We start from the raw sequence: 56,651 nt of genomic DNA, 5'->3' as shown, positions 1-56,651 counted from the left end.
TACCGAAAATGCTGCAAATACCGTTGCACATGCTCGCAAAGCGATCCATCAGATCCTCAAGGGCGACGATGACCGTCTGCTGGTGGTGATTGGGCCCTGTTCGATTCACGATCCGGCAGCGGCGAAAGAGTACGCTTCCCGTCTGCTGCCCCTGCGTGAGGCGCTGAAGGGCGAGCTCGAGATCGTCATGCGGGTCTATTTTGAAAAGCCGCGCACCACCGTCGGCTGGAAAGGGCTTATCAACGATCCCCATATGGATAACAGCTTCCGCATCAACGACGGGTTGCGCATCGCGCGCAAACTGCTGCTGGACATTAACGACAGCGGCCTGCCGGCGGCGGGGGAATTCCTCGACATGATCACCCCGCAGTATGTCGCCGATCTGATGAGCTGGGGCGCCATTGGGGCGCGTACCACCGAATCCCAGGTTCACCGTGAGCTCGCCTCCGGACTCTCCTGCCCGGTAGGCTTTAAGAATGGTACCGATGGCACCATCAAGGTGGCTATCGACGCGATTAACGCCGCTGGCGCACCGCATTGTTTCCTGTCGGTCACCAAGTGGGGCCACTCCGCTATCGTCAATACCAGCGGTAACGGCGACTGCCATATTATTCTGCGCGGCGGCAAAGAGCCGAACTACAGCGCGAAGCACGTGGCGGATGTGAAGATCGGCCTGGCGAAAGCGGGCCTGCCGGCCCAGGTGATGATCGACTTCAGCCATGCCAACTCCAGCAAGCAGTTCAAAAAGCAGATGGAAGTGGGCGCCGACGTATGCCAGCAGGTTGCCGGCGGTGAGCGGGCGATCATGGGCGTGATGATTGAAAGCCATCTGGTGGAAGGCAACCAGAGCCTCGAGAGCGGTGAACCGCTGACCTACGGCAAGAGCGTCACCGACGCCTGCATCGGCTGGGAGGATACCGAAACGATCCTGCGTCAGCTGGCGGAAGCGGTGAAAACCCGCCGCGGCTAAGCGAATCTGCGCTGGCGCAGGCAATAAAAAAAGCGTGGAGATTTCCACGCTTTTTTGTTCTCACCGGGAGGAATTACTTCGCTTTACCCTGGTTGGCGACGGCAGCCGCTTTCGCCGCGATCTCTTCCGCATTGCCCAGATAGTAATGTTTGATCGGCTTGAAGTTTTCATCGAACTCATACACCAGCGGTACGCCGGTCGGGATGTTCAGTTCGAGGATCTCGTCTTCGCCCATGTTGTCGAGGTATTTCACCAGCGCGCGCAGGGAGTTACCGTGAGCGGCGATGATCACGCGCTCACCGCTTTTCAGGCGCGGCAGAATGGTTTCGTTCCAGTAAGGCACGACGCGGTCGATGGTCAGCGCCAGGCTTTCAGTGGTCGGCAGTTCTGCGTCGGTCAGTTTTGCATAGCGCGGATCGTGGCCCGGGTAGCGCTCGTCGTCTTTGGTCAGCTCCGGCGGTGTGACAGCGAAGCCGCGACGCCACTGTTTAACCTGCTCGTCACCGTATTTCTCAGCGGTTTCCGCTTTGTTCAGGCCCTGCAGCGCGCCGTAATGACGCTCGTTCAGCTTCCAGGATTTCTCAACCGGCAGCCAGGCCTGATCCAGTTCGTCCAGCACGTTCCACAGGGTGTGGATGGCACGTTTCAGCACGGAGGTATAAGCAAAATCAAAGCTGAAGCCTTCAGCCTTCAGCAGTTTACCTGCTGCTTTCGCTTCGCTAACGCCTTTCTCGGACAGATCAACGTCGTACCAACCGGTGAAGCGGTTTTCGTTGTTCCACTGGCTTTCGCCATGACGAACCAGTACCAGCTTAGTTACAGCCATTCTCTTACTCCTCTCTACACGCCATCCCTCGCGCCGCGAACGGTGCGCTGAATATGTTGGTGTATGTGTTATTGATTGATAACTATTCTCATTATATTGCCGTGATTTGGCTCACGGCAATGCTTATCCCTAACCATAGCGAAAATAGTGGCTCAGTGTAAGGTGCTTGTAAAACACAGGTTATTTTTTTGTCCTTTGGTGACGGAAAATAGAGCAGGTTGCTGAAAAAAGAGGCGGCAGAGAGGAGGGCGGGGACGAAAAGCAGCGCCCCCGGCGGGGGGCGCAAGCGGTTATCGGGCGATAAACTGATATTCCGTCAGGCTGACGTACTCCTGGCCTGGACGTAACACACAGTCCGGCTGCGGCCATTCCGGATGATTCGGCGAATCCGGCAGGAATTCGCTCTCCAGCGCCAGCCCCTGCCAGTCGGCGTAGGGCTCCGTCGTCTGCGACGGGGTGCCGCCGAGATAGTTGCCGGAGTAAAACTGCAGCGCCGGAGCGGAGGTATAGACCGTCATCTGCAGCTTGCCGTCCTGCGACCAGACCTGCGCCGCAGGCTGGCTGGCGTCGCCTTTGGCATCCAGCAGGAAGGCATGATCGTATCCCTTCACCTTTTGCTGATCGGCGTCGGCGAGGAAGTCGGCGGCGATGGTTTTCGGCTGGCGGAAATCAAAGCTGGTGTTAGCAACATCGTTGAGTTCACCGCCCGGGATACCGTCGCTTTCCACCGGCAGATACCTCTGGGCGAGGATCTGCAGCTGGTGCTGGCGCACGTCGCGCTGGTCACCGTCGAGGTTGAAATAGACGTGATTGGTCATGTTCACCGGGCAGGGTTGGTCCACGGTGGCGCGATAGGTAATCGCGATGCGGTTATCGTCGGTCAGACGATAGTGCGCGGTGGCCTGCAGAGTGCCGGGGAAGCCTTGATCGCCATCGGGCGAGGTCAGGGCGAACAGCACTTCCTGCTCGTCGGCGCGGACAATGCGCCAGCGGCGCTTATCAAACCCTTCCGGGCCGCCATGGAGCTGGTGGCCCGCGTCGTTTGACGGCGTGACGTTGACGAGCTGGCCGTCAAGCGGGAAGCGGCTATTGCCGATACGGTTGGCGTAGCGGCCTACCGAGGCGCCAAGAAACGCGGCCTGACGGGCATAGTCCTCCAGCTTCGCACAGCCCAGCAGCGGATGGCGCAGGCTGCCATCAGCCAGCGGCACCTCGGCGCTGAGCAGCGTCGCGCCCCAGTCCGCCACGGTAACGGTCATCCCCGACTTATTGCGCAGGGTCACTTGCTGCCAGGGCTGGCCGTCCGGCGCCAGCGCGGTGGTTTGCGTTACCATTGGCCTGCCCCCTGTGACGGTTTGCAGACATAGAATGTCTCTTTAATACCGGTTTTCGCTTCATACGTTTTAGCAACGGCCTGCTGAACGGTATCGACCAGATCTTCCGGGACCAACGCTACCACGCAGCCGCCAAAGCCGCCGCCGGTCATGCGCACGCCGCCTTTATTGCCGATCGCGGCCTTAACGATCTCCACCAGAGTGTCGATCTGCGGGACGGTGATCTCGAAATCATCGCGCATCGAGGCGTGGGATTCGGCCATCAGCTCCCCCATCCGCTTCAGGTCGCCTTTTTCAAGGGCGCTGGCAGCTTCCACGGTGCGGGCATTCTCCGTCAGCACGTGGCGTACGCGCTTCGCGACGACCGGATCCAGCTCATGGGCGACGGCGTTAAATTGCTCGAGGGTAACATCACGCAGGGCGGGCTGCTGGAAGAAGCGCGCCCCGGTCTCGCACTGTTCGCGACGGGTGTTGTACTCGCTGCCGACGAGGGTGCGCTTAAAGTTGCTGTTGATGATCACCACCGCCACGCCTTTCGGCATCGAGACGGCTTTCGTACCCAGCGAACGGCAGTCGATCAGCAGCGCATGGTCTTTTTTGCCCAGCGCCGAAATCAGCTGATCCATGATCCCGCAGTTGCAGCCGACGAACTGGTTTTCCGCCTCCTGGCCGTTCAGCGCGATTTGCGCGCCGTCTAGCGGCAGATGATAGAGCTGCTGGAACACGGTGCCGACGGCGACTTCCAGCGAGGCTGAGGAGCTTAACCCCGCACCCTGAGGCACATTGCCGCTGATCACCAGATCCGCGCCGCCAAAGTGGCTGTTCCGCTGCTGCAGATGCTTCACCACGCCGCGGACATAGTTCGACCACTGCTGGGTATCGTGGCTGATAATCGGCGCGTCGAGAGAGAATTCATCGGTCTGATTGTCGTAATCGGCGGCAATCACCCGCACGGTACGATCATCGCGCGGTGCGCAGCTGATCACCGTCTGGTAGTCGATGGCGCAGGGCAGCACAAAACCGTCGTTGTAATCGGTATGCTCGCCGATCAGGTTGACGCGACCTGGCGCCTGAATGACATGGCTGGCCGGGTAGCCGAAGGCGTCAGCAAACAGGGTTTGGGTTTTCTCTTTCAGACTCATCATTACACTCCGGATTCACGAAAATGGACGTCGCTGACGGCGCGCAGTCGTTCGGCAGCTTGCTCGGCGGTCAGATCGCGCTGCGTTTCGGCCAGCATTTCATAGCCAACCATAAACTTGCGGACCGTCGCGGAGCGCAGCAGCGGCGGATAAAAGTGGGCGTGAAGCTGCCAGTGGTTATGGTCTTCATCGTTAAACGGCGCGCCGTGCCAGCCCATGGAGTAGGGGAATGAGCACTGGAACAGGTTGTCGTAACGGCTGGTCAGCTTTTTCAACGCCAGCGCCAGATCGCTGCGCTGGGCGTCGGTGAGATCGGTAATACGCTGCACGTGCGCTTTCGGCAACAGCAGCGTTTCGAACGGCCAGGCGGCCCAGTAGGGCACGACCGCCAGCCAGTGCTCGGTGTCCACCACCGTGCGGCTGCCGTCGGCCAGTTCGCGCTGAACATAGTCCAGCAGCATCGGCTGACCCTGTCCGGCGTAATACTCTTTCTGCAGACGGTCTTCCCGTTCCGCTTCATTCGGCAGGAAGCTGTTGGCCCACACCTGACCATGCGGGTGAGGGTTGGAGCAGCCCATCGCTGCCCCTTTGTTTTCAAAGACCTGGACCCACGGGTAGCGTTTCCCGAGGTCCGCGGTCTGTTCCTGCCACGTTTTAACCACGCCTTCCAGCGCTTCAGGGCTCAGTTCCGGCAGCGTTTTGCTGTGGTCTGGCGAGAAGCAGATCACCCGACTGGTGCCGCGCGCGCTCTGACAGCGCATCAGCGGATCGTCACTCTCCGGTGCGTCCGGGGTGTCGGTCATCAGGGCCGCAAAGTCGTTGGTAAACACATAGGTACCGGTGTAATTCGGGTTGGTGTCGCCGGTGACCCGGGTATTACCCGGGCACAGGAAACAGTCCGGATCGTGGGCTGGCAAGGTCTGTTTTGCCGGCGTTTCCTGCGCCCCCTGCCAGGGGCGCTTGGCGCGATGCGGAGAAACCAGAATCCACTGCCCGGTTAACGGGTTATAACGACGATGTGGATGGTCAACGGGGTTAAATACGCTCATGAAGGTTCCTTAGTCTGGATAACCCTGCGGATGACGGGACTGCCAGTGCCAGGTGTCCTGCGCCATTTCGTCCAGGTTGCGCGTCACGCGCCAGTTCAGCTCGCGGTCGGCCTTGGCAGCATCCGCCCAGTAGGCCGGGAGGTCGCCATCGCGGCGCGGCGCGAAATGGTAGTTAATGGGTTTGCCGCAGGCCTTGCTGAAAGCATTGACCACGTCGAGCACGCTGCTGCCGACGCCGGCGCCAAGGTTGTAGATATGCACCCCGGCTTTGTCAGCCAGTTTTTCCATGGCCGCGACGTGGCCATCGGCGAGGTCCATCACGTGGATATAATCGCGTACGCCGGTGCCATCTTCGGTCGGGTAGTCGTTACCAAACACGGCCAGCGAGTCGCGACGGCCGACGGCGACCTGGGCGATGTAGGGCATCAGGTTGTTAGGGATCCCCTGCGGGTCTTCCCCCATGTCGCCCGACGGGTGGGCGCCGACCGGGTTGAAGTAGCGCAGCAGGGCAATGCTCCACTCCGGCTGGGCTTTCTGCAGGTCGGTCAGGATCTGCTCCACCATCAGTTTGCTTTTGCCATAAGGGCTTTGCGGGGTGCCGGTCGGGAAGCTTTCGACATACGGGATTTTCGGCTGATCGCCGTAGACAGTGGCGGAGGAGCTAAAGATGAAGTTCTTCACGCCCGCGGCGCGCATGGCAGAAACTAATTTCAGTGTGCCGGTGACGTTATTGTCGTAATATTCCAGCGGCTTGGCGACGGACTCCCCGACGGCTTTCAGCCCGGCGAAGTGGATCACCGCCTCAATGGCGTGATCGTGGAGGATCTCCGTCATCAGCGCTTCGTTACGAATATCGCCTTCAATAAAGGTGGCTTCTTTGCCGCCGAGACGCTCAATCACCGGCAGTACGCTGCGCTTGCTGTTGCAGAGATTGTCGAGGATCACCACCTCATGCCCCTGCAGCAGCAGTTGAACGCAGGTATGACTTCCAATGTAACCGCTACCACCTGTAACCAGAACTTTCATGATTCGCTCCATTCGGCTTATCGTGTATGAGGAAGATAGCATATCAAAGAAGTGAAAAGTGTGACACAGGGCAAGTTAGTGGAATCGTTTACACTTGATGGTGAAACGACATAAATTAATTTTTTTTATTTTTAATACAGATGTTTAGGTGGTTTTGCCGCTATTTTTCTGAAAAATACCAGGGATCTTTCGACCCCCGGCAGGGGGCATCAGGCCACAGGACCGAGCTGATAAGTGTAACCGTCTCCACTGGGAACGAACGCCAGGCGATGGGTAATACAGTCCGGAGCATCTTCCGCATGGTGCGAGACAAACAGCAGCTGTGTGGCCCCTTCGCCAATCAACACGTCGACAAAGCGGCGCACCAGCTGGCGATTCAGGGGATCCAGCCCCTGCAGTGGTTCATCGAGGATCAGCAGGGTCGGATGCTTCACCAGCGCGCGAACGATAAGCGCCAGCCGCTGCTGGCCCCACGACAGGCTATGAAACGGCGCGTCGGCGGTGCGTTTATCAATGCCGAGAATATCCAGCCACTGTTGCACCAGCTTGTGCTGCTTGTCCGAGACCGCCTGATAAATGCCGATAGAGTCAAAATAGCCCGACAGGATGACGTTGCGGACGTTGGTGCTGACCCGGTAGTCCAGATGCAGGCTGCTGCTGACGTAGCCGATATGCTTTTTAATATCCCAGATGGTCTCACCGCTGCCGCGACGGCGGCCAAAGAGCGTCAGATCGTTGCTGTAACCCTGCGGATGATCGCCGGTGATAAGGCTCAGCAGCGTGGATTTACCGGCGCCGTTGGGGCCGACGATCTGCCAGTGTTCACCCGGGTTCACGGTCCATGAGAGGTGATTGATGACCGGGCGATCGTTGTAGGAGACCACCCCGTCATTGAGCACGATACGCGGCGCCGAGTCTGCCAGCGCATGACGGGCTGGTGGGACATCCGGCTCCGGCAGGGTGATGCCGTCCAGTTTTTCACTGTGCGCCAGCTGGGCGACCAGCGCCTGCTGCAGCAGGGAAGACTTCTCGCCGGTCTCGCTGAGGGTGCAGTCAGCCAGCACGCCGGCGAATTGCACAAACTCCGGGATCTCATCGAAGCGGTTGAGGACCAGCACCAGGGTGATGCCGGCGCGGTGCAGGTCGGCCAGCAGGGCAGCCAGCTGCTGGCGGGAGTTGACGTCAAGGCCGTCGAAAGGTTCGTCGAGGATCAGCAGTTGCGGATCGGTCATCAGGGCCTGACACAGCAGGGTCTTACGCGTTTCCCCGGTCGACAGGTACTTAAACCGGCGGTCCAGCAGGGCGTTGATGCCAAACTGTTCGGCCAGGCGCGCGCAGCGGGCAGGATCTTTCACCTCATCCTGGATAATCTCCGCGGTGGTGCGGCCGGTGTCTTCTTCGCCGGGGCTCAGCAGGTCGGTGTTATTGCGCTGCCACTCGTCGCTGACCAGCTTCTGTAACTGCTCGAAGGAGAGGCGGGTTACGCGGGAGAAGTGGCTTTCGTGCTGGCCGCTGAGCAGGGTCAGGTCGCCAGCCAGGGCCCGCGCGAGGGCGGATTTGCCGCTGCCGTTGCTACCGACGAACGCCCAGCTTTGACCCGCTCTCAGGTTCAGCTGGTCTATTTTTAAGGTTTTTGTATCGCTCAGGCGAAACGTGCCTTGCGAAATTTGCAATGATGACATGATGTATCCCATTTTTTGCAGCGATGTGCATCAGGGATACGACTTCGGGCGCGTAATGTCAATGGGGTCAGCATAACGTCGCGAGAATGATGCGATCGGCATTGAAGTAAGCGATCGCCTCCGTCCCTGCCGCCAGGCCAGACGTCTGCGCCTGTGGCAGAGTGGCGCACAGGGTCTGACCGTCGGTCAGCGTCATCAGTACTTCGCACTGCCCGGAACCGCATTCGATATGGCTGATACGTCCCGACAGCTGGTTATCGGCCTGGCGGGCCACGTCGGGGTCGAGGGTGATGCCGACCCAGGGGGCCTTCAGCAGGACCAGCACCTCCTGGCCCTCATCGAGCCCCAGCTTCTCAGCGCTTTGTGCGGTGATGGCGACGGTCAGGCGTGTCTGCCCGTCGGCCAGCAGTACCTCGACGTGCTGCTGCACCTGCTGGCGATCGCGACCGGTAATGGTGCCGAACCACTGGTTGCGGGCGCTGGTCTGCAGGGAAAAGCGTGAGATAGCCGCCAGCAGGCTATCCAGCGGCAGGGCATCGTCATCGCTGAGTACATCAAACGCTTTCTGCTGGATCTGCGCCAGCAGATCGTACAGCTGGATCAGCCGCTGCCCATAGCGGGTCAGCACCGCGCCGCCGCCGCCTTTACCGCCGGTGGCACGATCCACCAGCGGTTGTTCGCTGAGCTGGTTCATCTCGTTAATGGCATCCCACGCGCTTTTGTAGCTGATACCCGCGTGCTTCGCCCCCTGGCTTATCGAACCGGTCTGGTCAATTTGTTTGAGCAGGGCGATCCGCCGGGGATCGGCAAACAGGCGCTGCTGTAGCTTAAGGGTGAGAAGAATTTCGGCCTGCATAATCGTTTCCTGACAAAAAAGGGTATTGTGACCGATAGTCACCCGCTTGCAAAACCTCTGTGCGCGGTTTTGTCATTAGCCACCGCACAAATGGGGCGTGTTTTTTCGGCTGAAACCGTTACAATCAGCAAATCATACTATCTGGAGTGAACCATGTTAGAGCTTTTGAAAAGTCTGGTTTTTGCGGTCATCATGGTACCGGTGGTGATGGCGGTCATCCTGGGATTGATTTACGGTCTTGGCGAAGTGTTCAACCTCTTCTCCGGCGTAGGCCACAAAGATCGCAGCCAGCAAAATCATTGATTTCCCGGCGCCCGGTTTAACCGGGCGCTGTGCTATTTCCCTCCTGTATCATTTCCCTTCGTTTTATTGTCCTGTGTCACTATAAAAATGCTCTGCATATCGTTATATTGTCGAATACATAACGCATTGACAGGAGATTCAGATGGCAGGTTCTTGGTTACGCGGAGTTATCGGGGTATCACTCACGCTGTGCGTCGCGGGTCAGGCGCTGGCGGCAGAGGGGAAAGTGACCGTTTTCGCCGCCGCATCGTTAACCAACGCGATGCAGGATATTGCCCAGGCGTATAAGAAAGAGAAAAACGTCGATGTCGTGTCGTCGTTTGCCTCGTCGTCGACGCTGGCGCGGCAAATTGAAGCGGGCGCACCAGCCGATCTGTTTATCTCCGCCGATCAGAAATGGATGGATTACGCGGCAGACAAAAAGGCCATCGACCCGGCAACCCGCGCCACCCTGCTTGGCAACAGCCTGGTGGTGGTCGCGCCGAAAGCCAGCGCGCAGGGGGCGATAACCATTGATGAGAAAACCGACTGGACCAGCCTGCTGAAAGGAGGCCGTCTGGCGGTGGGCGATCCGCAGCACGTTCCGGCAGGCATCTACGCCAAAGAGGCGCTGCAGAAACTCGGCGCCTGGGAGACCCTGTCGCCGAAACTGGCCCCGGCTGAAGACGTTCGCGGCGCGCTGGCCCTGGTGGAGCGCAACGAAGCGCCGCTGGGGATTGTCTATGGCTCCGATGCCGTGGCCAGCAAGGGAGTGAAAGTGGTCGGCACCTTCCCGGAAGCCTCGCATCAGAAAGTCGAGTACCCGCTGGCGATTGTCGATGGTCACCGCAATGCGGCCGTAAGCGCTTTCTATGACTACCTGAAAGGGCCGGAAGCGTCCGCGATTTTTAAACGTTACGGATTTACCACCCGCTGATGTTTCTGAGCGAACCCGAATGGCAGGCGGTGCTGCTGAGCCTGAAAGTCTCCTCCCTGGCGGTGGCCTTGAGCCTGCCTTTTGGGATCTTTTTTTCCTGGCTGCTGGTTCGGCGCACCTTTCCCGGTAAGGCGCTGCTCGACAGTATTCTCCATCTGCCGCTGGTGCTGCCGCCGGTGGTGGTGGGGTATCTGCTGCTGGTGGCCATGGGGCGGCGCGGGTTTATTGGCAGCTGGCTGTATGACTGGTTCGGTATCAGCTTTGCCTTCAGCTGGCGCGGAGCGGTGCTGGCGGCGGCGGTGATGTCTTTTCCGCTGATGGTGCGCGCCATTCGCCTGGCGCTGGAAGGGGTGGACGTCAAACTGGAGCAAGCGGCGAGAACCCTCGGGGCCAGCCGCTGGCGGGTGTTTTTGACCATTACGCTGCCGCTGACCCTGCCGGGGATTATCGTCGGCACGGTGCTGGCCTTCGCCCGCTCGTTAGGGGAGTTTGGCGCGACCATCACGTTCGTCTCCAATATTCCCGGCGAAACGCGCACCCTGCCTTCGGCGATGTACACCTTGATCCAGACCCCGGGCGGGGAGGGGGCGGCGGCCCGCCTCTGCCTCATCGCCATCGGACTGGCGCTGGTTTCGCTGCTGATTTCGGAATGGCTGGCCCGTGTGAGCCGCCAGCGCATGGGAGGATAATGATGCTGGAGCTGGACTTTACCCAGACCCTCGGCAGTCACTGCCTGCAGATCCGTGAAACCCTGCCCGCCAGCGGGATCACCGCCATCTTTGGCGTCTCCGGCGCTGGCAAAACCTCGTTGATTAATGCCATCAGCGGCCTGACCCGTCCGCAGACGGGGCGGATCGTGCTCAACGGCAGGGTGCTGAACGACACCGCGCAGCGTATCTGCCTGGCGCCGGAGCAGCGCCGTATCGGCTATGTGTTTCAGGACGCGCGCCTGTTTCCCCACTATAAAGTGCGCGGTAACCTGCGCTACGGGATGGCGAAATCCATGGTCAGCCAGTTCGATAAGCTGGTGGAATTGCTGGGGATCGCGCCCTTGCTGGATCGCCTGCCGGGCCGGTTATCCGGCGGCGAAAAGCAGCGAGTGGCTATCGGCCGCGCCCTGCTGACCGCACCGGAGCTACTGCTGCTGGATGAGCCGCTGGCCTCGCTGGATATTCCGCGCAAACGCGAACTGTTGCCCTACCTGCAGCGGCTGGCGCAGGAGATCCATATTCCGATGCTTTACGTCAGCCACTCGCTGGATGAGATCCAGCATCTGGCCGATCGCGTGCTGGTACTGGAGGCCGGTAAGGTGAAGGCTTTTGGTCCACTGGAGGAGGTCTGGAGCAGCAGCGTGATGCACCCCTGGCTGCCGGCGGAACAGCAGAGTACGATCCTCAGCGCCACGGTCGCCGCGCAGCATCCGCAGTACGCGATGACGGCCCTGACGCTGGGCGACCAGCTGCTGTGGGTCAACCGGCTCGAACGTCCCGCAGGAGACACCGCGCGGATCCGCATTCAGGCGTCGGACGTTTCGCTGGTGCTGGCGCAGCCGTCCGGGACCAGCATCCGCAATATCTTACGCGCCGAGGTGGTTCAGTGTCTCGAAGTCAACGGGCAGATTGAGGTCCAGCTTAGGGTGAGCGGCCATCCTCTGTGGGCTCGAATCAGCCCCTGGGCGCGGGATGACCTGGCGATAGCACCAGGTCAGCAGGTGTTTGCTCAAATCAAAAGCGTGTCGATCGCCGCCTGATTACAGCAGCTGGCGGTAGATAAACTCGGCGATGCTGCTGGACTCATTGTCACCGATGACCACCCTGGCACGGGCTTTCACCTCGTCCACCGCATTGCCCATCGCCACCCCGGTGCCCGCCGCTTCCAGCATGCTAAGGTCGTTGTAATTATCGCCGAAGGCCACCACATCCTGCATCGACAGCCCCTGGTCGGCTACCCACTGCGCCAGGCGTTTGCCTTTGCTGTTGCCGGCGCGCGCAATATCCACCTGATCGTGCCACGACCATTCGCACTCCAGGCCCAGCGTCTCGCCAACCTGGCGGGCAAAGCGCTGCAGACGGGGAATGTCTTCATCGGTGAGGGCGAATTTCCATACCGCGTTGACCTCGCGGACCGCCTGCGCCAGCGAGTCGACCTGGCGGAAGACCGGGCGCTGATCCTCCGGTAGCGCCTGCGCCCAGTTGCGGGTGCGGATCACATGCCCGGTGGGCTGTTCATAAAGCATCGCATCATCCACATACGCCAGGCCATGGATCTGCTGTTCGGCGAGCATGGCCGTCAGACTGACCGCTTGCTCTACCGGCATAGGATCGGCTGCCAAAACCTCTTTTGCGTGATAATCATACAAATAAGTGCCATTACAACAAATTGCAGGTGTATCGAGAGCCAGTGCCTGATAAAAAGGATGAATAGCGACGTGATGACGTCCGGTAACGACGATAACCTGGTAGCCCGCCTCTCTGGCGCGGGCCAGCGCCTCCAGCGAAGCGGGCAGGATGGTTTTTTTGCTGGTGAGCAGGGTGCCGTCTAAATCCAGGGCAATCACGCGTGTTGTCATGTGTTATTTCCGGTTGATGTTGAAAAGTGACCTGGCCATGATGGTACACCGCCGTGGCGTCAGGACCAATTTTTCCACATCTGCCGTGAATGCCTGTATGCCCTTTGTGCCGCCGTCCGTCGGAAATTCAGCGGACTTTGCGAGTATCATGGGCGGATGTCTTATAATTTTCAGGGTGCTGTTATCCTGAAAATGAAAATTCCACGTGCAGTGAGGGAAGGAGTAGTCATGAAACAAACCGTTTATACCGCCAGCCCGGAAAGCCAACAAATCCACGTCTGGAGTCTTGAAGCGGACGGCAAACTGACGCTGGTGCAGGTGGTTGATGCCCCGGGGCAGGTACAGCCGATGGTGGTCAGTCCCAACAAGGAGTATCTGTACGTTGGCGTTCGTCCGGAGTTTCGCGTGTTAGCGTATCGCATCACGCCGGATAACGGAGCGTTGACCTTCGCCGGGGAAGCGGCGCTGCCGGGCAGCCCGACCCACATTTCTACCGATCATCATGGCCGCTTTGTCTTCAGCGCCTCCTACAATCAGGGCTGCGTTAGCGTGACCCCGCTGCAGGACGGCCTGCCGGGCGAAACCGTCACCGTGGTGGAAGGGCTGGAAGGTTGCCACTCGGCCAATATCTCCCCGGACAACCGCACCCTGTGGGTGCCGGCGCTGAAGCAGGATCGTATTTGCCTGTTTACCCTCAGCGAGGATGGTTTCCTCTCCGCCCAGGAGCCGGCGGAAGTGACCACCGTCGAGGGCGCCGGTCCGCGCCACATGGTGTTCCATCCGAACCAGCAGTATGGTTATTGCGTCAATGAACTGAACAGCTCCGTTGACGTCTGGGAGCTGAAAGACCCGAATGGCAACATCGAATGTGTACAAACCCTGGATATGATGCCGCAGGATTTCACCGGCGTGCGCTGGGCGGCGGATATTCACATCACCCCTGACGGTCGTCATCTGTACGCCTGCGATCGTACCGCCAGCATCATTACGGTGTTCAGCGTCTCGGAAGATGGCAGCGTGCTGGCAGTGGAAGGCTATCAGCCGACGGAAACTCAGCCACGCGGCTTTAACCTCGATCACAGCGGTAAGTATCTGATTGCCGCAGGGCAGAAGTCGCACCATATCGCAGTGTATGAAATTGAAGGTGAGCAGGGGCTGCTGCAGGAGAAAGGCCGCTATGCGGTCGGTCAGGGCCCGATGTGGGTGGTGGTCAACGCCCACTGAAGCGTCAGGCGGTAAAAGAAAAACCTCGCGTCAGCGAGGTTTTTTGATCAGAGCGGACAGGCTCTTTAGGGAAGGGGCCGCCAGCACTGGCAGGCCTGAAACGCAGAGCGGTTAAATATCGTCCATGGTGTAGCCGACGACAATTTCCAGCGTTTTACGGATCACGTCGGCAGTGACCACGTCATCGGTGCTTTCCAGCGCCTGAATCAGCCATAATATAATGGCTTTATTGTTCAGGTGCCCCTCGGACTGAAGAATACTGTTGATGGCGAGCGACATGACGGCGGACTCATCAACCAGTTTATCACCGGCGTTACGGAAATAATCTGAGAGCGCGGTGTCCTGCAGTCCTGCGTAAATATCGGGTTGCTGATGCATAGTCTGTCTCATCACATTCTCACTCTGTTTTATTCACCATGGTTGGGACAATCAGTGGATTTTTTTAGCTTCCGGCGCCATGCTGCTCTGCGCCAGCGTTCCTCTGCTTTCCCAACGGCCATTGATTTTCTTAACCTGCAAAGGCGCGTGCTTCCGCTGGAGGGCGAGCTTCGCGCAAATTTCTTCAATAACGGCAGCGATGATTTTCCTTCGCTGGCGATCTGACTCTGTGGCCTGCATCAACCGAAGCCGAACCAGCAGGGTCGGGGTGGTAATCGGGCGATTCGTTTTCAGAAGCGCGAGCACCGCCTCGCCGATGATCTCATCGGTTATTTCCTCAGTATCACTGCTATTCATAACCGTCTCTCTGCATGCCACACTCTTCCTGAATCTGATAACGGGCATTCAGGTCAGCAGCAGGTTTATGGAAGCGATCGCCCCTCATCTGCTACTGCGGTTGCAACAGGCGACGATCGATGACGTTATTCCTGACCGGCAAACAACAAACCAATTAAGGTTTGATAGTGGCTCTCTTCCTCAGGCGCACGGGCGCTGTCAAGGCGGCTCAACAGTTTGGTGCACAGTGCCTTGCGGTTGAGATGGCGCCCTTCGTTGAGAATATCCATCACGATCTGACCCAGCGTTTCCTGCTGGGAAGGTAACGATGCTTTGTTGAAATACTGGGCAATTGCGTTCGCTGTATCTGGAATGTAACCATTCTGCTGCATATGTGCTCCTTTCATTTCATTCATCTGTTAACTGCAAATAAACTTATACAATAATTATTAAGTTGTACACAGAAAGTTGCGCAATATTGCTGCGATTGTCTCTATTTTATTGATTTTTAATAAATTAATTTTATTGCGTGATTGTTTTTTAACCTGTTTGGGTGGGGTTTTATGTTGTACATTGTACAAGGTGAGAGGGTGGGGGACGCCGGGGTGGGGCGTAATGCGTTTGAGTGTATATTTTTTGTTAAGATAAACCGTAGTTTTGCAAGACGATTAGCCTGATAACTGCTACTGTGAATGCTTATCCCTCCCATCTGGAATCACTATGCTTACCACCATCATTTATCGCAGCCATATTTGCGACAATGTCTCATTCAAATCGATCGAGGCCATGGTTGCCAGGGCAAACGAGAGAAATGGGCAGGCGGATGTCACCGGTATATTACTGTTTAACGGGACGCATTTTTTTCAACTTATTGAAGGACCAGAAGAAAAGGTACGGGATATTTATCAAAAAATTTTCCTCGATCCCCGTCATTATAATCTGGTGGAGTTGTTTTGCGATTATGCACCGTCCCGTCGATTTGGTAAGGTCGGTATGGAACTGTTTGATTTACGGGAACATGATCGCGAGGAAGTACTACAGACAGTGATGGACCGGGGCACGACAAAATATCAGCTCACCTATGATGACCGGGCGCTGCAATTTTTCCGTACTTTTGTCGAATCCACGGAAAAAGCGAACTATTTTGAGATCCCTTCCGCGGACAGTTGGGTATTTATTGCTGATAACGAGACCTTTTTCCCTGACACTCCTATTATCGATAATACGGAAAGCTGGTCTTTTGCCTTTCAGCCGATCGTCGATCCTTTCGCCTGTGAAATTATCTCGTGGGAAGCACTGCTGCGCACACCGGATGGTCAATCTCCTGGCGACTATTTTGCCGGGCTGGCAGGGGACGATATTTATCTTGCCGACCTGCACAGTAAACGCGTCGCGCTGTCTCTGGCGGGGAAATTAGGTTTACGTAATAAGGCGTTAAGCATTAATTTGCTGCCGATGACGCTGGTGAAAGCGCCTGACGCGGTGGCTTTTCTGCTCGATGAAATTAAGCGCAATGATCTTATTCCGGAACAGATTATTGTGGAGTTTACCGAACGGGAAGTGATCTCACGGATGGACGATTTTACCGATGCGGTGCGTAAGCTGAAGGGCGCGGGGATTAATCTCGCCATCGATCACTTCGGCGCAGGCTTTGCCGGGCTATCGCTGCTGGCGCAATACCAACCTGACCGGATTAAAATCGACCATGAACTGATCCGCAATATTCATCAGGACGGCCCGCGACAGTCAATTGTACAGGCTATTATCAAATGCTGTTTTTCGCTGGAAATTGCGGTATCTGCTGTCGGTATCGAGCGTGCTGAAGAGTGGATGTGGCTGGAATCAGCCGGTATCTCACAGTTTCAGGGAAATTTATTCGCGGGTGCCCGCCTGGGGGGCCTGCCCGCTATCGCCTGGCCGGAGAAAAAATGATTCACCGCGAAATCAGCTAACTTTTTTTCATCTTTTTCCCCGCGCGCTGTGAGCCACAACCTGATATCTTTATCTGTACAAGAAAATAGAGTTGTACAGGATGCCTGAATTCGTTAGTTTAGGTATTAAAGTATCAGGTTGATGTGAGGCTGCTATGGCGTTTTACAGTATCGGTGAAGTCGCCGAACGTTGCGGAATCAATCCGGTTACATTGCGCGCATGGCAGCGGCGTTACGGTCTACTGAAACCGCAGCGCAGCGAAGGCGGGCATCGACAGTTTGATGAAGAAGATATCCTGCGCATAGAAGAGATCAAGCGCTGGATAGAGCGCGGTGTATCCGTCGGGAAAGTCAAAGCGCTGCTGGAGGACAACCTGCCGGCGGCGCGCGACGAATCCGCGCATCTTCAGGAAGAGATGATGTCCATTCTGCGTTATATGCAGCCCGCCAGAATCCGCGCCAAATTAATGGCGTTGAGCCATCAGCACCCCGTCGACACCCTCATCGATAGCCTGTTAGTGCCGGTACGACAGCGGCTGAAACTCGATCAGAATACCTCGCTGGTGATTAGCAGCATGCTGGACGGCTTGTTAATCGACTGCGTGGCGCTGTTTCTCGCCGAAGCGCGTAAAAAAAATGGCAAAGAGACGCTGCTGGTGGGCTGGAGTAATGAAGACCGGACTCGCCTGTGGCTGGAGGCATGGCGTCTTTCCCAGCGCGGTTGGCATGTCAACGTTCTCGCGGAGCCGCTGGAGTCGCCACGGCCCGAGCTGTTCCCCGGGCAGCATACCTTCGTCTGGACCGGACGCGCCGTCACCCCTCTGCAGCAAGAGCTGCTCAGCCACTGGCAGGAGCAGGGCTTCAGCATTCATTTTCACAGTACGCAATAGCCCCGTCTGCGGGGACAGGCCGGGGCTGTGCGCCTGGCTAGAGGTGAATCTGACTCCAGGATTTAAAGGTTTCGCTACGACTGATATTAAAAAAATCGGTCCTACCGCTACAGCCGAGCTTTTTAATCAGATTCAGCCGGATCTGATAAATGGTTTTGATGTGCAGATTCAGCGAACGACCAATGCTGGCAACCGCTTCGCCATTGCTGATAAGCTGAATAACTTTCTTTTCTCGCTCGGTAAACTGCACCGAGGCGCCCGGCGCCGGGTGGGTTTTGTAATAGCGGGTAGGCTGATGCAGGAATATTTTTAATTCTTCAGGCGTCGAATTTGCCGGTAACCGCAACATAGGCAGTTCACTGAGGAAATTAAGATCGTTGCCCTCAGTTAACAGAATAAATAACGTATCCCGACGATTATAGTTATGCTCAAGCACCGCGAAATAATTATCGCTGGTAAAGAAAACATGTTTTTTACGAAAATAAGATGCCGGTAAAGTATTCAGGATCAGCGACATCCCGTAGAGAAGAAAACGATTATCAAACCACAGATCGTAATGCTCAGAATGATAGCAAGTATTATGGTGTGACATTTTTTGAGCCCCAGTTAGCAGATGAAAACCCAGGCGTGCCGGCACAGCAGGGCTGTCCCTGCTGTCGGCGCGGTGGGATCACTTAATGATGATGTTTGCTGTACAGCATATCCAACGCCTGCAGATAGAGGTCGGAAAGTATTTCATTACTTTCCGTTTGCAGGCGGTGCTGGATTTCCGTAATCATCCGCTCATTATTGATCGTGCTGTGCTGCTTCATGAGCGTGTTTTCAATATTCTTCATCAGGGCTGAATTAAAGACAAACTCTGCTGGAATGGTATTTTTAATATGCATAGCTCGAACTCTCCCACGTATAAAGCAAACTGACCATAAAAGTCGCAGCGTACCGGTGGTACGCGCAAAGTCACTAACAGGAAATGCAAAACCAGGAACCACCACCAGACTCGCCACGCAACCGTTTAGCGTCCCCGCGGTGTTGCGCAACAAGCAGTTAACACTCAAAAACTATAGTCGGTGATTTCAGGATGTACAACTTTTTTCATAACAATATGTACAACGAGACGGTCAGATGATTTTTCATGTGTTTATTTATTGATTTAAAAGATTATTTTTCTGTTTTGATAAGTTGTACACAAAAGTGACTTTGTGCAGAATAGGGGGCGGGCAATCAAAACGGGGATAATGACGCAGACACGATCGAAATACGGGCGCTGTCGGTTTACGTCACTTGCGCAGAAACAGCGCCGACGCAGGAAGGGGTACACAGCAACTCTGTCGTCGACAGGTGGCTAACTTCCGCGTCGGACCCTGAGCATAGCGGAAAACAGGTGAGGTTTTGTCTGTTTTTTGCACAGTAAGGTAAAGAGAGAAATATCAACCACTCCGCTATTGTCATGGCCGGTTTGTTGGCGGATTAGGCGTGTGCTACGCTTTTCTATAACCACTTTTTCATTTCGGCACGGTTATCTTTCCCCCATTTTCCTGTCGGGTGTCGCACCAGCATAACGACCGGTAAATACGGCATAAGCATTCTGTCCATGGACAGGCATAGAGGATTGAGGAGGGATGATGCGCGGTAAAAGCGTGATGCTGCTGGCCGGGTTAGCCACCTTCGCGCAGGCGAAGGAAATTAATCTCTATTCGGTGAATACTGGTTCCTATGTTTACCATCTGACCAATAACCACGGACAATATACTGAGAATTTTGAAAACCACTTTTTCTCGGTGGAGCGGAAATTCTCAGAAGACTCGAAATACAGTCTGCTGATTGGCACCATGAACAACAGTTTCGACGATCGCTGCCTGGCGCTGGGGGTGAGAAGAGACTGGTACCACAACGGCAGTGGATGGACCTTTAAAGGGGTCTACGGTTACACCGGTGAATTCTTCTTCGATGCCTTTGAGCATTGTGGGGACCACGGCTCCTACAAAGATTTTAAGGACGCCACCGGGATCGGCTTTTCCCCCTATATCTACCATGCCATTCAGTACAACTTTACCGACTATTTCGCCCTTGAGAGCGGCATTATTATTCCCAGCGTGTTTGTGATCAGCATCCAGTGGAGCTTCCGCTAAATCGCCGCGTCGTTTGTCACAGGGTTATCACTTTCTTGAGCAGCGTACTGGAGAGCACGGCGAGGGAAATGAGCACCGACAGGACAAACGTCAGCGCAATCACGCCCAGCTTGGTGGCTAACGAGTGAATAGGGATCAGCATCACCAGCAGGTGAAAAACGGAGTAATGCAGAATATAGACCCCGGTCATCGCTTTACTGACCGTTGCCAGCAGCGTCTCTTTCAGTTCGCGGTTCTTTTTAAACTGCACGGCGTTAGCGGCAATCACCAGCAGGACGATCAGAATATAAATTTGCGACCCCGTCAGAATGAACGCATTACGGTCGGCTTTAAACAGCGCGAAGAAAAAATGGCGTTCATAAAACCAGGTGAATAAATAGACAAAGGGCAGGGCGATAATTGAGGCTTTAATTACCCGCGGGTCGCGTATCCACTCCGTGACCCGCGGATCGTTAAACAACTGCCCGGTTAAATAAAAGAGTAGCCATGTCCACAGACGATACTGCGGCGGCAGGCTGAAGAGATGTTTGTCCGGGTAGAGCACCGAGAGCAGGTCATAACCATAGGAGCAGCACAGCAGCGTCAGGACCACGCTGAAAAACAGGCCGCGCCGCTGGCTGAGCCAGGCGATCAAGGGATGGAAGGTGTAGATCACGATCAGGGCGAAAATAAACCAGGGCTGGATCAGGTAGCCGCGCTGATAAGGCTCCCAGACATAATAGACCGTTACCCAGAACAGAAAGACGATGACCACGCTTTTAATTTTACCAATCTGCCAGTTGGCATCGTGGCGCGTCTGCGCATCAAGATAACCGGCCACCACAAAAAACAACGGCGTCGCGATGGTCGAGATAAAGGTCAGCAGCCCGAGGATCCAGTGATAGTCATAATCATAGTGATCCCAGGTGTTATAGATAGTGAAAAAGGTCACCGCTGTCATACAGCCTAATGTCTTGATAATGCTCAGACCGGTACTGTTCATCGTTGAGGCGTCATATCCTTATGGTGGAAGCAAGCGTAAATGACCGGCAGAACCAGCAGCGTCAGTACGGTGGCAAAGGCCAGTCCGAACATAATCACCACCGCCATACTCTGGAAAAAGACATCGCGCAGCAGCGGGGCAAGGCCAAGCACGGTGGTAAAGGCGGTCAGCAGGATCGGCCGTAGACGAGAGGTTGCCGCATCAATGATAGCTTGTCGTTGATCTTTCTCCTGTTTTTGTTGCTCTATCTCTTCCACCAGCACAATGCCGTTGCGGATCAGCATACCGCTGAGGCTAAGCAGGCCGATTAAGGCCATAAAGCCGAAGGGGATGCCGGTCAGCAAAAAGCCGGGCGTGACGCCGATCAGCGCCAGCGGCACGGTTAGCCAGATGGCAACGGCGTTTTTCAGCGAACTGAACATCAGCACCGTAATGATAAACATCACCAGATAGCCAAGCGGCAGGGTCGTGAACAGCCCTTGCTGTGCTTCACTGGAGTTCTCCGCATCGCCGCCCCATTCGATGCGGTAGCCATGCGGCAGGGTCAGCGCGTCAATGCGCGGTTTCACCCTGGCAAGGATATCGCCCGACGTTTGGCCGCTTTGCGGGCTGGGGTCGGTTTGAACGGTAAGCACCCGGGTGCGATCGCGGCGGAGAATCAATGGATCTTCCCACTCCAGCGAGAAGCCATTGATGACGTTACTCAACGGAATATACTGCTGCCGGCTCTGGCTCCAGACCAGCACGTTATTCAGGTGGTTGGCATCCTGTCGCTCCGCTTCCGGCGGACGGACGATAACCGGCAACAGGTCGGCGCCCTCGCGATATAACCCGGCGCGACTGCCAGAGAAATTCATCTCCAGCGCGCTATCAATATCCTGTTTATCCACCCCCAGCTCACGTCCCAACGCCAGAGAGTATTGCGGGCGGATCACCTTGCTGCGGTTCTGCCAGTCGTTACGTACGCTGTCGGTCGCCGGATCCTCGGCGAGAATGTCGCCCACCTGACTGGCCAGCGCGCGTAGGGTATCCGGATCAGGACCCTTAATGCGCACTTCAATCGCGCTATCGCCGGACGGGCCGAACATAATGCGTTTGGTGCTGGCGTTCACCTGCGGGTAGTTTCTGGCAATCCAGGCCTCTACGTGGCGGCTGACGGGGGCGATACTGCGCTGGTCATCCATCCGCACCATAATCTGTGCGTAGTTGCTGTACTGCCGCTGGCCGCTGTAGGTAAGAATAAATCGCATACTGCCCTGGCCGATGGTGGAGACGGTGGTAGCCACTCCCGGCTGGCTGGCGATCGACCGCTCAATATCGCGGGTCATCTGCTCGGTGGCGTTAATATCGGTACCGTAGGGCAGCCACAGGTCGACAAAGAAAATGGGCGTATTCGATGACGGAAAGAAATTCTGCCGGACGAAGGTGAAGCCCCAGATCGCCCCGGCTAACAGCGCGCCCATCAGCACCAGGGTCAGGGTCTTTTGCTGCAGCAGTATTTGTAGTGTTTGCTGATAGCCGCGGTAAAAGCGGCCGCGGTAGGGATCGGCTTTTTCCTCCGGCGCGGCGGCCGGCGGGGCGTTTTTAAACAACCACCACTTGATGAGCACCGGGGTGATGGTCAGGGCGGAAAACCAGCTCAGCATCAGGGAGATCAGCAGCACCTGGAACAGGGATTTGCAATACTCCCCCGTGGAGTCCTGTGAAAGGCCAATTGGCGCGAAGGCGAGGATGGCAATAACGGTGGCGCCGAGCAGCGGCAGGGCGGAGCGGCGGATCACATAATTAATCGCGCCCAGCAGCGGAGATCCTTGCTGGCGGGCGATCAGCACCCCTTCGACAATGACAATGGCATTGTCCACCAACATACTTAGGGCGATGATCAGCGCCCCGAGCGAGATCCGTTGTAACTCGATCCCCCAGATATACATAATAAGCAGGGTGCCGAGAACGTTGAGCGCCAGCGACAAAGCAATAATGATCCCGCTGCGCACCCCCATGAACACCAGCAGCACGCCGACGACGATCGCCAGGGCCATCAGGAAGTTGGTAATAAAGCCATTGACCGAGTGGGCGACCTCTGCCGCCTGATCGTAAAAAATGGCGATATCGATACCCGCTGGTTTATCGGCGGCCATCTGCTGAAGTCGGGCTTCGAGGGCATGCCCCACGTCAATGACGTTGACGCCGGGGATAAAGGAGACCCCCATGGTCACCGCCTGGCGGCCGTTGGCATGATAGATACTGGAGGGAGAGTCGGTCAGCCCGCGCGACAACGTGGCAATATCCCGTAGTCGGGTGGTGGCGCTGGCGCCATGGGGGCTGACCAGCAGATCCCCCAGCTCATCGATATTCTGAAACTCCCCGGTGGGGTGAAGGCGGATCGATTCGCTGCCAGCGCGGATCTCCCCGGCGCTGGACACCACGTTGAGCCGGGTCAGGATAGCGGCAAGCTGGTTAAGCGTAATACCGCGCGCCGCCATTTTCGCCAGCGAGATATCAACATTGATCTGCTGTGGAATCGCGCCGCCAATGGCGACTTTGCCGACGCCCGGCACCAGCACCAGCTCGCGGCGCAGCTGCTCGGCATAGCGCACCAGCTCAGGATTGGTAAAACTGTCGCCCGAAATGGCGAAGAAAAAGCCAAACACATCGCCAAAGTCATCATTGACGAAGGAGGGGACTACCCCCGGGGGAAAAAGCCGGCTGGCGTCACCGACGCGGCGACGCAGCTCATCCCAGATTTGCGGCAGTTCGCTGGAATGGTACTGCGAAGCAATATTCACCGTAATTTGCGATAAGCCATTCGAGGAGATGGAGCTGACGTTATCCAGCGAGGGAAGCTGCTGAATCGCGTTTTCCAGCGGCAGGGTCACCTCCTCCTCTACCTGCTGAGCGGACGCGCCAGGGTAGTGGGTGACGATCACCGCCGTTTTGATGGTGAAGGCGGGATCTTCCAGGCGGCCAATATTGAGCAGGGCGAACAGGCCACCCACCCCCAACAGCAAAATGGCTAACCAGACGCGGGTCGGGTTGTTAATAAACTGACGGGAAATGTCCATTTATAATCCTCGTTCACGCGTCCAGATCCGCACCGGCTGCCGGTCGTGGAGTTCGCTTACCCCCGCTGCAACCACCTGTTCGCCCGCACGGAGCCCTTCGGTGATCATCACTCCCTGCGAGGTCACTTCCCCGACCGTGACTCTGCGCTCCTCAAGGTAGAGATGCGCGTTGTCGCCTTTTACCACCCAGACGACCGGTTCATTCTTCGGCCGGTTATCGGGGTTAAACACCGCTTCCACTGGCACCACGAGGGTTTCCCGTCCGGCGCTGGCCGGTAAATTACCGAGATTGACCGTCACGGTGCCGCTGACCCCGCCGACGGTAGGGAAATCATCCGGCCGCGGCATGGTTAAAATGATCTGCCAGGTGAGGGTGCTGTTGTCGCTGCTGCCGGTATGCTCTTTGTATTCCGCGGTAAACTCGCGGCCCGGCAGGGTATTGATCCTGACGACGGGGCGGTAGGCGGTATTGCGGATATCGAGCGAGGTGAACAGATTTTCCGGAATGCTGAAGACCACATCGAGCAGGTCGGTACGCGTCAGGGTAATCACCGGCTGGCCAGCGGCGACCACCTGATGATTACGAATATGCACGCCAGCGGCAATCCCGCCGAAGGGGGCGGTGAGACTCATTTGCGCCAGCTCTTCACGAGCGATTTTTAAGGCTGCGTTGGCGGCATCGCGATTGGCGCGCTGCACGTCCATCTCCGCCTGGGAAATCGCCTGACGTCCCGCCAGGGTCTGGAAACGATCAAACTGACGCTGGGCGAGGGTCGCCGCCGTTTGTCGCTCATTGACTCGCTGCTGGGCTTCGCGGGCATTCAGACGCGCCAGCGTTTGTCCCTGGGTTAGGGTTGCGCCCTGGCGAATATCCAGTGACTCCACCTGACCACCCCGTTTAAACGACAGCTCGGTGGAGTCGCCAGACTCGATGCGGGCTGGAAACGTCCGCTGCTGGGTGTTACCCACGGCGGTAACTTGCGCCACCTTGACCATCCGGGGGGCGGCTTCGACGGACGGTGCTTTCTGATCGCAAGCGGTTGTTAATAAAATAACAACCGGGATGAGAGAAAAATAACGGTTCACAGTATTCCCCTCAGACTCATGATTTATTTTACGTTTTTATTACGCGGCGCACGCTTATTCTGCGAGGGCGGCGACAACCAGATAAGTGAATAGTCCTACCAGCGTACAGGCGACAATGGCCAGCGCGACAAACAATCCCAGACGTAACAGGCTATAACCAAACATGATTTTCTCCCTTAACTCCCACCCGAACCGCGAATGTCATTTCGTCCGGCACGACGTGTGACCGTCGGACATTCGGTGCGGCACTCCTGCTTGTAATCAGCATAGTCGGAGAAAACATGAAGTGTTAAAAAAGAGAATACCGCGTTGCTGTTGGCGTCAAGGGGGTAAGGGCAGGAGATCTGCAGGCATTCGCGGGTTTTTATAATATTTTTCAGTCTATTAATGGCTCATTTTCTAATGTTAATTTTCCTGTGCTACGTTTAATAACATCTATTCCGTTTTCCGCTTCTGTTGTTGAGATTTGCTTCCTCCCCAAGAATGGGGCTATTCATCACTACGCATTGTATTGGTAATAAAAGGATTATCTCATGTATAAAAATATCGTTGTTCCCGTTGACGTGTTTGATGCAGGCCTGGCCGACAAAGCCCTCTCTCATGCGAAATTCCTCGCCCAGCACTCTGCCGGGCAAATACATCTTGTCCATGTTATTCCGGCATTTTCACCGGTATTAACGCGAGGATTTATCTCTGATGCACGAAAGATGGAGGAACATCTGATTTCTACCGCTAAGGAAAAACTCAGCGATCTGGTAAAGAAAAATGGCCTTGCGGAAGACGCCAGCCATCTGTATGTGCGCAGTGGCAATATTCGCGATCAAGTGATCGCCCTGGCTGATGAGTTGAAAGCGGACGTGGTGATTGTCGGTTCGCGTAATCCGGGGATCCAGACTCATCTTCTGGGCTCTGAAGCGGCAAACATCGTGCGCTACGCCCATGTACCGGTTTTCGTTGTGCGCTGATGACGGCGGGATGTCGTCCTGACTTCCGCTTCAGAAATCGAGGGAGAGAGTATGAATACAGATAAACCGGGGGCGCCCTTCTATCAGCGCTCCGTCGAGGAGACGCTCGCCAGCGTGCAAAGTACGCCGGAGGGTATTAGCGGGACAGAAGCGGCCACACGCCTGCAGCAGTATGGCGAAAACGCCCTGCCGCAGAAGCCGGGTAAGCCAGCCTGGCTGCGTTTCATCGTGCATTTTAACGATGTGCTGATCTACGTGCTGCTGGCGGCAGCGCTGCTGAAGGCGGTGATGGGCCACTGGATCGACATGGCGGTGATCCTCGCTGTGGCGGTCGTCAATGCGCTGATCGGCTTCATTCAGGAGAGTAATGCGGAAAAATCGCTGCAGAGTATCCGCAATATGCTGTCCAGCGAAGCGGTGGTGATCCGTCAGGGTAACCATGAAACCATCCCCACCACCTCGCTGGTACCCGGCGATATTGTGGTGATCCGCGCGGGCGATCGTATCCCCGCCGATTTACGCGTGATTGAGGCGCACAACCTGCGGGTGGAAGAGGCGATCCTCACCGGGGAGTCGACGGTGGTGGAAAAAACCACTGAGCCGCTGAGCGGTGATTTACCGCTCGGCGATCGCAGTAACCTGTTGTTTTCCGGGACCACCGTCAGTTCAGGGGCGGGCAAAGGGATTGTTGTGGCCACCGGCGGCGATACCGAGCTGGGTCACATCAACCAGATGATGGCGGGCATTGAGAAACACCGCACGCCGCTGCTGGTGCAAATGGACAAGCTGGGCAAAGCCATCTTTATCCTCATTCTGGTGATGATGGCGGCGCTGTTCGTCTTTAGCCTGCTGTTCCGCGATATGCCGGTCTCCGAACTGATGCTGTCGCTGATTAGCCTCGCGGTGGCGTCAGTCCCGGAAGGCTTGCCGGCGATTATCTCGATTATTCTGTCGCTCGGTGTGCAGGCGATGGCGCGCCAGAAAGCGATTATCCGCAAGCTGCCGACGGTGGAAACCCTCGGCGCGATGACGGTTATCTGTTCGGATAAAACCGGGACCCTCACCATGAACGAAATGACGGTGAAGGCGGTGATCACCGCGGACAGCGTCTATCGGGTGGAAGGGGATAGCTACGAGCCGGTCGGTAAGATCCACGCCATTGATGACCCGACGCCGGTCGCGGTTGCACCTGGCACGCTGTTCGAGCGCTATCTGCGTACCATCGATCTGTGTAACGACAGCCAGCTTATTAAAGATGAGAGCGGGCTGTGGAAAATCACCGGTGGCCCGACCGAGGGGGCGCTGAAGGTACTGGCGGCCAAGGTCACTCTGCCGCCGCTGACCAGCGAGCTGCGCAGTAAAATTCCATTTGATTCGCAATATAAATACATGTCGACCCTCTACCGGCTGGGTGAAGAGGAGGTGGTACTGGTCACTGGCGCGCCGGATGTTCTGTTCCGCCTGTGTCAATATCAGCAGAGCGACAGCGGATTACAGCCGCTGGATCTGCCGTACTGGGAAGCCAAAATTGAAGAGTACGCGCGGGAAGGGCTACGGATGGTGGCCGCGGCCTGGAAGCCGGCTTCCGCAGGCCAGACGGAGCTGACCCATCAGGATCTGCAGCAGGGGGTAATTTTGTTAGGGGTTGCCGGGATGATGGATCCGCCGCGTCCGGAGGCCATCACGGCGATTGCCGACTGCCTGCAGGCCGGGATCCGCGTGAAGATGATCACCGGCGACCACCCGCAAACGGCAATGAGTATCGGCAAGATGCTGGGGATTGGCAATGCGGGGAATGCCATTACCGGGCGTGAGCTGGAGGTGATGGACGACGCGCAGCTCAGCGTGGCCGCGCAGCAGTTTGATATCTTCGCCCGAACCAGCCCGGAAGATAAGTTCCGTCTGGTGCAGGCCCTGCAGAGCAAGAAAGAGATTGTCGGGATGACCGGCGACGGGGTGAACGATGCCCCGGCGCTGAAGCAGGCTGACGTCGGCGTGGCGATGGGGATCAAGGGGACCGAGGTGACCAAGGAAGCCGCCGATATGGTGCTGACCGATGATAACTTCGCCACTATCGCCAGCGCGGTCCGCGAGGGGCGTCGGGTGTATGACAACCTGAAGAAAACCATTCTCTTCGTCATGCCGACCAACCTTGCGCAGGGGTTACTGATCGTCATCGCGCTGCTGGCGGGCAACGTACTGCCGCTGACGCCGGTGCTGATCCTGTGGATGAACATGGCCACCTCCGCCACGTTGTCGTTTGGTCTGGCGTTTGAAGCCGGTGAGAAAAATATTATGCGGCGGCCGCCGCGTGATCCGAAAATTCACGTCATGGACGGCTTTGCCATCTGGCGCGTGGCGTTTGTGGGATCGATGATTGCGGTCAGCGCATTTATTCTCGAAGCCTGGCTGCAGCCGCGCGGCTATTCGCCGGAGTTTATCCGTACCGTGCTGTTGCAGACCCTGGTCACCGCCCAGTGGTTCTATATGCTGAACTGCCGCGTGTCGGATGGTTTCTCGTTGACGAAAAGTCTGCTGGCCAACAAAGGGATCTGGATTGTCAGCGGCGTGCTGCTGGTGCTGCAGCTGCTGATTATCTATGCGCCGTTTATGCAGATGCTGTTCGGTACCACCGGGCTGCCGTTCCGCTACTGGGTGATCACCTTCATCATCGGCTTCGCGATGTTCCTGATCGTTGAACTGGAAAAACCGCTGACCCGCAAATGGCGAACCGCCTGACGGCGTGCCGTGCAGTACGCAAAAGAGAACATGCAAAAGAGAAGAGGGGGCATCGCCCCCTCTTTTATGATGGTTTTCGGTTATTGCGCGTTACTGTTTCGGCTCGGCGACCACAGTGCTTCCCACGCCGCGGTTGTTATATTCCCACATGCGATTAACGCTATTGTCGTTGAGGTTGCGCTGCAGATTACCTTTGGCATCTACTGCGCCAACGTTACCGCTAAAGGCACGGTTTGAACCGACCGCTGCCGCCCACGGCTGGGCGATGTTAAAGCCTTCATTGATCACGCTGTCGCGGATCACGACCTGGCCGTTGCTGTTACCGTCAACGTCCAGCGCGCGGCCCAGCTGCGCGACGTTATCGCCGGACGCGGTGAAGCGGCTGTTGGTCGCCAGGAAGCCGTAGGTCACGCTCTTCAGGGTAGCCGGCGCGAAAACATAGGCTTCTTTCTGAGTACGCGAGTTCACCACGCGGAAATCGGTGTTATCAAATACCACCGCGCCGCGACCGGACACGATATCCACATCGCCTTCAATGTAGCTGTTGGTCACCAGGGTGCGGGTCTGGCGGTTATCCTGCAGACGGTTCTGCACGCCGCTGTTGGTCACAAAGAAGGTATTCTGACGGCCAAGAATATTGACCTTGTTGATCTGCACCTGATCGCCATCGGTGCGCAGGGCGACGGCCTGGTGAGTCCCGGCGTCGACGCTGTCGCCAAGGTTGTTGGCGATGGTCAGGTTCTGCAGCTGCAGGCCGTTATTCTGCGACCAGAAGACCGCGGAGCACATCACGCCGACGGTGGCCGCGGATTTATTCTGGCAGCTGTCGAACATATACCATGCCGGTTTGCCCGGCATATATTTACCGCCCGGATTGACCAGACGGCGCCAGGTGTTGCGATCCATTTCAGAATCAATGGCTTCGCTGATTTTCACGTCAATCGGTTTATCACCGGTACCATACAGGGTCAGGGCGCCAGGCGCCGCCGGTACGTAAACCGTTCCCGGGTACTCGCCAGGCATGATGGCAATAAACAGACGGCGATTTGAGTGACGGGCAATCGCCGCATCGACCGCCGCCTGGACGGTGGTATGGGTCACGCCCTGGGTTCCCGCCGGGCCAACGATAAAGTCAGGCTGCGCCGGCAGGCTGATGGCGGACGGCGTCCAGGCCGCGGCATTGGGGGGCAGCGACTGGAAATAGGCCGCCGGGGTGAAGTTTTTCGCTTCATCGGCGTTCAGAATGGGACGCGCGGTGGTGCCCGGTGCAGTCTGCGTAGAGGGCTGTTGATCGGCAGGCGTCGAGCTACAGGCGGACAGCGTCACGCCGAAGGCCAGCGCCAGCGCCAGACGGGAAACGGAATATGTGTTCATGTTGCTCCGGGCAAAATTAAGCGTAGTGAAATACCCCGGCTGAGACGCCAGGGTATAAGTCCTTTAAAACCTGCTGTTTTATACTAACTTGAACGAAACGGGAAGACGTGGACGGAAAAACTTACCGTCTTTACGCAACGCGCAGCCCTGCCGGATGGTCTTTAGTCACAAAAAAATAACATTTCCCTGCGCTATTGTTGACTTTACCGGCGTTATGAAAATAAATGTCTATACAACCCATGACAAGTTGAGCGCTATGACTGAAGCCACCCCCGAACTCGTTGTCTGGCGAAACGCGCGTCTCGCCACCCTGAACCCTGATTACTCTCAACCCTACGGTTTGCTGGAGCGCCATGCGCTGCTGGTGCGCAATGGCCGCATTGAGGCAATTGTCGCCGACGCTGACGCCCCCGGCGGGCGCAGTATCGATCTCGAAGGCCGGCTGGTTACGCCGGGTTTAATCGACTGCCATACCCACCTGATCTTTGGCGGCAGCCGGGCGCAGGAATGGGAGCAGCGGCTGAACGGCGTCTCCTATCAAACCATCAGCGCCAACGGCGGTGGGATTAATTCCACCGTGCGCGCCACGCGCGACAGCAGCGAAGCTGAACTACTGGCACTGGCGCAGCCGCGTCTGGCGCGTCTGCTGCGTGAAGGGGTGACGACCCTGGAGATCAAATCCGGCTACGGTCTCGATCTGCAAAACGAACGCAAAATGCTGCGGGTCGCCCACCAGCTGGCCGACGACAATGGCGTGGAACTGTCGGCGACGCTGCTCTCCGCCCACGCCACGCCGCCGGAATATCAAGGCGACGCCGATGGCTATATCTCACTGGTCTGCGAGACCCTATTGCCGACGCTGTGGCAGGAGGGGCTGTTTGAAAGCGTTGACGTCTTCTGTGAAAACGTTGGCTTCAGCCCGCAGCAAACCGAGCGCGTCTTTCAGGCGGCGCAGGCGCTGGGCATTCCGGTAAAAGGCCACGTTGAGCAGCTCTCGTCGCTGGGCGGCGCGCAGCTGGTGAGCCGCTATCACGGACTGTCCGCCGACCATATCGAATATCTGACGGAAGAGGGCGTGGCGGCGATGCGTGAAAGCGGCACCGTGGCGGCTCTGCTGCCCGGTGCGTTCTACTTCCTCAATGAAACCCGCAAACCGCCGGTGGAACTGCTGCGCAAGTACCAGGTGCCGATGGCGGTGGCGACCGATTTCAACCCCGGCACCAGCCCCTTCGCCAGCCTGCATCTGGCGATGAACATGGCCTGCGTCAAGTTTGGTTTAACCCCGGAAGAGGCGTGGGCCGGGGTAACGCGCCATGCCGCGCGGGCGCTGGGGCGGCAGGACAGCCACGGTCAGCTGGCGGCGGGCTTTGTGGCTAACTTTGCCATCTGGGATGCCGAGCATCCGGTCGAGATGGTGTATGAGCCGGGGCGCGCGCCGCTCTGGCAGCGCGTGGTGCGAGGAGAACTGCAATGATGCTATGGCAAGCCACGCCCGCCAGTCTCTGGCAGGGGCGTGATGATAGCGCGGAGGCGCCTAATGCGCTGCGCCTGTTCCAGACTATCGCCCGCGCGGAACGCTTCGCGCCGCAGGCGATGCCCGGCGATATCGCGCTGCTCGGCTTCGCCTGTGACGAAGGGGTCCGGCGTAACAAAGGGCGTACCGGTGCCGCGCTTGGCCCGGACACGCTGCGCCGGGCGCTGGCCAATATGGCCAGCCATCAGGGCCACGACCGGTGCGTGGATATGGGCACCATCGGCGTCGACGGCGAGCAGTTAGAAGCCGCGCATCAGGCGCTGCGCGAGGCGGTAGCCGCCTGCCAGCGTGCCGGTAAACGTACGCTGGTCCTGGGCGGCGGCCACGAGACGGCCTTCGGCCACGGCGCTGGGGTACTGGATGCCTTCCCGGGCGAAAAAGTGGGCATTATTAATCTCGATGCGCATCTGGATTTACGCTTTGCCGAATGCGCCAGCTCCGGGACGCCGTTCCGCCAGCTGGCGCTGGAGTGTGACGCGCAGCAGCGCGGTTTTCACTATACCTGCATCGGCGTCAGCCGGGCGGCCAACACTCAGGCGCTATGGGATGAAGCGGCGCGCCGCCAGGTGGCTATCGTTGAGGATCTGGCGGTGCTGTCGGCCTTCGACACTCACGTGTTGCCGGAGCTGGAGCGTAATATCGCGCAGTACGATCGTCTGTATCTGACCATCGATCTCGACGTGCTGCCGGCGCGCGAAATGCCGGCGGTGTCGGCCCCGGCGGCGCTGGGCGTGCCGCTGGCAATCCTGCTGCGCATCGTTGAGCCGTTGTGCCGCAGCGGTAAGCTGCAGGCGGTAGATTTGGTCGAGTTTAATCCGCAATTTGACATCGACGGACAGGGCGCCCGCGCGGCGGCCCGTCTGGCATGGCAAATCGCCCATTGGTGGCGCTAGCGATCCGCGCTATTATTTTCGTTTCGCCGCTCCGCTTATTACGCATAAGGAAAGCCAGGCCATGTTTGCACAACAACCTCGTTCCGCGCCCGCGCCTTTCTATGAAAAGGTGAAGCAGGCGATCAGCGAAAAAATCTACCGCGGCGAGTGGCGTCCGCACGACCGAATTCCCTCGGAAGCTGAACTGGTTGCCCAGTTCGGCTTCAGCCGGATGACCATCAACCGCGCACTGCGCGAGCTGACGGATGAAGGCCTGCTGGTCAGGCTGCAGGGGGTCGGTACCTTCGTCGCCGAGCCGAAAGGGCAGTCGGCGCTGTTTGAAGTGCGCAGCATTGCCGATGAGATCGTCTCTCGTCGCCATCAGCACCGCTGTGAAGTGCTGCTACTGGAGGAGACCGAAGCCGATCTCATTCAGGCGGAGGCGCTCACCGTCGCCGAAGGCACGCGCATCTTTCATTCACGGATGGTGCATTTCGAAAACGAGGTTCCGGTACAAATTGAAGATCGCTGCGTCAATGCTGCGGTGGTGCCGGATTATCTGTTACAGGATTACACCACCACCACGCCGCATGATTATCTGTCACTGATCGCGCCATTAACCGAAGGCGAACATATTGTCGAGGCGGTGCAGGCGACGTCAGAGGAGTGCGCGCTGCTGCGCATTCTGCCGCACGATCCCTGCCTGCTCATTCGCCGTCGCACCTGGTCGAAGACGCATATTGTCTCTCACGCTCGCCTGCTGTTCCCCGGCGCGCGCTACCGTCTGCAGGGCCATTTCAGCTCCTGATCCTTCCTCGCGTCAGCAAAACGTGATTGCTGACGCAATATAACAAAATTGTATCATTTATGTTAAATCCTGGCTTGCGCAGAGTTGTATAGACAAGTATATGTATCTACGTACACAACGTTAATTGTCAGGAGAAACCCCGATGTCGCAAAGCAAATATCGCCAGCTGGACGTCCGTGCACCGAGAGGCACGACGCTGACCGCCAAGAGCTGGTTGACCGAAGCGCCGCTGCGTATGTTAATGAATAACCTCGATCCCGATGTCGCTGAAAACCCGCATGAGCTGGTGGTCTATGGCGGTATTGGTCGCGCTGCGCGCAACTGGGAATGCTATGACGCTATCGTGAAGGCGCTGAAAAACCTGGAAAGCGACGAGACCCTGCTGGTGCAGTCCGGTAAACCGGTCGGCGTATTTAAAACGCATGAAAACTCGCCGCGCGTGCTGATCGCTAACTCCAACCTGGTCCCGCACTGGGCCACCTGGGAACACTTCAACGAACTGGATGCCAAAGGGCTGGCGATGTACGGCCAGATGACTGCCGGCAGCTGGATCTACATCGGTAGCCAGGGCATTGTGCAGGGCACCTACGAAACCTTCGTCGAAGCCGGTCGCCAGCACTATCAGGGCAGCCTGAAAGGCCGTTGGGTATTAACCGCCGGTCTGGGCGGCATGGGTGGCGCGCAGCCGCTGGCTGCGACGCTGGCGGGCGCCTGCTCGCTGAACATCGAATGTCAGCAGAGCCGCATCGATTTCCGTCTGCGTACCCGCTACGTGGATGAACAAGCTACTTCTCTGGATGACGCCCTGGCGCGCATCAAGAAATACACCGCCGAAGGCCGCGCCATCTCTATCGCCCTGTGCGGCAACGCTGCGGATATCGTGCCAGAGCTGGTGAAACGCGGCGTGCGCCCGGATATGGTCACCGACCAGACCAGTGCCCACGACCCGCTGCATGGCTATCTGCCAAAAGGCTGGAGCTGGGAGGAGTATCAGCAGAAAGCTGAATCCGATCCGCAGGGCACCATGCTGGCGGCGAAACGCTCAATGGCCGACCACGTGCAGGCGATGCTGGCCTTCCACGAGATGGGCGTGCCGACCTTCGACTACGGCAACAACATTCGCCAGATGGCGCAGGAAGTGGGTGTCAGCAATGCCTTTGATTTCCCGGGCTTCGTGCCGGCGTATATCCGCCCGCTGTTCTGCCGCGGTATCGGCCCGTTCCGTTGGGTAGCGCTGTCCGGCGATCCGCAGGATATCTACAAAACCGACGCGAAAGTGAAAGAGATCATTCAAGATGATCAGCACCTGCACCACTGGCTGGATATGGCGCGCGAGCGCATCAGCTTCCAGGGACTGCCGGCGCGTATCTGCTGGGTAGGTCTGGAGTGGCGTCAGAAGCTCGGACTGGCGTTTAACGAAATGGTGCGCCGCGGCGAAGTTTCCGCGCCGATCGTGATTGGCCGCGATCACCTTGACTCCGGCTCCGTCGCCAGCCCGAATCGCGAAACCGAAGCCATGCGCGACGGCTCAGATGCGGTATCCGACTGGCCGCTGCTGAACGCCTTGCTTAACACCGCCAGCGGCGCGACCTGGGTGTCGCTGCACCACGGCGGCGGCGTAGGCATGGGCTTCTCGCAGCACTCCGGGATGGTTATCGTCTGTGACGGTACCGATGAAGCGGCGGCGCGTATTGCTCGCGTTCTGCGCAACGACCCGGCGACCGGTGTGATGCGTCATGCCGATGCGGGTTACGATATTGCTATTGAATGCGCAGCAGAACAGGGTCTGAATCTTCCGATGGTGGCAGCAACGCAGGGGAACGCTAAATGAAATCGTTAACGCTCATTCCGGGGAAACTGAGCCTGTCGCAGCTCCGCGAGGTTTACAGCCACCCGCTGAACATTACCCTCGACAGCAGCGCGTTTGCCGCCATTGATGAGAGTGTGGCCTGCGTCAACGCCATCCTCGCCGAAGGGCGGACGGCCTACGGTATCAACACCGGTTTTGGCCTGCTGGCGCAAACCCGTATCTCGACGGACGATCTGGAGAACCTGCAGCGTTCACTGGTGCTGTCCCATGCGGCGGGCGTGGGTGAGCCGCTGGACGACGACCTGGCGCGCCTGATTATGGTGCTGAAGATTAACAGTCTGTCCCGCGGTTTCTCCGGGATCCGCCTGAGCGTGATCCAGGCGCTGATTGGCCTGGTGAATGCCGGCGTGACGCCGTGGATCCCGGCGAAAGGTTCCGTCGGCGCCTCCGGTGACCTCGCGCCGCTGGCGCATATGTCGCTGACCCTGCTTGGCGAAGGCAAAGCGCGGGTTCGCGGTGGCGAATGGCTGCCAGCGACCGACGCGCTGCGTCAGGCGGGGCTGGAGCCGATTACCCTGGCGGCGAAAGAAGGCCTGGCGCTGCTGAACGGCACCCAGGCGTCGACGGCTTTTGCGCTGCGCGGTCTGTTCGAAGCCGAAGATTTGTTCGCCTCCGCAGTGGTGTGCGGGGCATTAACCACCGAAGCGGCGCTGGGTTCCCGTCGTCCGTTCGATGCGCGTATTCATGAGGTGCGCGGCCAGCGTGGTCAGATTGATGCGGCGGCACTGTATCGCCACCTGTTGACCGATGACAGCGCGATCTCGCGGTCGCATCATAATTGCACCAAGGTACAGGATCCATATTCTCTGCGCTGTCAACCGCAGGTGATGGGCGCCTGCCTGACGCAGATCCGCCAGGCGGCTGAGGTATTGTTAGCCGAAGCGAACGCGGTTTCCGATAACCCGCTGGTCTTCGCGGCTGAGAATGATGTGATCTCCGGTGGCAACTTCCACGCCGAACCGGTAGCGATGGCGGCGGATAATATCGCGCTGGCGATCGCCGAAATCGGTTCGCTTTCAGAGCGTCGCATCGCGCTGATGATGGACAGCCATATGTCGCAGCTGCCGCCGTTCCTCGTAAAAAATGGCGGTGTCAACTCCGGCTTTATGATCGCCCAGGTCACGGCGGCAGCCCTGGCCAGTGAAAACAAAGCGCTCTCGCATCCGCATAGCGTTGACAGCCTTCCGACGTCCGCAAACCAGGAAGACCACGTTTCGATGGCGCCGGCTGCCGGCCGTCGTCTGTGGGCGATGGCGGAAAACACCCGCGGCGTACTGGCTGTCGAGTGGCTGGCCGCGGCGCAGGGCCTGGATATGCGCGATGGGCTGACCACCAGTCCGCTGCTGGAAGAGGCGCGCCATCTGCTGCGCGAACGCGTATCTCACTATACGCAGGATCGTTTCTTCGCCCCTGATATTGAAAATGCCATTGCACTTTTGGCTGCACGTCACCTGACGCGTCTGCTGCCTGCCGTACTGCATTAATCACCGTTGTTCTCTGTACCCGCGTCGGGGGAAGTCATTCCCCCGGCCGACCTACATCGCATATTTGTCGTCATATAAAAAAATCAGGACACCTGTATATGCAACAACAACACAAACCGCATCTGCTGCGCGGGCTGAATGCCCGACACATTCGTTTTATCGCGCTTGGTTCCGCTATCGGCACCGGGCTGTTCTATGGCTCGGCCTCCGCGATTAAAGCGGCGGGTCCGGCGGTACTGCTGGCCTACCTGATTGGCGGCGCGGCGGTCTTTATGGTCATGCGCGCGCTGGGTGAAATGGCGGTGCGCAATCCGGTTTCCGGCTCCTTTGGCAGCTATGCTCGCCAGTATCTCGGGCCGCTCGCCGGGTTTATCACCGGCTGGACCTATACCTTTGAAATGGTGATCGTGGCGCTGGCCGACGTCACCGCGTTCGGCATCTATATGGGACTGTGGTATCCCGATGTGCCGCGCTGGATCTGGATCCTCAGCATTATCTTCTTTATTGGCGCGATGAACCTGTGCAACGTGCGGGTGTTCGGCGAGATGGAGTTCTGGCTGTCGCTGATTAAAGTGGTGGCGATTATCGCCATGATGGCGGCGGGAGCAGGCATCATCTTCTTTGGCTTTGGCCATAGTTTCCCGGCCACCGGGCTGGAAAATCTGTGGAGCCACGGCGGTTTTGCGCCTAATGGCTGGCAGGGGATCATCGCCTCGCTTGGCATCGTGATGTTTGCGTTCGGCGGCGTGGAAATTATCGGCGTCACCGCGGCGGAAGCGCAGAATCCGAAGAAGGTCATCCCGCAGGCCATCAACACCATTCCGCTGCGTATTATTCTGTTTTACGTCTGCACCCTGGCGGTGCTGATGGCGATCTTCCCGTGGAATAGTTTTGGCGAGCAGGGCAGTCCGTTTGTGCTGATCTTCGATGGCCTCGGGATCCCGGCGGCGGCGACCGTGCTGAATATCATCGTGATTAGCGCCAGTATCTCGGCGATTAACAGCGATATTTTTGGCGCCGGACGCATGATGTACGGTATGTCGAAAGAGGGGCTGGCGCCGAAGTGCTTCCAGCGGATTGCCAGCAACGGCGTGCCCTGGATGACCGTGGTGGTGATGGGCGTGGCGCTGCTGGTGGCGGTGGTGCTTAACTATCTGATGCCGGAGCAAGTCTTTGTGCTGATTGCTTCACTGGCGGCGTTTGCCACCGTCTGGGTGTGGCTGATGATCCTGCTGTCTCATTTTTCGATGCGTCGCGGTTTGTCAGCCGAAGAGCGCAGTAAGATCGAATTTCCTATTCCTTTCTGGCCGGTGGGCCCGCTGTTGACGCTGCTGTTTATGGGGCTGGTGATCGCCGTGCTGGGAATGGTGGAAGAGACGCGCGTAGCGCTGTTAGCCGGGCTGGTCTGGTTGGGGCTGCTGACGGTGGTGTGGTATGCGCGGGTGCGTAAAACCGCGCTGCAGGTGGCCACTGAACAGTAAGGTTAATCTCCCCGGTGGCGCTACGCTTACCGGGGCTACAAATGGCACGGAACGTAGTATTGTAGGACCGTATGCCGGGCAAGGCGCAGCCGCCACCCGGCGAAATAACGGCACAACCGAATATTTCCCTGTTCGCGCTGCGTCTGGCAGGGCTACAGCTTCTGTGTTAATTCCGGACAGATTGCGCTCCCAATATTTCTTCTGCGTTATGTCATTCATGGCGCAGGGAGCGCACAGGGGGCGGCCAGTCGCCGCCGCCCCCTGTACCCCCGGGCTCCGGCCAGCAAAATCGCCACTGCGTGGTACCTTCGACTTATCCCTGCAGGCTTCGGGTCGGGCCGAGGCAGCGTCCGTGCAAAACACGGCCCTCAGCCCGCATCCATGCGGGCTGCCCCGGCCTTCCGGGAACGTCTCAGCGATTTTGAGGCCGCCAGCACCGGCAGTTTCAGCCGCCCCATGTCTGGCGGCGATTCACATACTGGGTCTGGACCCCGTAGGCCGGGTAAGGCGTCAGCCGCCACCCGGCAAAATAACCGCGCAACAGGGCTGCCTGGAAGGTAATCAACGCTTGCCCGGCGGCGCTGCGCTTGCGCGGACCTGGGATTATGTGTATCTATTTGATATATAAAAGCAAGTAGCCCGGATAAGGCGCAAGCCGCTATCCGGGGGGATAATTAACTGAACAGGGCGGTGATCGAGGCGCTGGCGAGCGAATGGAAATGGACATTAAAGCCGACCATCGCGCCGCTGGCCTCGGCATCGACATCAATCTTATCGATATCCAGCGCGTGCACGGTAAAAATGTAGCGGTGGGTTTCGCCCTTCGGCGGCGCCGCGCCGCCGTAGCCTGCCTTACCAAAATCGGTGCGGGTCTGAACGGCCTCTTCCGGTAGCTCCGCCTGACCGGAGCCGGCCCCCTGCGGTAGCACCCGAGTATCGGCAGGCAGGTTGGCTACCACCCAGTGCCACCAGCCGGAGCCGGTCGGCGCATCCGGGTCGTAGCAGGTGACGACAAAGCTTTTGGTTCCCGCGGGCACATCATCCCACATCAGGTGCGGCGAAATATTGTCGCCATCATAGCCCATGCCGTTGAAGACGTGACGATTAGGCAGCTTACCGCCGTCCTGGAGATCGTGACTGATCAATTTCATGCTTCATCCTCATTGATAATGTGCAGATTAACAAAGAAGTGTAGCCTTCCCGGCGGCGCAAATCCGCTGTTTATTCGCTAAAAAATGTTTCGTCCTGCACGGCCAGGTTGACCGCATGGGTCAGGCGGGTCAGTTGCTCGGGCGTGATGATGTACGGCGGCATCAGGTAAATCAGGCGGCCAAACGGGCGGATCCACACCCCTTGTTCAACGAAAAAGCGCTGCAGGGCGGCCATGTTGACCGGATGACGGGTTTCAATCACGCCAATCGCGCCCAGTACACGCACGTCGGCGACCCATTCTGACTCGCGCGCCGGAGCCAGCTCGGCCTTCAGCTGGGCTTCAATCGTCGCCACCTGCTGTTGCCATTCACCGCTCTCCAGCAGGCGCAGGCTTTCGCTCGCTACCGCGCAGGCCAGCGGATTGCCCATAAAGGTGGGGCCGTGCATAAAGCAGCCAGCTTCGCCATTGCTGATGGTTTCCGCGACCTCGCGGGTGGTCAGCGCGGCGGAAAGGGTCATGGTGCCGCCGGTCAGCGCTTTACCCAGACACAGAATATCGGCGGCGATACCGGCGTGTTCGCAGGCGAACAGTTTGCCGGTGCGGCCAAAGCCGGTGGCAATCTCATCGGCGATCAGCAAAATCCCTTCCCGGTCGCACATTTTACGCACCCGCTTCAGCCACTCCGGATGGTACATCCGCATGCCGCCCGCGCCCTGGACGATGGGTTCGAGGATCACCGCGGCGATGTCGTGACGATGCGCGGCCATCAGGCGGGCAAACGGCACCATATCCATCTCATCCCACTCGCCGTCAAAGCGGCTTTGCGGCGCGGGGGCGAACAGGTTATCCGGCAGGTAGCCCTGCCACAGGCTGTGCATTGAATTTTGCGGATCGCAGACCGACATCGCGCCAAAGGTATCGCCGTGATAGCCATTGCGGAAGGTCAGAAAACGACGGCGCGGTTGGCCTTTGGCCTGCCAGTACTGCAGCGCCATTTTCATAGCCACCTCTACCGCCACCGAACCGGAATCGGCGAGGAAAACGCACTCCAGCGACTCCGGGGTCATCGCCACCAGCTGGCGGCACAGCGCCACTGCCGACGGATGGGTGATCCCGCCAAACATCACGTGCGACATTTTGTCGACCTGCGCTTTCATCGCCGCATTGAGGCGCGGGTGATTGTAGCCGTGGATCACCGCCCACCAGGAGGACATACCGTCAACCAGCTGTTCGCCGCCGGCGAGGGACAGCTCGCAACCGTGGGCGGAAACCACCGGATAGACCGGCAGGGGGGAAGTCATAGAGGTGTAGGGGTGCCAGATGTGGCGCCGATCGAAGGCGAGATCGTCCAGTGTCATAATCGACTTGTAAACCATTTTGAAAACATTTAGGTTTACAAGTATAAACCGAACCGTAAATTAACAAAACCCTTTGGAGAGACCAATGGCTCACCGTGCACGCTGGACAATGTCGCAAGTAACGGAATTATTTAATAAACCACTCATCGATCTGTTATTTGAAGCGCAGCAAATCCACCGCCAGCATTTTGACCCGCGCCAGGTGCAGGTCAGTACCCTGCTGTCGATCAAGACCGGCGCCTGCCCGGAGGATTGTAAATATTGTCCGCAGAGCGCGCGCTATAAAACCGGCCTCGAAACCGAGCGCCTGATGGAAGTGGAGCAGGTGCTGGAATCGGCACGCCAGGCGAAAAACGCCGGCTCGACCCGCTTCTGCATGGGCGCGGCGTGGAAGAACCCCAATGACCGCGATATGCCCTATCTGGAGCAGATGGTGAAAGGCGTGAAGGCGCTGGGACTGGAGTCGTGCATGACGCTCGGTACGCTCACCGACAGCCAGGCGCAACGTCTGGCCGGCGCAGGTCTTGATTACTACAACCACAACCTCGACACCTCGCCGGAATTTTACGGCAACATCATCACCACCCGTACCTATCAGGAGCGTCTGGATACGCTGGATAAAGTGCGCGATGCCGGGATTAAAGTGTGCTCCGGCGGCATCGTCGGGCTGGGAGAGACCGTAAACGATCGCGCCGGGCTGCTGCTGCAGTTGGCCAATCTGCCAACGCCGCCGGAAAGCGTGCCGATCAACATGCTGGTGAAGGTCAAGGGCACGCCGCTGGCGGATAACGACGATGTCGACGCCTTCGATTTCATCCGCACTATCGCTATTGCGCGCATCATGATGCCTACCTCCTACGTGCGTCTCTCCGCCGGCCGCGAGCAGATGAACGAGCAGACCCAGGCGATGTGCTTTATGGCCGGGGCGAACTCGATTTTCTACGGCTGCAAGCTGCTCACCACGCCGAACCCGGAAGAGGACAAAGACCTGCAGCTGTTCCGCAAGCTGGGGATCAACCCGCAGCAGACGGCGGTACTGGAAGGCGACAATGAGCAGCAGCAGCGCCTGGAACAGGCCTTACTCACCCCGGACACTGAGGAATACTACAACGCGGCGGCGCTATGACCTGGCAGCAACGAATCGAGCGGGCGCTGGACGAGCGGCGGCAGGCGGATGCGTTTCGCCGTCGCCTGCCGGTAAGCCACGGCGCCGGACGCTGGCTGGAGCGCGAAGGGGAGCGCTGGCTCAACTTCTCCAGCAATGATTACCTGGGCCTGAGCCAGCATGCCGGCATTATCGCCGCCTGGCAGCAGGGGGCGGAACGTTATGGCGTCGGCTCCGGCGGCTCGGGCCACGTGAGCGGCTATAGCGAAGCCCATCGCGCGCTGGAAGAGGAGCTCGCCGACTGGCTGGGCTATCCGCGCGCGCTACTGTTTATCTCCGGCTTTGCCGCCAATCAGGCGCTGGTTGCCGCGCTGGCGGAAAAAGAGGATCGGATTGTCGCCGACCGCCTGAGCCACGCCTCCCTGCTGGAGGCGGCGAGCCTGAGTCCGGCGCAGTTGCGCCGTTTCGCCCACAACGATCCGCAACAGCTCGCGCAACTGCTGGCGAAACCGCTGGACGGCCTGCAGTTAGTGGTGACTGAAGGCATTTTCAGTATGGACGGCGACAGCGCGCCGCTGGCGGCCATTCACGCCGCAGCGCAGACCGCCGGGGCGTTATTGCTGGTGGATGATGCCCACGGGGTTGGGGTCGTCGGCGATGAAGGTCGCGGGAGCTGCGCGGCGCAGAACGTACGCCCGGATCTGCTGGTGGTGACCTTTGGCAAGGCGTTCGGCGTCAGCGGCGCGGCGGTACTGTGCAGCGAAGCGATGGCCGATTATCTGCTGCAGTTTGCCCGTCATCTGATCTACAGCACCGCGATGCCGCCCGCCCAGGCGGTGGCGCTGAGCGCTGCCCTGCGGATCATTCGCAGCGATGAGGGTCAGCAGAGGCGTGAAAGTTTGGCTGCCCGCATCCGTCAGTTCCGTGCAGGGATGAGCGATGTGTCGCTGGGGTTGACCGATTCCGTCAGCGCGATTCAGCCGCTGATCGTCGGGGATAACGCCCGGGCGCTGAGCCTGGCCTGCCGTCTGCGCGCGGCCGGCTGCTGGGCAACGGCGATCCGTCCACCGACGGTGCCGGTCGGCAGCGCTCGTTTGCGCCTGACCCTGACCGCCGCCCATCAGGCTGAGGACATTAACCGTTTACTGGAGGCGCTGCATGGCCACGGTGAATAAGCAGGCGGTGGCCGCGGCGTTTGGCCGGGCGGCCAGCGGCTATACGCAACATGATGAACTGCAACGGCGCAGCGCCGATCTGCTGCTGCGCCAGCTGGCGCGCCGCGATTTTGCTCAGGTGCTGGATGCCGGCTGTGGCCCCGGCAGCATGAGCCGCTACTGGCGTGAGGCGGGCAGCGTGGTGACCGCGCTGGATCTCTCCGCCGGGATGCTGGCGGAGGCGCAGCGCCACAACGCCGCACAGCATTATCTGCAGGGCGATATCGAAGCGCTGCCGCTGCCGGATGGCTGCGTCGATCTGGCATGGAGCAACCTGGCGGTGCAGTGGTGCGACGATCTGCGCGCGGCGATCGGCGAGCTGTGCCGGGTGGTGCGGTCCGGCGGGCGGGTGGCGTTTACCACGCTGCTGGCCGACTCGCTGCCGGAGCTTAACCAGGCGTGGCGGGCGATCGACGACCGTCCACATGCCAACCGTTTTCTCAGCGAACCGGCGGTAAGGGCCGCACTGAGCGGGCTGCGCGCCGAAGGTGTCGTTCATCAGATTCGCCTGCCGTTCGCCGATGCGCTGAGCGCTATGCGCTCGCTGAAGGGCATCGGCGCTACCCATTTGCACCAGGGGAGGGCATCCGCCCCCCTTGGCCGCGGCAAACTGCGCGAACTGCAGCTGGCCTGGCCGCAACAGCAGGGCGTCTGCCCGCTGACGTATTATCTTTTTACAGGAGTCATTGAACGTGACTAAACGTTTTTTTGTCACCGGAACCGATACTGAAGTCGGAAAAACGGTTGCCAGCAGCGCGCTGCTGCAGGCGGCGAATCAGCAGGGTTTTAACACCGCTGGCTATAAACCGGTGGCTTCCGGCAGCGAGCTGACTGCCGCTGGGCTACGCAATGAAGACGCGCTGGCCCTGCAGCGCCATAGCCGGGTCGCGCTGCGCTACGACCAGGTGAACCCCTATACCTTCGCCGAGCCGACCTCACCGCACATCATCAGCGCCGATGAAGGCCGGCCGATCGCCGCGGCGACGCTTTCCGGTGGGCTGCGCGAGTTAGAAAGTCTCGCCGACTGGGTGCTGGTTGAAGGGGCCGGAGGGTGGTTTACGCCGCTCTCGGATACGCTGACCTTCGCTGACTGGGCGCAGCAGGAGCAACTGCCGGTGATTTTGGTGGTGGGCGTTAAGCTCGGCTGCATCAACCATGCCATGCTCACCGCCCAGGCGGTACGCCAGGCAGGGCTGCCGCTGGCGGGATGGATCGCCAATGACGTGCAGCCGCCGGGCAAACGCCATAATGAGTATCTGGCGACGCTGAAAAACCGGCTGGCCGCGCCATTCCTCGGCGAAATACCGTGGCTTGCCGATATCGCGCAGCGCGACGATCTCGGCCAGTATCTGGATCTCAGCGCGCTGGATCTGGCGTCATCCACTGCGCCAGCAGCGGTTCATCCAGCGCCATAATATCGCCCTCGGCGACATTACGCCCTCGGTGTAATACACAGAACCGATCCGCCACCCGGCGGATAAAGGGCAAGTGCTGCTCGGCGAGCAGCACCGTCAGGCCGATATCGCGATTTAACCGCAGCAGCAGCTCCGCCAGCTTTTGCAGGCAGCGCGGCCCTGTGCCGCGCGAGGGTTCGTCGAGGATCAGCAGTCGTGGCTGGACGATCAGCGCCCTGGCTAGCGCCAGCTGGTACTGATCGTCGGCGCTTAGCGAGGCGCCTTTGCGCTGCCGTAGCGCATAGAGTTCGGGAAAGTGCTCATAAATTTCACCGCCGCTGGCGCTGACCCCGGGTTTCCCGGCCGCCAGGGCAATATGCAGATTCTCTTCCACGCTGAGTTGGGAAAAGATGCGTTTATCCTGCGGCACGTAGCCGATGCCGATAGCGCTGCGCGACTGGGCGGACAGGGGGGTGAGATCGCACGGTGGGGCGCCAATGTCATGCCAGGTCATCCGACCGCTGGCCACCGGCAGATGGCCGGCAATGCAGTTGACCAGGGTGGTTTTTCCCATTCCCTCGCGTCCCAGTACGCCAATGCACTCTCCCGGGCGTAGTTCAAGATCGACATTCCACAGCGAGTGCTGGTTACCGTAAAAATGATTTACTGCCTGTAAATTCAACATGGACGTTTTCTCCTTATCCTGGCGTCAGGGCGACAGAAAGATGCTGCAAAACTCTTGCCAGGAAAAAGAACGCTCGGAAAAAAACGCGAAACGCCGACACCATCGGGCACAGTCAGCGCGGGCGCTGCACTTTTCCGGTGCCCGACGCTAAAGGGTGGTGCAAAAAGCAGCAAAAATCGAGCGGCTTTAAACGGATAGTTATCAAAAATAGTTCGATAAAAATTTTTCGCCGCACGGTTTACGGCAAAAGTCGATTTGCGCCGGGCGGCGGTGGTCATGGGCTGCAGACAGTTATCCACTATTCCTGTGGATAACCTTGTGTATTAGAGTTAGAAAACCTGCGGTAAGCTAGAGCGTACGCGGCCTGCGGCTGAATTGGCGCGAAAGGCGTCTTTTCTTTAAAGTCATTAAATATCAGCTTGTTAGATAAAATCAATGGGTGTAAGAAAAGCGTCATCTACTGCCATAAAACTTTCACCCGTCTGCTTGACAAATGTTAAAAGGTGAAATTTTTTGGGGATAACCCTACCGGCCGGAGGATTATCCCACCCGGCGCGCACTTTGTGCGCACCATGGCGGCAAAATAAGCCGTTTACTGACGCAATCATAGTGATGCACTGTTTAAATATCCAGTATAATTTGTTGGCAAAAAATGGCCCGGAGGGTAGAATTAAACACCGGCCGCTAAATCCATCTTCAGGTTTTGATCAATGAGTAAATCGTTTGTTCTGCATTCTGCCTTTCGCCCCTCCGGAGACCAACCGGAAGCCATCCGCCGCCTGGAAGAGGGGCTGGAGGATGGGCTTGCGCATCAAACGCTGCTGGGGGTTACCGGCTCCGGTAAAACCTTTACCATCGCCAACGTGATTGCCGATCTGCAGCGGCCGACGATGGTGCTGGCGCCAAACAAAACGCTGGCGGCCCAGCTCTACGGCGAGATGAAAGAGTTTTTCCCGGAGAATGCCGTCGAGTATTTCGTCTCCTACTACGATTACTACCAGCCGGAAGCCTACGTCCCCAGCTCAGATACCTTCATTGAGAAGGACGCCTCGGTGAACGAACATATCGAGCAGATGCGCCTGTCGGCGACCAAAGCGCTGCTCGAGCGGCGCGACGTGGTGGTGGTGGCGTCAGTCTCGGCGATCTACGGCCTCGGCGACCCGGACCTGTACCTGAAGATGATGCTGCACCTGACGGTCGGGATGCTGATTGACCAGCGCGCTATCCTGCGCCGTCTGGCCGAGCTGCAATATACCCGCAACGATCAGGCTTTCCAGCGCGGGACCTTCCGCGTTCGCGGCGAGGTGATCGACGTCTTCCCGGCGGAATCCGACGATATCGCGCTGCGCATTGAGCTGTTTGATGAAGAGGTCGAGCGCCTGTCGCTGTTTGATCCGCTCACCGGCCACGTCGAATCGTCCATTCCACGCTATACCATTTATCCCAAGACCCACTACGTGACGCCGCGGGAACGCATCGTCCAGGCGATGGAAGAGATTAAGCTGGAACTGGCGGATCGTCGCAAAGTACTGCTGGCTAACAACAAGCTACTGGAAGAGCAGCGTTTAACCCAGCGCACCCAGTTCGACCTCGAAATGATGAACGAACTGGGCTACTGCTCGGGCATTGAAAACTACTCGCGCTTCCTCTCCGGTCGCGGGCCCGGCGAGCCGCCGCCCACCCTGTTTGACTATCTGCCGGCAGACGGTCTGCTGGTCATTGACGAATCCCACGTCACGGTGCCGCAGATCGGCGGCATGTACCGGGGCGACCGGGCGCGCAAAGAGACGCTGGTGGAATATGGCTTCCGCCTGCCGTCAGCGCTGGATAACCGACCGATGAAGTTTGAAGAATTCGAAGCGCTGGCCCCGCAAACTATCTACGTGTCGGCGACCCCGGGAGCCTATGAGCTGGATAAATCCGGCGGCGATGTGGTGGATCAGGTGGTGCGGCCGACTGGTCTGCTTGACCCGATCATCGAAGTGCGACCGGTGGCCACTCAGGTCGATGACCTGCTGTCGGAGATCCGTCTGCGCACGGCCATCAACGAGCGCGTGCTGGTGACCACCCTCACCAAGCGGATGGCGGAAGATTTAACCGAGTACCTTGAGGAGCATGGCGAGCGGGTGCGCTATCTGCACTCGGATATTGACACCGTCGAACGCATGGAGATTATCCGCGACTTACGCCTTGGCGAGTTTGACGTGCTGGTCGGGATCAACCTGCTGCGTGAGGGGCTGGATATGCCGGAGGTGTCGCTGGTGGCGATCCTGGATGCCGACAAAGAGGGCTTCCTGCGCTCCGAACGCTCGCTTATCCAGACCATCGGCCGCGCGGCGCGTAACATCAACGGTAAGGCCATCCTGTACGGCGACAGAATCACCCCCTCTATGGCCAAAGCCATTGGCGAGACCGAGCGTCGACGGGAGAAACAGCAGCGCTATAACGAAGAGCATGGCATCGTGCCACAGGGGCTCAACAAGAAAGTGGTGGACATCCTGCAGCTGGGCCAGAGCCTGGCGAAGACCAAAGCCAAAGGGCGCGGCAAATCGAAGGCCGCCGAACCTGCGGGACTCAGCGGGGTGGATATGACGCCAAAAGCGCTGCAGCAGAAAATTCACGAGCTGGAAGGGCAGATGATGCAGCACGCGCAGAACCTCGAGTTCGAAGAGGCGGCGCAAATTCGCGACCAGTTGCATCAACTGCGTGAGCTGTTTATCGCGGCCTCCTGATGGGCAGGAGCGTACTCCCGGACGTTCGGATGAAAGGTCTGTTTTCCACTTCTTGCCGCCCGCCAGTCAAATGCCAGAGAAGAAAAAGGCCGCATTGCGGCCTTCTTAATGTTTGCTTAATCTCACCAGGCGACACTATCCTCAACATGATGAGGATAGTGCCCATGCAAAAAATTAACTTCCGTGAATATCTGGCGGTTGCCACCGCCCTGGTCATTATTGTTGCCTTTTTCCATCAATGGGTACTGACGTTCTGACGCGCCCGCCGCGGGAATAACACCCACGCACGGACGCCGGGCCCTGGCTGGCGGTTGTGTAGGAAGAACTGGGCGTCATGCAACTGAGCAATGCGCGTGACGATGCTCAGTCCAAGGCCTATTCCGCCGTAGCGACTGTCCATGCGCACAAACGCTTTACTGAGTTCGCCGCTTTTCGCCTCATCAATTCCCGGACCTTCATCTTCCACCGCCATCACCGGCATCAAGCCCGCTTTCACCGAGATGCGGATAGTTGACCCTTCCGGACTGTAGCGGTGAGCATTTTCCACCAGATTGCGCAGGATCACACGGATTAACGTTGCGTCGCCAGAGACAATGGCTTCGCTTTCGACATCCGTCAGCAGGAGTCGCTGCTGACGCTGCGCCAGCATGGTTTCCAGCTCTTCCTGCAACGGTTTCACTACGTCATCCAACAACAGCACCTGCTGATAGCTACCGGCGGAAAAAGACTGTCCGACGCGCGCCAGCTGCAGCAGCTGGGAAATGCTGGTGGTCATCTGGTCGAGGCGTTGGATCAGCGGGTCGACGCCCACGCCGTGCACTTTCGCCAGCAGTTCGAGGTGCAGGCGCAGGCCGGCCAGCGGGGTACGTAGCTCATGCGCCACGTCGGCGGTAAACAGCCGCTCACGGTCGAGGGTCAGATTGAGGCGGGAAACCAGCTGATTCAGGGCGGTGGTCACCGCCGTAACCTCGGGAACCGATTCGCTGAGCACGATAGGGGTGAGGTTGTCCGGCGTGCGGCTCTCCAGCTCGCTTTGTAGTCGTGAGAGCGGGCGGGTGATCTTGCGCACCGCCAGCACGCTGATATACAGCGCCAGAGCAACAATTAGCAGGCTCGGCACCAGCAGGCTGGCGACCGCTTCCCGTACCTCATGCTCCACATGCTTCTGGTTGTTATGTCCTTCGACGGCGCTTGCCACCAGCAGCTGGATCTGCTCTTTACTCTCATGCCATAGCCAGAAGACGCTGATCAGCTGACAGACCACCAGAATGGTGCCGATGGTCAGCAGCAGCCGGTGGCGCATGGTCCAGGATTCGGTTGCAAACAGAGCCATGGTCTATTCCGTGTCGATGTGGTTAGCCAGCATATAGCCAAAGCCTCTGACGGTGCGGATCCGCGATTTGCCAATTTTATCGCGCAGATTATGAATATGCACTTCAAGGGTATTGGTCGCTGGCTCATTGTCCCAGCTATAGATGTCGTTGTAGAGGATTTCACGATGCACCGGGCTACCGGCTTTCATCATCAGCCGCGACAGCAGAGCATACTCTTTCGGCGTCAATTCCAGCGCCGTCTCACCCAGCCACACCAGGCGGCGGGTGACGTTGAGGCGCAGATCGCCGACGCTGATTTCGTTATCGCCCTGATTATTATGCCGGCGGAGCAGGGCGCGAATGCGCGCGTTCAGCTCTTCCAGGGCAAAGGGCTTCACCAGGTAGTCATCCGCGCCGGTATCGAGACCGCTAATGCGATCCTCAAGCGTATCGCGGGCGGTGAGGATCAGCACCGGTTGGGTCATCTTTTCCCGCCGCATACGGGTGAGAAAATGCAGACCGTCTTCATCCGGCAGGCCGAGGTCGAGTACGATCAGGCTGTAGTGATTGCTGGCCAACGATAGCGCCGCTTCGTGCGCTGTGGAGACGCCGTCGCATACGTATCCTTCACTTTGCATCGCCAGAATCAACCCCTGTAACAGCAGCGCATCGTCTTCAATGACTAAGATTTTCATCAACCAGCCTCTCTACATGGCGTTAAAATATCGTCTGCTGCCTGGTACTCGTGGGTGCTGACGCCGAGCAGGCCGAGCAGGGTGGAGAACAGATTATCTTGAGAATAATCCTTCGTCTTAGCCTGTTGTTGCAAACACTGGCTGGAAACACCATAACGTTGCTGGTAATCCGGCGACAGCCACAGCAGCATGGGGACGTGTTTTTGCGTATCCGGCGCGATGGAGTACGGCAGACCATGCAAATAGACGCCATCTTCACCCAGCGATTCGCCGTGGTCGGACAAATAAACCAGGCTAGTGGTAAATTTATCCTGTTTGGATTGCAGTAATTTTATCGCCTTATCAACGATATAGTCGACATACAGAATGGTGTTGTCGTAGGTATTGGTCAACTGTTGCTGCGTACAACTTTGGATTTCATTGGTATCGCAGGTCGGGGTGAATTTTTTGAATTCAGCCGGATAGCGGTTGTAATAGGTCGGGCCGTGGCTGCCGATGGTATGCAGTACGATAATGCCATCCTGTTTCAGGTTGTCGATGTAATTGTCCAGATTATGGAACAGGACTTCATCGTAGCACTCGCCGTTGATGCACTGACCGCTGAGATTCAGGTCAGTGACGTTCTGGTGTGGTACGCGGTCACAGGCGCCTTTACAGCCGCCGTCATTGTCGTTCCACAGCACCTGGATACCGGCGCGCTGCAGAATATCCAGGACGCCTTCCTGATGGTGTGCCAGTTCTTCATCGTAATGCGCGCGCGGCATATTGGAGAACATACAAGGGACGGAAACCGCAGTTGCCGTGCCGCAGGAGGTGGTTTTCGGGAAGTACACCACATCGTCCTGTTGCAGGCGTGGGTTAGTCTGCCGATCGTAGCCGCCCAGCGAGAAATTCTCGGCGCGCGAGGTTTCGCCCAGCACCACAATCGTCAGGTTCTTACGGGGGCCGTTATGCATCACCGGTTTCTGTGTGGCATCTTCGCCAATCTTCACCAGCGGCAGGTTGTCCATGCGGTTGTGCGCATACCACGAGTTCAGCGCCACAATGCTGTTGGAGGGACTCAGGGATTTCACCAGCTCTTTGTTGTTACGGAACACCGAGGCGTAATCTTTATAGAACAGCGCGGCCACCAGAATAATCAGCAGCGCCGAAACGGCGATATTGAGCAGGCGCATCGCCGCGCCGCGCCAGAAAGAGGCGGGTTTACGAACTTTAATCCACCAGGCGACCAGAACCATCAACAGCCCGGAAAGCCCCAGCACGATGACCATTTTCGTCGATAGCAGAGCAAAGCTTTCCGCCGGGGTGGTATCGAAGATATTGGCGATCATCGAACGGTCAATCACCACGCCGAAGGACCAGATAAAGTACTGCGCCGACGCGCTGAGCAGAATAAACAGGCTGATGACCACCCGATCGAGCTTCAGGAACGAGGCGAGGGTGGTGATGATATTCATCACGCTAATGGCCACGATCGGCATACTGAGGAATACCAGCCAGTTATGCAGGCTGTTTACCGGCAGTAACGGGAAAACCTGGCGATAAAAAGCCAGGTTGAGAAAGATACCGATATAGCAAGCAAAGAGAATCAAATAAGTCGTGCGGCTGAGAACTGGCCGACGTAAAGGTAATAACGACATAATACCTACCCACAGAAAGAGATAAGGGTATAGTGCCAGTCCTATTTTAAGACAACCTTAAGATTTTAAGGTGCGCCGAAGGTTGGCCCTCCGGCGCGCAGCGTCAGCCAGGAAGCTGAATCGCCTTTTCCAGCGCGCCGCGAAGCAGCGCCCGGTCATGGCGATAGGGCACGTCGCTGGCCTCCAGCGGCGTCTGGATCACCAGCCGGTCGCTGATGCCGTGGATATCGGCTTTTGGCCCGGCGATCACTGCATCCACCACCCGCTTACCCACATAGCGCTCCATAATCGCAATGCGCTCCGCCAGCGACAGCCTCGCCGCCGGGCTGTGCTCTTTGCCGAGGTTATCGATAAACACCATCGGCGCCGGGGTGCGGCGCAGCGCCTGAGCCATCTCGTCGAGCAGCAGGATCGGCAGCAGGCTGGTGTAAAAGCTACCCGGGCCGATGAGGATCAGATCGGCTTCGGCGATCGCTTCCACCGCCTCGCGGGTGGCGGGTACCGGTGGGGTAAGCATCAGCTCCTGCGGTAGGTTGTCGAGCTGATCGATATTCACTTCGCCGTAAACTTCATGGCCTTCATGATCGAGCGCCATCAAATCCACCGGTTGTTCCGACATCGGGATAAGAAACGCGTCTACTTTGAGCAGGTTTCTGATCAAATTGATGGCTTCTAAAGGCCGCACGCTCAGGTGGTCCAGCGCCTTTAACATCAAATTTCCGAGGTTATGCCCGGAAAGTTCGCCATTACCGCTAAAACGATACTCAAACATCGCCGACGCCACGCTGGGCTCGGCAATTAACTGATTGATGCAGTTGCGCATATCGCCCCAGGCAATGCCGCCTTCCGAGCGGCGGATCCGCCCGGTGGAACCCCCGTTGTCGGTGGTGGTGACAATGCCGGTCAGCCGCGAGCCGAGCGAGGAGAGAGAGGACATCACCCGGCCCAGACCATGCCCGCCGCCGAGCGCGACCACCCGATCGAGGTCAGCGAATGTACGATTGCGCATAGAAATTCCTTATTTCACATAAACGGCCACACACTACCCGATCTACCCCTAAAAGACGATGGGAGGAGCCCGACAAACTGACCGACATCAAGGCAAAAAAATGATTTATGGCTATTCTGTAGCGAAAATGCACGAAGGTAGCGATATATACAAGGTTATATAGCGAAATCGCAAATGGCGAAACCGTCCGTAACGCGCTACTATCGGCATAACCTGTTAACACTCTAGCCTCTTCGCCTGTGTCAAAAGATATGGCGATTTGGCCGCGACCCCTCCGGGTGTCGCCAGGGCGTGGGAAGAAATGACCGCGCCTCCCGTATTTGGAAAGGTGTATATGGCCTCACAGCTTACCGATGCATTCGCGCGTAAGTTTTTTTACCTGCGTCTGTCGATTACCGATGTGTGCAACTTCCGTTGCACCTACTGCCTGCCGGACGGCTACAAACCCGGCGCCGTCAATAACAACGGCTTTCTTAGCGTAGACGAAGTGCGCCGCGTCACGCGCGCTTTCTCCGCCCTGGGCACCGAAAAAGTTCGCCTCACCGGTGGGGAACCCTCTCTGCGTCGCGACTTCACCGAAATCATTGCCGCGGTGCGTGAAAACCCGGCGATCCGTCAGATTGCGGTTACCACCAACGGTTACCGCCTGGCGCGCGATGTCGAACGTTGGCGTGATGCCGGGCTGACGGCGATTAACGTCAGCGTTGATAGTCTCGACGCCCGTCAATTTCAGGCCATCACTGGCCAGGACAAGTTCCACCAGGTGATGGACGGCATTGACGCCGCTTTCGCCGCGGGCTTTGACAAGGTGAAGGTCAATACCGTGCTGATGCGTGATGTTAACCATCACCAGCTCGACACCTTTCTCGCGTGGATCCAACCCCGCCGTATTCAGCTGCGTTTTATTGAGCTGATGGAAACCGGTGAGGGCAGCGACCTGTTCCGCCGTCACCATCTTTCCGGCATGGTGCTGCGGGACGAGCTGCTGCGCCGCGGCTGGATCCACCAGATCCGCCAGCGCAGCGATGGCCCGGCGCAGGTCTTTTGTCACCCGGATTACGCCGGTGAAATCGGCCTCATCATGCCGTATGAAAAAGACTTCTGCGCCACCTGCAACCGTCTGCGCGTCTCATCCGTTGGCAAACTGCACCTGTGCCTGTTTGGCGAAGGCGGCGTCGACCTGCGCGACCTGATGGCTGAGGACGAGCAGCAGGCCGAGCTGGAAGCGCGGATAGCCGAAGCCTTAACCCATAAAAAGCAGACCCATTTCCTGCATCAGGGCAACACCGGTATTACGCAGAACCTGTCCTATATTGGCGGTTAATCGTTTTCGAAAGGAGCATTCAGATGAGCCAGGCTAGCGCTGAGTTTATCCCGACCCGTATTGCTATTCTTACTGTTTCCAGCCGCCGCGGCGAAGAGGATGATACCTCCGGCCACTGGCTGCGTGAGGCGGCGCAGGAGGCGGGACACCATGTCGTCGATAAGGCGATTGTGAAAGAAAACCGCTACGCCATCCGCGCCCAGGTGTCGGCGTGGATCGCCAGCGATGACGTGCAGGTGGTGCTGATCACCGGCGGGACCGGGTTCACCGAGGGGGACCAGGCGCCGGAAGCGCTGCTGCCGCTGTTTGACCGTGAGGTCGAAGGCTTTGGCGAAGTGTTCCGCATGCTGTCGTTCGAAGAGATCGGCACCTCGACGCTGCAGTCCCGGGCCGTGGCCGGCGTCGCCAATCGCACGCTGATTTTTGCCATGCCGGGCTCGACCAAAGCCTGCCGCACGGCGTGGGACAACATCATTGCCCCGCAGCTGGATGCCCGCACCCGTCCGTGTAACTTCATTCCTCACCTGAAGAAATAATCTATGTCACAATTGACCCATATTAACGCCGCGGGCGAAGCCCATATGGTGGATGTCTCCGGCAAAGCGGAAACGGTGCGCGAAGCGCGCGCCGAGGCTTATGTCGAAATGCAGGCGGCGACGCTGGCGATGATTATCGACGGCAGCCACCACAAAGGCGATGTGTTCGCCACCGCGCGTATCGCCGGGATCCAGGCGGCAAAACGTACCTGGGAGCTTATACCGCTGTGTCATCCGCTGATGCTGAGCAAAGTGGAGGTCAATTTGCAGGCGCAGCCGGAGCATAACCGGGTGCGCATCGAGTCACTCTGCCGTCTGACCGGTAAAACTGGCGTCGAGATGGAAGCATTAACCGCCGCCTCCGTTGCCGCACTGACTATCTACGACATGTGCAAGGCGGTGCAAAAAGATATGGTCATTGGTCCGCTGCGCCTGCTGGCGAAAAGCGGCGGCAAGTCCGGCGATTTTAAGGTGGACGAACGCCATGATTAAGGTTCTGTTTTTCGCCCAGGTGCGCGAACTGGTCGGCACCGATACTCTGACCCTCGACGCCAGTGACCTGGCAACCGTCGAGGCCGTGCGCCAACAGCTTGCCGCCCGCGGCGACCGCTGGGCGCTGGCCCTGGAAGAGGGCAAGCTGCTGGCGGCAGTCAATCAGACGCTGACCGCGTTTGACCATCCTGTCGCCAGCGGTGACGAAGTGGCGTTCTTCCCGCCGGTCACCGGAGGCTAATAAGATGACGCAAACTCGTATTGTCGTCAGCCCGGCACGCTTTCGCGTCGGTGAGGAATATCCCTGGCTGGCTGAACGCGATGAAGACGGTGCGGTGGTCACCTTCACCGGTAAAGTGCGCAATCACAATCTTGGCGACAGCGTGAAAGCGCTGACGCTGGAGCACTATCCGGGGATGACGGAAAAATCGCTGGCGGAGATCGTCGACCTGGCGCGCGAGCGCTGGCCGCTGGGCCGGGTGACGGTTATCCACCGCATCGGCGAAATGTGGCCGGGGGAAGAGATTGTGTTTGTCGGCGTCACCAGCGCCCACCGTGGCAGCGCCTTCGCCGCCGGCGAGTTTATTATGGACTACCTGAAAACCCGCGCGCCGTTCTGGAAGCGCGAGGCGACGCCGGAAGGCGAACGCTGGGTCGACGCTCGCGACAGCGATCGTCAGGCGGCAGAGCGCTGGTAGTGTGATACGCTTACAGGGTGAAACTTTGTTAATCAGGAGAGAGTCATGGACAGATTTCCGCGTTCCGATTCAATAGTGCAGGGCCGTAGCGGTCTGCAGACTTACATGGCGCAGGTGTACGGCTGGATGACGGTCGGCCTGCTGCTGACGGCGTTTATCGCGTGGTTTGCGGCGAATACCCCGGCGGTGATGATGTTCGTCTTTTCGAGCAAAATCACTTTCTTCGGGCTAATTATTGCCCAGCTGGCGCTGGTGTTTGTGCTGTCGGGAATGGTGCAGCGGTTGAGCGCCGGGATGGCCACCACGCTGTTTATGCTCTATTCGGCGCTGACCGGGCTGACGCTGTCGAGTATTTTTATCGCCTATACCTACTCATCGATTGCCAGCACCTTTGTGGTCACCGGCGGGATGTTCGGGGCGATGAGCCTGTACGGCTACACCACCAAGCGCGATCTGAGCGGCTTCGGCAGCATGCTGTTTATGGGTCTGATTGGCATCGTGCTGGCATCGCTGGTCAACCTGTGGCTGAAGAGCGAAGCGCTGATGTGGGCCGTGACCTACATTGGGGTGGTGCTGTTTGTCGGTTTGACGGCGTATGACACCCAGAAGCTGAAAAACATCGGCGAGCAGATTGACACCCGCGACAGCGCCACGCTGCGTAAATACTCGATTCTCGGGGCCTTAACGCTGTACCTGGACTTTATCAACCTGTTCCTGATGCTGCTGCGTATTATGGGCAACCGCCGCTAACCTTTAATATCAAAGGATTACCGGCTACGTAGGCCCGGCAAGCGCAGCGCCGCCGGGCAAGTTATCAGGCACGGTACCCGTGATGTTGCCGGGCGGCGGCTACGCCTTACCCGGCCTACAGGATCCTCTCACAGGCTCACACCCCGTAGGCCCGTGCAAGCGCAGCGCCGCCGGGCGAGATTTCAGGCATGGTACCCGTGATGTTGCCGGGCGGCGGCTGGCGCCTTGCCCGGCCTACGGGGTCCTCTCACAGGCTCACACCCCGTAGGCCCGGCAAGCGCAGCGCCGCCGGGCGATGGCATCAGGCACGGTACCCGTGGTGCTGCCGGGTGGCGGCTACGCCTTACCCGCCTACAGGATCCTCTCACAGGCTCGCACCCCGTAGGCCCGTGCAAGCGCAGCGCCGCCGGGCAAGTTATCAGGCACGGTATCCGTGGTGTTGCCGGGTGGCGGCTGCGCCTTACCCGGCTACGGTGCGTGCGACCTGCCGTTAATTTATTCACCTTTCTTGCTGAAACTGCCGGTGCTGACGGCCTCAACATCGCTGAGACGTTCCCGGCAGGCCGGGGCAGCCCGCATGGATGCGGGCTGAGGGCCGTGTTTTGCAGGGATAATGAGATGGACGCTCCAGATTTTACGGTATCAAAGTACCAGACTGGATCGTTGCAATACGTCCTAAAAAATGAGGAGCGTCCACATGAAAGTATCAACTCTTGGTATCGACCTGGCAAAGAA

General features: G+C 58.2%; 52 protein-coding genes, 2 pseudogenes and 1 riboswitch (1 of these 55 running past the window's edge). Of the genes and pseudogenes, 29 read left to right on the top strand and 25 right to left on the bottom strand.

Annotated elements, in window-relative coordinates:
- Positions 1-970 carry the 3' portion of a 3-deoxy-7-phosphoheptulonate synthase AroG gene (gene aroG / locus CWM57_RS19680; protein WP_061155302.1) on the top strand. It extends 83 nt beyond the left edge of the window, so the window shows 970 of its 1,053 coding nt (coding positions 84-1,053); its start codon lies beyond the left edge, outside the window; the stop codon is at positions 968-970.
- 73 nt (positions 971-1,043) lie between these two features.
- Here the strand turns inward: aroG and gpmA are convergent, their stop codons facing one another.
- From gpmA to modE, 7 genes are all read right to left on the bottom strand, one after another.
- The gene (gene gpmA, locus CWM57_RS19675) at positions 1,044-1,796 is read right to left on the bottom strand and encodes a 2,3-diphosphoglycerate-dependent phosphoglycerate mutase (RefSeq protein WP_002895089.1); all 753 of its coding nucleotides are present in this window, start codon (positions 1,794-1,796) and stop codon (positions 1,044-1,046) included.
- Between the two features lie 290 nt (positions 1,797-2,086).
- A complete protein-coding gene (galM, locus tag CWM57_RS19670; protein WP_074386508.1) occupies positions 2,087-3,130 on the bottom strand; it encodes a galactose-1-epimerase in 1,044 nt (347 codons plus the stop codon).
- Positions 3,124-4,272 (bottom strand): galactokinase, encoded by a 1,149-nt coding sequence (gene galK / locus CWM57_RS19665; RefSeq protein ID WP_074386507.1) that lies wholly within the window; start codon positions 4,270-4,272, stop codon positions 3,124-3,126. The genes galM and galK overlap by 7 nt, the downstream gene beginning before the upstream one ends.
- Before the next feature lie 2 nt (positions 4,273-4,274).
- Entirely contained in the window at positions 4,275-5,321 is a 1,047-nt protein-coding gene (galT, locus tag CWM57_RS19660) for a galactose-1-phosphate uridylyltransferase (RefSeq protein WP_074386506.1), read from the bottom strand.
- A gap of 9 nt (positions 5,322-5,330) precedes the next feature.
- Positions 5,331-6,347 carry a UDP-glucose 4-epimerase GalE gene (galE, locus tag CWM57_RS19655; protein ID WP_022065235.1) on the bottom strand — a complete coding sequence of 339 codons (1,017 nt, stop codon included), beginning with the start codon at positions 6,345-6,347 and terminating at the stop codon, positions 5,331-5,333.
- A gap of 209 nt (positions 6,348-6,556) precedes the next feature.
- On the bottom strand, positions 6,557-8,029 hold the full coding sequence (gene modF / locus CWM57_RS28045; protein ID WP_086512415.1) for a molybdate ABC transporter ATP-binding protein ModF: 1,473 nt from the start codon (positions 8,027-8,029) through the stop codon (positions 6,557-6,559).
- Positions 8,030-8,096: 67 nt separating this feature from the next.
- Positions 8,097-8,885, bottom strand: a complete 789-nt coding sequence (gene modE, locus CWM57_RS19645) for a molybdenum-dependent transcriptional regulator (protein ID WP_100631696.1) — start codon at positions 8,883-8,885, stop codon at positions 8,097-8,099.
- Positions 8,886-9,038: 153 nt separating this feature from the next.
- Between modE and CWM57_RS19640 the strand changes: the two genes are divergently transcribed.
- The 4 genes from CWM57_RS19640 (at position 9,039) to modC (ending at position 11,854) form a co-directional block, all read left to right on the top strand.
- On the top strand, positions 9,039-9,188 hold the full coding sequence (locus tag CWM57_RS19640) for an AcrZ family multidrug efflux pump-associated protein (protein ID WP_002895156.1): 150 nt from the start codon (positions 9,039-9,041) through the stop codon (positions 9,186-9,188).
- A 142-nt stretch (positions 9,189-9,330) separates the two neighbouring features.
- A complete protein-coding gene (gene modA / locus CWM57_RS19635; protein WP_012542417.1) occupies positions 9,331-10,104 on the top strand; it encodes a molybdate ABC transporter substrate-binding protein in 774 nt (257 codons plus the stop codon).
- Positions 10,104-10,793 carry a molybdate ABC transporter permease subunit gene (modB, locus tag CWM57_RS19630; protein ID WP_002895159.1) on the top strand — a complete coding sequence of 230 codons (690 nt, stop codon included), beginning with the start codon at positions 10,104-10,106 and terminating at the stop codon, positions 10,791-10,793. Before modA ends, modB begins: the two co-directional genes overlap by 1 nt.
- Before the next feature lie 2 nt (positions 10,794-10,795).
- Entirely contained in the window at positions 10,796-11,854 is a 1,059-nt protein-coding gene (gene modC, locus CWM57_RS19625; protein WP_061156397.1) for a molybdenum ABC transporter ATP-binding protein ModC, read from the top strand.
- On the opposite strand, the gene CWM57_RS19620 is transcribed toward modC, so the two are convergent.
- A complete protein-coding gene (locus CWM57_RS19620; RefSeq protein ID WP_074386503.1) occupies positions 11,855-12,673 on the bottom strand; it encodes a pyridoxal phosphatase in 819 nt (272 codons plus the stop codon). It lies immediately after the preceding gene.
- A gap of 228 nt (positions 12,674-12,901) precedes the next feature.
- Here CWM57_RS19620 and pgl point away from each other — a divergent pair, with 228 nt between their 5' ends.
- Positions 12,902-13,897: a 6-phosphogluconolactonase gene (pgl, locus tag CWM57_RS19615; protein ID WP_074386502.1), complete on the top strand. Its 996-nt coding sequence runs from the start codon at positions 12,902-12,904 to the stop codon at positions 13,895-13,897.
- A gap of 111 nt (positions 13,898-14,008) precedes the next feature.
- Here the strand turns inward: pgl and CWM57_RS19610 are convergent, their stop codons facing one another.
- From CWM57_RS19610 to ycgZ, 3 genes are all read right to left on the bottom strand, one after another.
- Positions 14,009-14,275: a biofilm development regulator YmgB/AriR family protein gene (locus tag CWM57_RS19610; protein ID WP_004886050.1), complete on the bottom strand. Its 267-nt coding sequence runs from the start codon at positions 14,273-14,275 to the stop codon at positions 14,009-14,011.
- A 51-nt stretch (positions 14,276-14,326) separates the two neighbouring features.
- On the bottom strand, positions 14,327-14,632 hold the full coding sequence (locus CWM57_RS28040) for a hypothetical protein (protein WP_008805712.1): 306 nt from the start codon (positions 14,630-14,632) through the stop codon (positions 14,327-14,329).
- 125 nt (positions 14,633-14,757) lie between these two features.
- On the bottom strand, positions 14,758-15,003 hold the full coding sequence (gene ycgZ, locus CWM57_RS19600; protein WP_012542413.1) for a regulatory protein YcgZ: 246 nt from the start codon (positions 15,001-15,003) through the stop codon (positions 14,758-14,760).
- A gap of 328 nt (positions 15,004-15,331) precedes the next feature.
- On the opposite strand from ycgZ, the gene CWM57_RS19595 reads away from it, so the two are divergent.
- Positions 15,332-16,543 carry a diguanylate phosphodiesterase gene (locus tag CWM57_RS19595; RefSeq protein ID WP_100631695.1) on the top strand — a complete coding sequence of 404 codons (1,212 nt, stop codon included), beginning with the start codon at positions 15,332-15,334 and terminating at the stop codon, positions 16,541-16,543.
- Positions 16,544-16,697: 154 nt separating this feature from the next.
- Entirely contained in the window at positions 16,698-17,432 is a 735-nt protein-coding gene (locus CWM57_RS19590; RefSeq protein ID WP_061155291.1) for a MerR family transcriptional regulator, read from the top strand.
- 37 nt (positions 17,433-17,469) lie between these two features.
- Here CWM57_RS19590 and CWM57_RS19585 read toward each other — a convergent pair whose 3' ends face one another.
- Positions 17,470-18,024: a helix-turn-helix transcriptional regulator gene (locus tag CWM57_RS19585; RefSeq protein ID WP_074386501.1), complete on the bottom strand. Its 555-nt coding sequence runs from the start codon at positions 18,022-18,024 to the stop codon at positions 17,470-17,472.
- A gap of 82 nt (positions 18,025-18,106) precedes the next feature.
- Positions 18,107-18,319, bottom strand: coding sequence for a biofilm development regulator YmgB/AriR family protein (locus CWM57_RS19580; RefSeq protein ID WP_061155289.1), 213 nt, complete (start codon positions 18,317-18,319; stop codon positions 18,107-18,109).
- Between the two features lie 377 nt (positions 18,320-18,696).
- Between CWM57_RS19580 and CWM57_RS27850 the strand changes: the two are divergent.
- Positions 18,697-18,848 (top strand): annotated as a pseudogene (locus CWM57_RS27850) (hypothetical protein).
- Between the two features lie 206 nt (positions 18,849-19,054).
- Positions 19,055-19,561: a hypothetical protein gene (locus CWM57_RS19575; protein ID WP_061155288.1), complete on the top strand. Its 507-nt coding sequence runs from the start codon at positions 19,055-19,057 to the stop codon at positions 19,559-19,561.
- 16 nt (positions 19,562-19,577) lie between these two features.
- On the opposite strand, the gene CWM57_RS19570 is transcribed toward CWM57_RS19575, so the two are convergent.
- The 3 genes from CWM57_RS19570 to CWM57_RS19560 are packed head-to-tail and all read right to left on the bottom strand — an operon-like array spanning position 19,578 to position 24,691.
- A complete protein-coding gene (locus CWM57_RS19570) occupies positions 19,578-20,501 on the bottom strand; it encodes an acyltransferase (RefSeq protein ID WP_162678323.1) in 924 nt (307 codons plus the stop codon).
- 38 nt (positions 20,502-20,539) lie between these two features.
- Positions 20,540-23,605 (bottom strand): efflux RND transporter permease subunit, encoded by a 3,066-nt coding sequence (locus CWM57_RS19565; protein ID WP_100675898.1) that lies wholly within the window; start codon positions 23,603-23,605, stop codon positions 20,540-20,542.
- A complete protein-coding gene (locus CWM57_RS19560; protein ID WP_074386499.1) occupies positions 23,606-24,691 on the bottom strand; it encodes an efflux RND transporter periplasmic adaptor subunit in 1,086 nt (361 codons plus the stop codon).
- A gap of 533 nt (positions 24,692-25,224) precedes the next feature.
- On the opposite strand from CWM57_RS19560, the gene CWM57_RS19555 reads away from it, so the two are divergent.
- Positions 25,225-25,656: a universal stress protein gene (locus CWM57_RS19555; protein ID WP_061155284.1), complete on the top strand. Its 432-nt coding sequence runs from the start codon at positions 25,225-25,227 to the stop codon at positions 25,654-25,656.
- 51 nt (positions 25,657-25,707) lie between these two features.
- The gene (locus tag CWM57_RS19550) at positions 25,708-28,395 is read left to right on the top strand and encodes a cation-transporting P-type ATPase (protein ID WP_061155283.1); all 2,688 of its coding nucleotides are present in this window, start codon (positions 25,708-25,710) and stop codon (positions 28,393-28,395) included.
- A gap of 90 nt (positions 28,396-28,485) precedes the next feature.
- Here the strand turns inward: CWM57_RS19550 and CWM57_RS19545 are convergent, their stop codons facing one another.
- Positions 28,486-29,769, bottom strand: a complete 1,284-nt coding sequence (locus CWM57_RS19545) for a putative acyl-CoA thioester hydrolase (protein ID WP_100675897.1) — start codon at positions 29,767-29,769, stop codon at positions 28,486-28,488.
- Between the two features lie 154 nt (positions 29,770-29,923).
- Here CWM57_RS19545 and hutI point away from each other — a divergent pair, with 154 nt between their 5' ends.
- The 6 genes from hutI to CWM57_RS19515 all read left to right on the top strand — a co-directional run bounded on the left by hutI (position 29,924) and on the right by CWM57_RS19515 (position 37,818).
- Positions 29,924-31,243, top strand: a complete 1,320-nt coding sequence (gene hutI / locus CWM57_RS19540) for an imidazolonepropionase (RefSeq protein WP_165784229.1) — start codon at positions 29,924-29,926, stop codon at positions 31,241-31,243.
- A complete protein-coding gene (gene hutG / locus CWM57_RS19535; RefSeq protein ID WP_074386497.1) occupies positions 31,240-32,196 on the top strand; it encodes a formimidoylglutamase in 957 nt (318 codons plus the stop codon). The genes hutI and hutG overlap by 4 nt, the downstream gene beginning before the upstream one ends.
- A gap of 61 nt (positions 32,197-32,257) precedes the next feature.
- Positions 32,258-32,983: a histidine utilization repressor gene (locus CWM57_RS19530; protein ID WP_008805728.1), complete on the top strand. Its 726-nt coding sequence runs from the start codon at positions 32,258-32,260 to the stop codon at positions 32,981-32,983.
- Between the two features lie 142 nt (positions 32,984-33,125).
- Positions 33,126-34,814 carry a urocanate hydratase gene (hutU, locus tag CWM57_RS28245; RefSeq protein WP_061155279.1) on the top strand — a complete coding sequence of 563 codons (1,689 nt, stop codon included), beginning with the start codon at positions 33,126-33,128 and terminating at the stop codon, positions 34,812-34,814.
- On the top strand, positions 34,811-36,337 hold the full coding sequence (hutH, locus tag CWM57_RS19520; protein WP_100675896.1) for a histidine ammonia-lyase: 1,527 nt from the start codon (positions 34,811-34,813) through the stop codon (positions 36,335-36,337). The genes hutU and hutH overlap by 4 nt, the downstream gene beginning before the upstream one ends.
- Before the next feature lie 98 nt (positions 36,338-36,435).
- On the top strand, positions 36,436-37,818 hold the full coding sequence (locus CWM57_RS19515; protein ID WP_015367620.1) for an amino acid permease: 1,383 nt from the start codon (positions 36,436-36,438) through the stop codon (positions 37,816-37,818).
- A gap of 674 nt (positions 37,819-38,492) precedes the next feature.
- Here CWM57_RS19515 and CWM57_RS19505 read toward each other — a convergent pair.
- Entirely contained in the window at positions 38,493-38,969 is a 477-nt protein-coding gene (locus CWM57_RS19505) for a kinase inhibitor (protein ID WP_008805732.1), read from the bottom strand.
- Between the two features lie 70 nt (positions 38,970-39,039).
- Positions 39,040-40,329 (bottom strand): adenosylmethionine--8-amino-7-oxononanoate transaminase, encoded by a 1,290-nt coding sequence (gene bioA / locus CWM57_RS19500; RefSeq protein ID WP_100675960.1) that lies wholly within the window; start codon positions 40,327-40,329, stop codon positions 39,040-39,042.
- 85 nt (positions 40,330-40,414) lie between these two features.
- Here bioA and bioB point away from each other — a divergent pair, with 85 nt between their 5' ends.
- Genes bioB through bioD form a run of 4 tightly spaced genes read left to right on the top strand, consistent with a single transcriptional unit; the run spans position 40,415 to position 44,063 of the window.
- A complete protein-coding gene (gene bioB / locus CWM57_RS19495; RefSeq protein WP_061155277.1) occupies positions 40,415-41,455 on the top strand; it encodes a biotin synthase BioB in 1,041 nt (346 codons plus the stop codon).
- On the top strand, positions 41,452-42,609 hold the full coding sequence (gene bioF / locus CWM57_RS19490) for an 8-amino-7-oxononanoate synthase (protein ID WP_100675894.1): 1,158 nt from the start codon (positions 41,452-41,454) through the stop codon (positions 42,607-42,609). The genes bioB and bioF overlap by 4 nt, the downstream gene beginning before the upstream one ends.
- Positions 42,593-43,348 (top strand): malonyl-ACP O-methyltransferase BioC, encoded by a 756-nt coding sequence (gene bioC / locus CWM57_RS19485; RefSeq protein WP_074386492.1) that lies wholly within the window; start codon positions 42,593-42,595, stop codon positions 43,346-43,348. The genes bioF and bioC overlap by 17 nt, the downstream gene beginning before the upstream one ends.
- Positions 43,341-44,063, top strand: coding sequence for a dethiobiotin synthase (gene bioD, locus CWM57_RS19480; protein WP_074386491.1), 723 nt, complete (start codon positions 43,341-43,343; stop codon positions 44,061-44,063). The genes bioC and bioD overlap by 8 nt, the downstream gene beginning before the upstream one ends.
- Here the strand turns inward: bioD and CWM57_RS19475 are convergent.
- Both CWM57_RS19475 and CWM57_RS19470 read right to left on the bottom strand, forming a co-directional pair.
- Entirely contained in the window at positions 44,005-44,727 is a 723-nt protein-coding gene (locus CWM57_RS19475; protein WP_074386490.1) for an ABC transporter ATP-binding protein, read from the bottom strand. The two genes, bioD and CWM57_RS19475, sit on opposite strands and share 59 nt — an antisense overlap.
- Positions 44,728-44,816: 89 nt before the next feature.
- A pseudogene (locus CWM57_RS19470) lies at positions 44,817-45,026 on the bottom strand (hypothetical protein); the annotation flags it as partial.
- 411 nt (positions 45,027-45,437) lie between these two features.
- Here CWM57_RS19470 and uvrB point away from each other — a divergent pair.
- Positions 45,438-47,459 carry an excinuclease ABC subunit UvrB gene (gene uvrB / locus CWM57_RS19465; RefSeq protein ID WP_100631689.1) on the top strand — a complete coding sequence of 674 codons (2,022 nt, stop codon included), beginning with the start codon at positions 45,438-45,440 and terminating at the stop codon, positions 47,457-47,459.
- A 235-nt stretch (positions 47,460-47,694) separates the two neighbouring features.
- On the opposite strand, the gene pmrB is transcribed toward uvrB, so the two are convergent.
- The 4 genes from pmrB to yvcK all read right to left on the bottom strand — a co-directional run bounded on the left by pmrB (position 47,695) and on the right by yvcK (position 52,116).
- Complete coding sequence (gene pmrB / locus CWM57_RS19455) at positions 47,695-48,792, bottom strand: two-component system sensor histidine kinase PmrB (RefSeq protein WP_074386488.1); 1,098 nt, start codon at positions 48,790-48,792, stop codon at positions 47,695-47,697.
- A 3-nt stretch (positions 48,793-48,795) separates the two neighbouring features.
- The gene (gene pmrA, locus CWM57_RS19450) at positions 48,796-49,467 is read right to left on the bottom strand and encodes a two-component system response regulator PmrA (RefSeq protein WP_061155271.1); all 672 of its coding nucleotides are present in this window, start codon (positions 49,465-49,467) and stop codon (positions 48,796-48,798) included.
- Complete coding sequence (eptA, locus tag CWM57_RS19445; protein WP_074386487.1) at positions 49,467-51,107, bottom strand: phosphoethanolamine transferase EptA; 1,641 nt, start codon at positions 51,105-51,107, stop codon at positions 49,467-49,469. Before eptA ends, pmrA begins: the two co-directional genes overlap by 1 nt.
- A 103-nt stretch (positions 51,108-51,210) precedes the next feature.
- Entirely contained in the window at positions 51,211-52,116 is a 906-nt protein-coding gene (yvcK, locus tag CWM57_RS19440; protein WP_100675893.1) for a uridine diphosphate-N-acetylglucosamine-binding protein YvcK, read from the bottom strand.
- A 208-nt stretch (positions 52,117-52,324) separates the two neighbouring features.
- Positions 52,325-52,463, top strand: a riboswitch (molybdenum cofactor riboswitch).
- On the opposite strand from yvcK, the gene moaA reads away from it, so the two are divergent.
- From moaA to CWM57_RS19405, 6 genes are all read left to right on the top strand, one after another.
- On the top strand, positions 52,451-53,440 hold the full coding sequence (moaA, locus tag CWM57_RS19430; protein ID WP_012968667.1) for a GTP 3',8-cyclase MoaA: 990 nt from the start codon (positions 52,451-52,453) through the stop codon (positions 53,438-53,440). (Overlaps the previous riboswitch by 13 nt.)
- A gap of 23 nt (positions 53,441-53,463) precedes the next feature.
- A complete protein-coding gene (gene moaB / locus CWM57_RS19425; RefSeq protein WP_008805747.1) occupies positions 53,464-53,976 on the top strand; it encodes a molybdenum cofactor biosynthesis protein B in 513 nt (170 codons plus the stop codon).
- A gap of 3 nt (positions 53,977-53,979) precedes the next feature.
- Positions 53,980-54,468, top strand: a complete 489-nt coding sequence (gene moaC / locus CWM57_RS19420; protein ID WP_008805748.1) for a cyclic pyranopterin monophosphate synthase MoaC — start codon at positions 53,980-53,982, stop codon at positions 54,466-54,468.
- Positions 54,461-54,709: a molybdopterin synthase sulfur carrier subunit gene (gene moaD / locus CWM57_RS19415; RefSeq protein WP_032732722.1), complete on the top strand. Its 249-nt coding sequence runs from the start codon at positions 54,461-54,463 to the stop codon at positions 54,707-54,709. Before moaC ends, moaD begins: the two co-directional genes overlap by 8 nt.
- A 4-nt stretch (positions 54,710-54,713) precedes the next feature.
- On the top strand, positions 54,714-55,166 hold the full coding sequence (gene moaE / locus CWM57_RS19410) for a molybdopterin synthase catalytic subunit MoaE (protein ID WP_074386485.1): 453 nt from the start codon (positions 54,714-54,716) through the stop codon (positions 55,164-55,166).
- Positions 55,167-55,211: 45 nt separating this feature from the next.
- Positions 55,212-55,916 carry a Bax inhibitor-1 family protein gene (locus CWM57_RS19405; RefSeq protein ID WP_061155267.1) on the top strand — a complete coding sequence of 235 codons (705 nt, stop codon included), beginning with the start codon at positions 55,212-55,214 and terminating at the stop codon, positions 55,914-55,916.
- Positions 55,917-56,651: the final 735 nt, after the last annotated feature.

The organism is Klebsiella sp. G-Nf4 (assembly GCF_002810615.1).
Classification (GTDB): domain Bacteria; phylum Pseudomonadota; class Gammaproteobacteria; order Enterobacterales; family Enterobacteriaceae; genus Klebsiella; species Klebsiella variicola.
Note: the sequence above shows the minus strand (reverse complement) of the source record. Positions and strands in the feature narration are given on the sequence as shown.

Bases quoted from the DNA above. Each gene is read 5' to 3' on its own strand.
- gpmA (WP_002895089.1), bottom strand. From the start codon at position 1,796: ATGGCTGTAACTAAGCTGGTACTGGTTCGTCATGGCGAAAGCCAGTGG.
- galM (WP_074386508.1), bottom strand. From the start codon at position 3,130: ATGGTAACGCAAACCACCGCGCTGGCGCCGGACGGCCAGCCCTGGCAG.
- galK (WP_074386507.1), bottom strand. From the start codon at position 4,272: ATGAGTCTGAAAGAGAAAACCCAAACCCTGTTTGCTGACGCCTTCGGC.
- galT (WP_074386506.1), bottom strand. From the start codon at position 5,321: ATGAGCGTATTTAACCCCGTTGACCATCCACATCGTCGTTATAACCCG.
- galE (WP_022065235.1), bottom strand. From the start codon at position 6,347: ATGAAAGTTCTGGTTACAGGTGGTAGCGGTTACATTGGAAGTCATACC.
- modF (WP_086512415.1), bottom strand. From the start codon at position 8,029: ATGTCATCATTGCAAATTTCGCAAGGCACGTTTCGCCTGAGCGATACA.
- modE (WP_100631696.1), bottom strand. From the start codon at position 8,885: ATGCAGGCCGAAATTCTTCTCACCCTTAAGCTACAGCAGCGCCTGTTT.
- CWM57_RS19640 (WP_002895156.1), top strand. From the start codon at position 9,039: ATGTTAGAGCTTTTGAAAAGTCTGGTTTTTGCGGTCATCATGGTACCG.
- modA (WP_012542417.1), top strand. From the start codon at position 9,331: ATGGCAGGTTCTTGGTTACGCGGAGTTATCGGGGTATCACTCACGCTG.
- modB (WP_002895159.1), top strand. From the start codon at position 10,104: ATGTTTCTGAGCGAACCCGAATGGCAGGCGGTGCTGCTGAGCCTGAAA.
- modC (WP_061156397.1), top strand. From the start codon at position 10,796: ATGCTGGAGCTGGACTTTACCCAGACCCTCGGCAGTCACTGCCTGCAG.
- CWM57_RS19620 (WP_074386503.1), bottom strand. From the start codon at position 12,673: ATGACAACACGCGTGATTGCCCTGGATTTAGACGGCACCCTGCTCACC.
- pgl (WP_074386502.1), top strand. From the start codon at position 12,902: ATGAAACAAACCGTTTATACCGCCAGCCCGGAAAGCCAACAAATCCAC.
- CWM57_RS19610 (WP_004886050.1), bottom strand. From the start codon at position 14,275: ATGCATCAGCAACCCGATATTTACGCAGGACTGCAGGACACCGCGCTC.
- CWM57_RS28040 (WP_008805712.1), bottom strand. From the start codon at position 14,632: ATGAATAGCAGTGATACTGAGGAAATAACCGATGAGATCATCGGCGAG.
- ycgZ (WP_012542413.1), bottom strand. From the start codon at position 15,003: ATGCAGCAGAATGGTTACATTCCAGATACAGCGAACGCAATTGCCCAG.
- CWM57_RS19595 (WP_100631695.1), top strand. From the start codon at position 15,332: ATGCTTACCACCATCATTTATCGCAGCCATATTTGCGACAATGTCTCA.
- CWM57_RS19590 (WP_061155291.1), top strand. From the start codon at position 16,698: ATGGCGTTTTACAGTATCGGTGAAGTCGCCGAACGTTGCGGAATCAAT.
- CWM57_RS19585 (WP_074386501.1), bottom strand. From the start codon at position 18,024: ATGTCACACCATAATACTTGCTATCATTCTGAGCATTACGATCTGTGG.
- CWM57_RS19580 (WP_061155289.1), bottom strand. From the start codon at position 18,319: ATGCATATTAAAAATACCATTCCAGCAGAGTTTGTCTTTAATTCAGCC.
- CWM57_RS19575 (WP_061155288.1), top strand. From the start codon at position 19,055: ATGCGCGGTAAAAGCGTGATGCTGCTGGCCGGGTTAGCCACCTTCGCG.
- CWM57_RS19570 (WP_162678323.1), bottom strand. From the start codon at position 20,501: ATGACAGCGGTGACCTTTTTCACTATCTATAACACCTGGGATCACTAT.
- CWM57_RS19565 (WP_100675898.1), bottom strand. From the start codon at position 23,605: ATGGACATTTCCCGTCAGTTTATTAACAACCCGACCCGCGTCTGGTTA.
- CWM57_RS19555 (WP_061155284.1), top strand. From the start codon at position 25,225: ATGTATAAAAATATCGTTGTTCCCGTTGACGTGTTTGATGCAGGCCTG.
- CWM57_RS19550 (WP_061155283.1), top strand. From the start codon at position 25,708: ATGAATACAGATAAACCGGGGGCGCCCTTCTATCAGCGCTCCGTCGAG.
- CWM57_RS19545 (WP_100675897.1), bottom strand. From the start codon at position 29,769: ATGAACACATATTCCGTTTCCCGTCTGGCGCTGGCGCTGGCCTTCGGC.
- hutI (WP_165784229.1), top strand. From the start codon at position 29,924: ATGGTCTTTAGTCACAAAAAAATAACATTTCCCTGCGCTATTGTTGAC.
- hutG (WP_074386497.1), top strand. From the start codon at position 31,240: ATGATGCTATGGCAAGCCACGCCCGCCAGTCTCTGGCAGGGGCGTGAT.
- CWM57_RS19530 (WP_008805728.1), top strand. From the start codon at position 32,258: ATGTTTGCACAACAACCTCGTTCCGCGCCCGCGCCTTTCTATGAAAAG.
- hutU (WP_061155279.1), top strand. From the start codon at position 33,126: ATGTCGCAAAGCAAATATCGCCAGCTGGACGTCCGTGCACCGAGAGGC.
- hutH (WP_100675896.1), top strand. From the start codon at position 34,811: ATGAAATCGTTAACGCTCATTCCGGGGAAACTGAGCCTGTCGCAGCTC.
- CWM57_RS19515 (WP_015367620.1), top strand. From the start codon at position 36,436: ATGCAACAACAACACAAACCGCATCTGCTGCGCGGGCTGAATGCCCGA.
- CWM57_RS19505 (WP_008805732.1), bottom strand. From the start codon at position 38,969: ATGAAATTGATCAGTCACGATCTCCAGGACGGCGGTAAGCTGCCTAAT.
- bioA (WP_100675960.1), bottom strand. From the start codon at position 40,329: ATGACACTGGACGATCTCGCCTTCGATCGGCGCCACATCTGGCACCCC.
- bioB (WP_061155277.1), top strand. From the start codon at position 40,415: ATGGCTCACCGTGCACGCTGGACAATGTCGCAAGTAACGGAATTATTT.
- bioF (WP_100675894.1), top strand. From the start codon at position 41,452: ATGACCTGGCAGCAACGAATCGAGCGGGCGCTGGACGAGCGGCGGCAG.
- bioC (WP_074386492.1), top strand. From the start codon at position 42,593: ATGGCCACGGTGAATAAGCAGGCGGTGGCCGCGGCGTTTGGCCGGGCG.
- CWM57_RS19475 (WP_074386490.1), bottom strand. From the start codon at position 44,727: ATGTTGAATTTACAGGCAGTAAATCATTTTTACGGTAACCAGCACTCG.
- uvrB (WP_100631689.1), top strand. From the start codon at position 45,438: ATGAGTAAATCGTTTGTTCTGCATTCTGCCTTTCGCCCCTCCGGAGAC.
- pmrB (WP_074386488.1), bottom strand. From the start codon at position 48,792: ATGGCTCTGTTTGCAACCGAATCCTGGACCATGCGCCACCGGCTGCTG.
- pmrA (WP_061155271.1), bottom strand. From the start codon at position 49,467: ATGAAAATCTTAGTCATTGAAGACGATGCGCTGCTGTTACAGGGGTTG.
- eptA (WP_074386487.1), bottom strand. From the start codon at position 51,107: ATGTCGTTATTACCTTTACGTCGGCCAGTTCTCAGCCGCACGACTTAT.
- yvcK (WP_100675893.1), bottom strand. From the start codon at position 52,116: ATGCGCAATCGTACATTCGCTGACCTCGATCGGGTGGTCGCGCTCGGC.
- moaA (WP_012968667.1), top strand. From the start codon at position 52,451: ATGGCCTCACAGCTTACCGATGCATTCGCGCGTAAGTTTTTTTACCTG.
- moaB (WP_008805747.1), top strand. From the start codon at position 53,464: ATGAGCCAGGCTAGCGCTGAGTTTATCCCGACCCGTATTGCTATTCTT.
- moaC (WP_008805748.1), top strand. From the start codon at position 53,980: ATGTCACAATTGACCCATATTAACGCCGCGGGCGAAGCCCATATGGTG.
- moaD (WP_032732722.1), top strand. From the start codon at position 54,461: ATGATTAAGGTTCTGTTTTTCGCCCAGGTGCGCGAACTGGTCGGCACC.
- moaE (WP_074386485.1), top strand. From the start codon at position 54,714: ATGACGCAAACTCGTATTGTCGTCAGCCCGGCACGCTTTCGCGTCGGT.
- CWM57_RS19405 (WP_061155267.1), top strand. From the start codon at position 55,212: ATGGACAGATTTCCGCGTTCCGATTCAATAGTGCAGGGCCGTAGCGGT.